General features: G+C 68.7%; 49 protein-coding genes (1 of these 49 cut by a window edge). 25 read left to right on the top strand and 24 right to left on the bottom strand.

Annotated elements, in window-relative coordinates; genetic code table 11:
• The 4 genes from HWX09_RS05085 to HWX09_RS05070 all read left to right on the top strand — a co-directional run.
• Positions 1-596 carry the 3' portion of a gluconate 2-dehydrogenase subunit 3 family protein gene (locus HWX09_RS05085; protein ID WP_027782881.1) on the top strand. Its footprint begins 142 nt before the window's first position, so the window shows 596 of its 738 coding nt (coding positions 143-738); its start codon lies off the left edge, out of view; its stop codon occupies positions 594-596.
• Entirely contained in the window at positions 596-2,374 is a 1,779-nt protein-coding gene (locus HWX09_RS05080) for a GMC family oxidoreductase (RefSeq protein ID WP_027782882.1), read from the top strand. The genes HWX09_RS05085 and HWX09_RS05080 overlap by 1 nt, the downstream gene beginning before the upstream one ends.
• On the top strand, positions 2,371-3,798 hold the full coding sequence (locus HWX09_RS05075) for a cytochrome c (RefSeq protein WP_027782883.1): 1,428 nt from the start codon (positions 2,371-2,373) through the stop codon (positions 3,796-3,798). Before HWX09_RS05080 ends, HWX09_RS05075 begins: the two co-directional genes overlap by 4 nt.
• A 199-nt stretch (positions 3,799-3,997) precedes the next feature.
• Entirely contained in the window at positions 3,998-5,713 is a 1,716-nt protein-coding gene (locus HWX09_RS05070; protein WP_027782884.1) for a cation:proton antiporter, read from the top strand.
• A gap of 105 nt (positions 5,714-5,818) precedes the next feature.
• Here the strand turns inward: HWX09_RS05070 and HWX09_RS05065 are convergent, their stop codons facing one another.
• The gene (locus tag HWX09_RS05065; RefSeq protein ID WP_027782885.1) at positions 5,819-7,714 is read right to left on the bottom strand and encodes a penicillin-binding protein 2; all 1,896 of its coding nucleotides are present in this window, start codon (positions 7,712-7,714) and stop codon (positions 5,819-5,821) included.
• A gap of 418 nt (positions 7,715-8,132) precedes the next feature.
• Positions 8,133-8,480, bottom strand: a complete 348-nt coding sequence (locus HWX09_RS05060; protein ID WP_027782886.1) for a DUF3564 family protein — start codon at positions 8,478-8,480, stop codon at positions 8,133-8,135.
• A gap of 651 nt (positions 8,481-9,131) precedes the next feature.
• On the opposite strand from HWX09_RS05060, the gene HWX09_RS05055 reads away from it, so the two are divergent.
• The gene (locus HWX09_RS05055; protein WP_027782887.1) at positions 9,132-10,346 is read left to right on the top strand and encodes an SDR family oxidoreductase; all 1,215 of its coding nucleotides are present in this window, start codon (positions 9,132-9,134) and stop codon (positions 10,344-10,346) included.
• A gap of 58 nt (positions 10,347-10,404) precedes the next feature.
• On the opposite strand, the gene hpaR is transcribed toward HWX09_RS05055, so the two are convergent.
• A complete protein-coding gene (gene hpaR, locus HWX09_RS05050; protein ID WP_027782888.1) occupies positions 10,405-10,845 on the bottom strand; it encodes a homoprotocatechuate degradation operon regulator HpaR in 441 nt (146 codons plus the stop codon).
• Positions 10,846-10,997: 152 nt separating this feature from the next.
• On the opposite strand from hpaR, the gene HWX09_RS05045 reads away from it, so the two are divergent.
• Genes HWX09_RS05045 through hpaI form a run of 7 tightly spaced genes read left to right on the top strand, consistent with a single transcriptional unit; the run spans position 10,998 to position 16,908 of the window.
• Complete coding sequence (locus HWX09_RS05045; protein ID WP_027782889.1) at positions 10,998-11,687, top strand: fumarylacetoacetate hydrolase family protein; 690 nt, start codon at positions 10,998-11,000, stop codon at positions 11,685-11,687.
• A complete protein-coding gene (locus HWX09_RS05040; RefSeq protein ID WP_027782890.1) occupies positions 11,684-12,448 on the top strand; it encodes a fumarylacetoacetate hydrolase family protein in 765 nt (254 codons plus the stop codon). The genes HWX09_RS05045 and HWX09_RS05040 overlap by 4 nt, the downstream gene beginning before the upstream one ends.
• A gap of 22 nt (positions 12,449-12,470) precedes the next feature.
• Complete coding sequence (hpaE, locus tag HWX09_RS05035; RefSeq protein ID WP_027782891.1) at positions 12,471-13,934, top strand: 5-carboxymethyl-2-hydroxymuconate semialdehyde dehydrogenase; 1,464 nt, start codon at positions 12,471-12,473, stop codon at positions 13,932-13,934.
• 49 nt (positions 13,935-13,983) lie between these two features.
• A complete protein-coding gene (gene hpaD / locus HWX09_RS05030; RefSeq protein ID WP_027782892.1) occupies positions 13,984-14,832 on the top strand; it encodes a 3,4-dihydroxyphenylacetate 2,3-dioxygenase in 849 nt (282 codons plus the stop codon).
• Between the two features lie 44 nt (positions 14,833-14,876).
• Positions 14,877-15,269: a 5-carboxymethyl-2-hydroxymuconate Delta-isomerase gene (locus HWX09_RS05025; protein ID WP_027782893.1), complete on the top strand. Its 393-nt coding sequence runs from the start codon at positions 14,877-14,879 to the stop codon at positions 15,267-15,269.
• Between the two features lie 20 nt (positions 15,270-15,289).
• The gene (gene hpaH / locus HWX09_RS05020; RefSeq protein ID WP_027782894.1) at positions 15,290-16,093 is read left to right on the top strand and encodes a 2-oxo-hept-4-ene-1,7-dioate hydratase; all 804 of its coding nucleotides are present in this window, start codon (positions 15,290-15,292) and stop codon (positions 16,091-16,093) included.
• Positions 16,094-16,104: 11 nt separating this feature from the next.
• On the top strand, positions 16,105-16,908 hold the full coding sequence (gene hpaI, locus HWX09_RS05015) for a 4-hydroxy-2-oxoheptanedioate aldolase (protein ID WP_027782895.1): 804 nt from the start codon (positions 16,105-16,107) through the stop codon (positions 16,906-16,908).
• Positions 16,909-16,984: 76 nt separating this feature from the next.
• Here hpaI and HWX09_RS05010 read toward each other — a convergent pair whose 3' ends face one another.
• The gene (locus tag HWX09_RS05010) at positions 16,985-17,776 is read right to left on the bottom strand and encodes a helix-turn-helix transcriptional regulator (RefSeq protein WP_027782896.1); all 792 of its coding nucleotides are present in this window, start codon (positions 17,774-17,776) and stop codon (positions 16,985-16,987) included.
• Positions 17,777-17,871: 95 nt separating this feature from the next.
• Here HWX09_RS05010 and HWX09_RS05005 point away from each other — a divergent pair, with 95 nt between their 5' ends.
• Both HWX09_RS05005 and HWX09_RS05000 read left to right on the top strand, forming a co-directional pair.
• Positions 17,872-18,123 carry a hypothetical protein gene (locus HWX09_RS05005; RefSeq protein ID WP_027782897.1) on the top strand — a complete coding sequence of 84 codons (252 nt, stop codon included), beginning with the start codon at positions 17,872-17,874 and terminating at the stop codon, positions 18,121-18,123.
• A 31-nt stretch (positions 18,124-18,154) separates the two neighbouring features.
• On the top strand, positions 18,155-19,117 hold the full coding sequence (locus HWX09_RS05000; protein ID WP_027782898.1) for a zinc-binding alcohol dehydrogenase family protein: 963 nt from the start codon (positions 18,155-18,157) through the stop codon (positions 19,115-19,117).
• A gap of 143 nt (positions 19,118-19,260) precedes the next feature.
• Here the strand turns inward: HWX09_RS05000 and HWX09_RS04995 are convergent, their stop codons facing one another.
• The 5 genes from HWX09_RS04995 to HWX09_RS04975 all read right to left on the bottom strand — a co-directional run bounded on the left by HWX09_RS04995 (position 19,261) and on the right by HWX09_RS04975 (position 26,214).
• The gene (locus tag HWX09_RS04995; RefSeq protein WP_034185285.1) at positions 19,261-20,352 is read right to left on the bottom strand and encodes a porin; all 1,092 of its coding nucleotides are present in this window, start codon (positions 20,350-20,352) and stop codon (positions 19,261-19,263) included.
• A gap of 158 nt (positions 20,353-20,510) precedes the next feature.
• Positions 20,511-21,578: an ABC transporter ATP-binding protein gene (locus HWX09_RS04990; protein ID WP_027782900.1), complete on the bottom strand. Its 1,068-nt coding sequence runs from the start codon at positions 21,576-21,578 to the stop codon at positions 20,511-20,513.
• Complete coding sequence (locus HWX09_RS04985) at positions 21,571-23,343, bottom strand: iron ABC transporter permease (RefSeq protein ID WP_027782901.1); 1,773 nt, start codon at positions 23,341-23,343, stop codon at positions 21,571-21,573. The genes HWX09_RS04990 and HWX09_RS04985 overlap by 8 nt, the downstream gene beginning before the upstream one ends.
• 108 nt (positions 23,344-23,451) lie before the next feature.
• Positions 23,452-24,552, bottom strand: coding sequence for an ABC transporter substrate-binding protein (locus tag HWX09_RS04980; protein ID WP_027782902.1), 1,101 nt, complete (start codon positions 24,550-24,552; stop codon positions 23,452-23,454).
• Between the two features lie 183 nt (positions 24,553-24,735).
• Entirely contained in the window at positions 24,736-26,214 is a 1,479-nt protein-coding gene (locus tag HWX09_RS04975; protein ID WP_027782903.1) for a PLP-dependent aminotransferase family protein, read from the bottom strand.
• Between the two features lie 97 nt (positions 26,215-26,311).
• On the opposite strand from HWX09_RS04975, the gene HWX09_RS04970 reads away from it, so the two are divergent.
• The 3 genes from HWX09_RS04970 to HWX09_RS04960 all read left to right on the top strand — a co-directional run bounded on the left by HWX09_RS04970 (position 26,312) and on the right by HWX09_RS04960 (position 29,890).
• Positions 26,312-27,547 (top strand): multidrug effflux MFS transporter, encoded by a 1,236-nt coding sequence (locus HWX09_RS04970; RefSeq protein WP_027782904.1) that lies wholly within the window; start codon positions 26,312-26,314, stop codon positions 27,545-27,547.
• Positions 27,548-27,684: 137 nt separating this feature from the next.
• A complete protein-coding gene (locus HWX09_RS04965) occupies positions 27,685-28,365 on the top strand; it encodes a response regulator (RefSeq protein ID WP_027782905.1) in 681 nt (226 codons plus the stop codon).
• Positions 28,366-28,462: 97 nt separating this feature from the next.
• Complete coding sequence (locus HWX09_RS04960; protein WP_027782906.1) at positions 28,463-29,890, top strand: sensor histidine kinase; 1,428 nt, start codon at positions 28,463-28,465, stop codon at positions 29,888-29,890.
• Between the two features lie 73 nt (positions 29,891-29,963).
• Here the strand turns inward: HWX09_RS04960 and HWX09_RS04955 are convergent, their stop codons facing one another.
• The 8 genes from HWX09_RS04955 to HWX09_RS04920 form a co-directional block, all read right to left on the bottom strand.
• Positions 29,964-30,830 carry an MOSC N-terminal beta barrel domain-containing protein gene (locus tag HWX09_RS04955; RefSeq protein ID WP_027782907.1) on the bottom strand — a complete coding sequence of 289 codons (867 nt, stop codon included), beginning with the start codon at positions 30,828-30,830 and terminating at the stop codon, positions 29,964-29,966.
• Between the two features lie 87 nt (positions 30,831-30,917).
• On the bottom strand, positions 30,918-31,871 hold the full coding sequence (locus HWX09_RS04950; protein WP_027782908.1) for an ABC transporter substrate-binding protein: 954 nt from the start codon (positions 31,869-31,871) through the stop codon (positions 30,918-30,920).
• A gap of 33 nt (positions 31,872-31,904) precedes the next feature.
• Complete coding sequence (locus HWX09_RS04945) at positions 31,905-33,086, bottom strand: c-type cytochrome (protein WP_027782909.1); 1,182 nt, start codon at positions 33,084-33,086, stop codon at positions 31,905-31,907.
• Between the two features lie 50 nt (positions 33,087-33,136).
• Entirely contained in the window at positions 33,137-33,961 is an 825-nt protein-coding gene (locus HWX09_RS04940; RefSeq protein WP_027782910.1) for an ABC transporter ATP-binding protein, read from the bottom strand.
• The gene (locus tag HWX09_RS04935) at positions 33,955-35,052 is read right to left on the bottom strand and encodes an ABC transporter permease (RefSeq protein ID WP_027782911.1); all 1,098 of its coding nucleotides are present in this window, start codon (positions 35,050-35,052) and stop codon (positions 33,955-33,957) included. The genes HWX09_RS04940 and HWX09_RS04935 overlap by 7 nt, the downstream gene beginning before the upstream one ends.
• A 4-nt stretch (positions 35,053-35,056) precedes the next feature.
• The gene (locus tag HWX09_RS04930; RefSeq protein ID WP_027782912.1) at positions 35,057-36,091 is read right to left on the bottom strand and encodes an ABC transporter substrate-binding protein; all 1,035 of its coding nucleotides are present in this window, start codon (positions 36,089-36,091) and stop codon (positions 35,057-35,059) included.
• Positions 36,092-36,122: 31 nt separating this feature from the next.
• The gene (locus HWX09_RS04925; protein WP_027782913.1) at positions 36,123-36,962 is read right to left on the bottom strand and encodes a class II aldolase/adducin family protein; all 840 of its coding nucleotides are present in this window, start codon (positions 36,960-36,962) and stop codon (positions 36,123-36,125) included.
• A gap of 20 nt (positions 36,963-36,982) precedes the next feature.
• Complete coding sequence (locus tag HWX09_RS04920; protein ID WP_027782914.1) at positions 36,983-38,068, bottom strand: LLM class flavin-dependent oxidoreductase; 1,086 nt, start codon at positions 38,066-38,068, stop codon at positions 36,983-36,985.
• 227 nt (positions 38,069-38,295) lie between these two features.
• Between HWX09_RS04920 and HWX09_RS04915 the strand changes: the two genes are divergently transcribed.
• The gene (locus tag HWX09_RS04915) at positions 38,296-39,711 is read left to right on the top strand and encodes an acyl-CoA dehydrogenase family protein (protein WP_027782915.1); all 1,416 of its coding nucleotides are present in this window, start codon (positions 38,296-38,298) and stop codon (positions 39,709-39,711) included.
• A gap of 67 nt (positions 39,712-39,778) precedes the next feature.
• Here the strand turns inward: HWX09_RS04915 and HWX09_RS04910 are convergent, their stop codons facing one another.
• Positions 39,779-40,753, bottom strand: a complete 975-nt coding sequence (locus HWX09_RS04910) for a LysR family transcriptional regulator (RefSeq protein WP_027782916.1) — start codon at positions 40,751-40,753, stop codon at positions 39,779-39,781.
• A 17-nt stretch (positions 40,754-40,770) separates the two neighbouring features.
• Here HWX09_RS04910 and HWX09_RS04905 point away from each other — a divergent pair, with 17 nt between their 5' ends.
• Together HWX09_RS04905 and HWX09_RS04900 are read left to right on the top strand one after the other, a co-directional pair.
• A complete protein-coding gene (locus tag HWX09_RS04905) occupies positions 40,771-41,337 on the top strand; it encodes a cysteine dioxygenase (protein WP_027782917.1) in 567 nt (188 codons plus the stop codon).
• Positions 41,338-41,442: 105 nt separating this feature from the next.
• On the top strand, positions 41,443-43,068 hold the full coding sequence (locus HWX09_RS04900) for a rhodanese-related sulfurtransferase (RefSeq protein ID WP_027782918.1): 1,626 nt from the start codon (positions 41,443-41,445) through the stop codon (positions 43,066-43,068).
• Between the two features lie 75 nt (positions 43,069-43,143).
• On the opposite strand, the gene HWX09_RS04895 is transcribed toward HWX09_RS04900, so the two are convergent.
• Positions 43,144-44,289, bottom strand: coding sequence for a glycerophosphodiester phosphodiesterase (locus HWX09_RS04895; protein ID WP_027782919.1), 1,146 nt, complete (start codon positions 44,287-44,289; stop codon positions 43,144-43,146).
• A gap of 369 nt (positions 44,290-44,658) precedes the next feature.
• Here HWX09_RS04895 and HWX09_RS04890 point away from each other — a divergent pair, with 369 nt between their 5' ends.
• Positions 44,659-45,717 carry a squalene/phytoene synthase family protein gene (locus HWX09_RS04890; RefSeq protein ID WP_027782920.1) on the top strand — a complete coding sequence of 353 codons (1,059 nt, stop codon included), beginning with the start codon at positions 44,659-44,661 and terminating at the stop codon, positions 45,715-45,717.
• A 477-nt stretch (positions 45,718-46,194) separates the two neighbouring features.
• Positions 46,195-47,415 carry a porin gene (locus HWX09_RS04885; RefSeq protein WP_027782921.1) on the top strand — a complete coding sequence of 407 codons (1,221 nt, stop codon included), beginning with the start codon at positions 46,195-46,197 and terminating at the stop codon, positions 47,413-47,415.
• 104 nt (positions 47,416-47,519) lie between these two features.
• On the opposite strand, the gene HWX09_RS04880 is transcribed toward HWX09_RS04885, so the two are convergent.
• The 3 genes from HWX09_RS04880 to HWX09_RS04870 all read right to left on the bottom strand — a co-directional run bounded on the left by HWX09_RS04880 (position 47,520) and on the right by HWX09_RS04870 (position 49,968).
• Positions 47,520-47,939, bottom strand: a complete 420-nt coding sequence (locus tag HWX09_RS04880) for a cupin domain-containing protein (RefSeq protein WP_027782922.1) — start codon at positions 47,937-47,939, stop codon at positions 47,520-47,522.
• Between the two features lie 10 nt (positions 47,940-47,949).
• The gene (locus HWX09_RS04875; RefSeq protein ID WP_006479143.1) at positions 47,950-48,387 is read right to left on the bottom strand and encodes a carboxymuconolactone decarboxylase family protein; all 438 of its coding nucleotides are present in this window, start codon (positions 48,385-48,387) and stop codon (positions 47,950-47,952) included.
• Between the two features lie 96 nt (positions 48,388-48,483).
• The gene (locus HWX09_RS04870) at positions 48,484-49,968 is read right to left on the bottom strand and encodes a PLP-dependent aminotransferase family protein (protein WP_027782923.1); all 1,485 of its coding nucleotides are present in this window, start codon (positions 49,966-49,968) and stop codon (positions 48,484-48,486) included.
• Positions 49,969-50,132: 164 nt separating this feature from the next.
• On the opposite strand from HWX09_RS04870, the gene HWX09_RS04865 reads away from it, so the two are divergent.
• Together HWX09_RS04865 and HWX09_RS04860 are read left to right on the top strand one after the other, a co-directional pair.
• A complete protein-coding gene (locus tag HWX09_RS04865) occupies positions 50,133-51,050 on the top strand; it encodes a LysR family transcriptional regulator (protein WP_027782924.1) in 918 nt (305 codons plus the stop codon).
• A 122-nt stretch (positions 51,051-51,172) separates the two neighbouring features.
• Positions 51,173-51,922, top strand: a complete 750-nt coding sequence (locus HWX09_RS04860; RefSeq protein ID WP_027782925.1) for an SDR family oxidoreductase — start codon at positions 51,173-51,175, stop codon at positions 51,920-51,922.
• Between the two features lie 69 nt (positions 51,923-51,991).
• Here the strand turns inward: HWX09_RS04860 and HWX09_RS04855 are convergent, their stop codons facing one another.
• Both HWX09_RS04855 and HWX09_RS04850 read right to left on the bottom strand, forming a co-directional pair.
• Positions 51,992-53,629, bottom strand: a complete 1,638-nt coding sequence (locus tag HWX09_RS04855) for a glycoside hydrolase family 32 protein (RefSeq protein WP_027782926.1) — start codon at positions 53,627-53,629, stop codon at positions 51,992-51,994.
• A gap of 193 nt (positions 53,630-53,822) precedes the next feature.
• Complete coding sequence (locus tag HWX09_RS04850; protein WP_027782927.1) at positions 53,823-55,406, bottom strand: glycoside hydrolase family 68 protein; 1,584 nt, start codon at positions 55,404-55,406, stop codon at positions 53,823-53,825.
• 186 nt (positions 55,407-55,592) lie between these two features.
• Here HWX09_RS04850 and HWX09_RS04845 point away from each other — a divergent pair, with 186 nt between their 5' ends.
• Entirely contained in the window at positions 55,593-56,621 is a 1,029-nt protein-coding gene (locus tag HWX09_RS04845; RefSeq protein ID WP_027782928.1) for a substrate-binding domain-containing protein, read from the top strand.
• Positions 56,622-56,731 lie beyond the last annotated feature (110 nt).

Raw genomic sequence — 56,731 nt, 5'->3', positions numbered from 1 at the left:
CGGCCAGCGCCGAACGCGCGCCGTACAAGCCGACCTTTTTCGATGCGAAGGAATGGGCGTTCGTCCAGGCCGCCGTCGACCGGCTGATTCCGGCCGACGCCGAAGGCCCCGGCGCACTCGAAGCGGGCGTGCCCGAATTCATCGATCGCCAGATGGAGACGCCGTATGCGCACGGTGCGACGTGGTATATGCAGGGGCCGTTCCAGCAGGGCGTGCCCGAGCTCGGCTACCAGTTGAAGCTCGTGCCGCGCGACATCTACCGGCTCGGCATCGCGGCCGTCAACCGCTATTGCGAAAAGGCACACGGCAAGGCGTTCGCGGATCTCGACGCGCCGACGCGCGACACGGTGCTCGGCGCGCTGGAGAAGGGCGGCGCGCAGATCGACGACGTCCCGCCCGGCGTGTTCCTCGGCCAGTTGCTGCAGAACACGCGCGAAGGCTACTTCTGCGATCCGGTGCATGGCGGCAATCGCGACATGGCCGCGTGGAAGATGATCGGTTTCCCGGGCGCGCGCGCGGACTTCATGGATTTCGTCAACCAGAGCGGCAAGCCCTATCCGTACGGCCCCGTCTCGATCAACGGGGAGCGCAGCTGATGGCCACGGATAAGAAGCCGCATGTCGATGCGGTGATCGTCGGCTTCGGCTGGACCGGCGCGATTCTCGCGAAGGAACTGACCGAAGCGGGCCTGAACGTCGTCGCGCTCGAGCGCGGCGAATATCGCGACACCTATCCGGACGGCGCGTACCCGAACACGATCGACGAGCTGACCTACAACATCCGCAAGAAGCTGTTCCTCGACCTGTCGAAGACGACCGTGTCGATCCGCCACGGCCTGCAGGACACCGCGCTGCCGTACCGGCAGCTCGCCGCGTTCCTGCCGGGCGAAGGCGTCGGCGGCGCGGGGCTGCACTGGTCGGGCGTGCACTTCCGGATCACGCCGGAAGAACTGCGCTTGCGCAGCCACTATGAAGAGCGTTACGGCAAGAAGTTCATCCCCGAAGGGATGACGATCCAGGATACGGGCGTCACGTACGACGAACTCGAGCCGCATTTCGATTTCGCCGAGAAGGTGTTCGGCACGTCGGGGCAGGCGTACAAGGTCGGCGGCAAGGTGGTCGGCGACGGCAACGTGTTCGAGGCGAACCGCAGCGACAACTTCCCGCTGCCCGCGCAGCTCAATACGTATTCGGCGCAGCGCTTCTTCGATGCGGCGCACTCGCTCGGCCTGCATCCGTACCGGCTGCCGTCGGCGAACACGTCGGGGCCGTACACGAACCCGTACGGCGTGCAGATGGGCCCGTGCAACTTCTGCGGCTACTGCAGCGGCTACGCGTGCTACATGTACTCGAAGGCGTCGCCGAACCTGAACATCCTGCCGGCACTGAAGCAGGCGCCGAACTTCGAGTTGCGCTCGAAGTGCCACGTGCTGCGCGTCGACCTCGACGACACGAAGAAGCGCGCGACCGGCGTGACCTACGTCGATCCGGCCGGGCGTGAAGTGCACCAGCCGGCCGATCTCGTGATCGTGGCCGCGTTCCAGTATCACAACGTGCATCTGCTGCTGCTGTCGGGCATCGGCAAGCCGTACGACCCGGTGTCGGGCGAAGGCGTCGTGGGCCGCAATTTCGCGTATCAGAACCTGTCGACGATCAAGGCGTTCTTCGACAAGGACACCTATACGAATCCGTTCATCGGCGCGGGCGGCAACGGCGTCGCGGTGGACGACTTCAACGCGGACAACTTCGATCACGGCCCGCTCGGTTTCGTCGGCGGCTCGCCGCTGTGGGTGAACCAGGCCGGCGTGAAGCCGATCAGCGGCATCGCGACGCCGCCCGGCACGCCGCAGTGGGGCTCGGCGTGGAAGAAGGCGGTCAAGGACAACTACGCGCACACAATCTCGATGGATGCGCACGGCACCAACATGTCGTACCGCGACGTGTATCTCGATCTCGATCCGACCTATCGCGATTCGTACGGCCAGCCGCTGTTGCGGATGACGTTCGACTGGAAGGACAACGACATCAAGATGGCGCGGTACGTGACCGGGCAGATGAAGAAGATCGCGGAGGCGATGGGGCCGAAGGCGATCGGCGTGTCGACGCGCGAGTTCGGCAAGCACTTCGACTCGCGCCAGTACCAGACGACCCACCTCGTCGGCGGCGCGATCATGGGCACCGACCCGAAGACGAGCGTGCTGAACCGCTATCTGCAGTGCTGGGACGTGCACAACGTGTTCGTGATGGGCGCGTCCGCGCTGCCGCAGGGCATCGGCTACAACCCCACCGGGATCATCGCGGCGCTGGCCTACTGGTCGGCACGCGCGATCCGCGAGCAGTACCTGAAGAATCCCGCCCCGCTGGTGACCGCATGAAGAGGACGATGAACCACCACAACGCCGCGCGCCGCGTGTCCCCGCTGCGGCGCGCGCTGGCGATCTGCACGGCATGGGCGGCATTCGGTCTCGCGGGCGGCGCCGCGTTCGCGCAGCCGGCGTCCGCGCCGGCCGCGGCTTCGGGCCCGGCGGCCGCACCGGCAGCCCAGTCCGCCGACGCGGCCCTCGTCAAGCGCGGCGAATACCTTGCCCGCGCAGGCGACTGCATCGCCTGCCACACCGCGAGCGGCGGCAAGCCGTTCGCGGGCGGGCTGAAGTTCGACACGCCGATCGGCGGCATCTACTCGACGAACATCACGCCGGACCCGAAGACGGGCCTCGGCGGCTGGACCTACGAGGACTTCACCCGCGCGGTACGCGAAGGCGTGCGCAAGAACGGCGACACGATGTATCCGGCGATGCCGTTCCCGTCGTATGCGCGGCTGACCGACGACGACATGAAGGCGCTGTACGCGTACTTCATGCACGGCGTCGCGCCGGTCGAGCACGAGAACCGCGCGGTCGACATCGTGTGGCCGCTGTCGATGCGCTGGCCGCTCGGCATCTGGCGCAAGATGTTCGCGCCGTCGCCGAAGCCGTTCGACGCGGCACCGTACACGGACCCGGTGGTCGCGCGCGGCGCGTACCTGGTGCAGGGGCTCGGCCACTGCGGCGCGTGTCATACGCCGCGCGCGCCGACGATGCAGGAGCGCGGGCTGACCGACGCGGACGGCCTCGACTTCCTGGCCGGCGGCGCGGCGATCGACGGCTGGGTGCCGACGAGCCTGCGCGGCGAGCCGCGCACGGGCCTCGGCATGTGGAACGAAACCGAGATCGTGCAGTTCCTGAAGACCGGCCGCACGCTGCGCACGGCCGCGTTCGGGGGAATGACGGACGTGGTCGGCCACAGCATGCAGCACATGACCGACGACGACCTGAACGCGATCGCGCGCTATCTGAAGACGTTGCCGCCGCGCGTGCAGGGCGAGCAGCCGCACGTGTACGACGCGGCCGCCGCGAAGGCGCTGCAGAGCGGCGACGCGGGCAAGCCGGGCGCGGCCGTCTATCGCGACAACTGCATGGCCTGCCATCGCAGCGACGGTCACGGCTACACGCGCGTGTTCCCGGCGCTCGCCGGCAACCCGGTCGTGCAGGGCGACGATCCGACCTCGCTGATCCACGTCGTGCTGGAAGGCAGCGCGCTGCAAGGGACGCATACCGCGCCGTCGACCTTCACGATGCCGCCGTTCGGCTGGCGCCTGTCGGACCAGGAAGTCGCGGACGTGTCGAATTTCGTGCGCACGAGCTGGGGCAACACGGGCGCGCCGGTGACCGCCGCGCAGGTCGCGAAGGTGCGCAAGAGTGTGCCGTCGACGCGGCCCGAGCCGCCGCCGGGCGCGCGGTTCCCGCAAGCGTCGCGCTGACGGGGCATCAACCCGCCTGCCGCCCCGGTCAGCGCCGACGGGCGGCGGGGCGGCGATGTCTTTCCCGTCGCCGGGGTTGCACCCCGCCAATACGCGCCGCCGCGTGAAATTTTCTCGGCGGCGCGACATTTTTCCGCCTCATCCCGTATCCTTTCACTCTTGAACCTTACTAAATAGTTACAAGAACTTGGGAGGGGGGATGCCTCATGACGTCAGCCTGATTGCGTTGCTCGCGGCCGGTTTCGGTCTTGCGATGATCTTCGGTTACCTCGCGTCGCTGCTGAAAATGCCGCCGCTCGTCGGCTATCTGCTCGCCGGGATCGTGATCGGCCCCGGTACGCCCGGCTTCGTCGGCGACCTGTCGCTCGCGCAGCAGCTCGCCGAAGTCGGCGTGATGCTGCTGATGTTCGGCGTCGGTCTGCACTTTTCGCTCGGCGATCTCCTCGCGGTGCGCAAGATCGCGCTGCCGGGCGCCATCGTGCAGATCACCGTCGCGACGCTGCTCGGCGGCGGGCTCGCGCTCACGTGGGGCTGGAGCCTCGGTGCGGCGCTCGTGTTCGGGCTCGCGCTGTCGGTCGCGAGCACCGTCGTGTTGCTGCGGGCACTCGAAGGACGCGGGCTCGTCGAAACGGTCAACGGGCGCATCGCGGTGGGCTGGCTGGTCGTCGAGGATCTCGTGATGGTGCTCGTGCTGGTCCTGCTGCCGCCGGTGGCGGGGCTGCTCGGCGGCACGCCGCCCGGCGACGCGCATGCGGCCGGCGGCAGCGTGTGGGGCACGCTCGGCGTCACGATGCTGAAGGTCGCGGCGTTCATCGCGCTGATGCTGGTGGTCGGCAAGCGCGTGTTCCCGCGCATTCTGTGGCTCGTCGCGCGCACCGGTTCGCGCGAATTGTTCACCCTCTGCATGATTGCCGCGGCGGTCGGCATCGCATTCGGCGCGGCGAAGCTGTTCGACGTGTCGTTCGCGCTCGGCGCGTTCTTCGCCGGGATGATGATGCGCGAGTCGGAATTCAGCCGGCGCGCGGCCGACGAGACGCTGCCGCTGCGCGACGCGTTCTCGGTGCTGTTCTTCATTTCGGTCGGCATGCTGTTCGATCCGAAGATATTGCTCGACCAGCCGCTGCACGTGATCGAGGTCGCGGCCATCGTGCTGATCGGCAAGACGGTCGCGGCCGTGGCGCTCGTGATTGCATTCCGCTATCCGCTGAACACGGCGCTGACCGTGGGCGCCGGCCTGGCGCAGATCGGCGAATTCTCGTTCATCCTCGCGGGGCTCGGCCGGGCGCTCGGGCTGCTGTCGGCCGAGGGGCAGAGCCTGATTCTCGCAGTCGCGCTGATCTCGATCGCGATGAACACGCTGCTGTTCGCGACGATCGATCCGGCGCTCGCATGGATCCGCAAGCATTCGGCGTTCGCGCGCAAGCTCGAGGCGCGCGACGATCCGCTCGCCGCGCTGCCGATGTCGACGCCGCAGACGCATCTGACCGGGCAGGTCGTGATCGTCGGCTATGGCAAGGTCGGCACGCGGATCGCGCATGCACTGGACGAGCGCGGGATCGCGTATGTCGTCGTCGAGCAGAATCGCGAGCTCGTCGAGAAACTGCGCGCGGACGGCATCGCGGCCGTGTCGGGCGACGCGATCGAGCCGATCGTGCTCGTGCAGGCGCATATCGCCCGCGCCGGGATGCTGGTCGTGACGCTGCCCGACGTGTTCGACGTGCGGCAGATCGTCGAGATCTCGCGCACGCTCAACCCGACGCTCGAGGTCGTGCTGTGCACGAACAGCGGCGACGAGGCCGCGCTGCTGTCGAGCGAGGGCATCGGCACCGTGTTCATGGGCGAGACCGAACTCGCGCGCGGGATGACCGAGCACGTACTCGGCCGGATGGCGAAGCCGGTCGCGGCGGCGCATTGACGGCGTACGGCGGCGGCCGGCCCTGCGCGCTTCAGTCTCTGTGGTGTGTTGCTGCAGAGCGGGATAGGGCGGGGCGATGCGGATACGGCATCGCCGCCGGCGTCGTTAGCCTGCGGTAGCCTGCTTCGCGGGCGCGGGCGTGCCGGATTGCGCGGCCGTCTTGAGCGATGCCGACGGTTTCTGCGTGACGGTCGTGGTTGCCGCCGCCGCTTTCGGTGCGGCGACCGTCTTCTGCGGCGCGGCGGCCTTCGCCGGCGCGTTCTTCTCCGGTTCGACCGGTGCATCGGGCGGCACGCCGAGCAACTGCAGCGAGCCGCTCGTGACCGCCGCGAACACCGGGCCGGCCACGGTGCCGCCGTAGTAGCCCTTGCCGCGCGGCTCGTCGATCATCACCGCGACGATCAGGCGCGGGTCGCTCATCGGCGCCATCCCGGCGAACAGGGCGCGGTACTTGCCCTTTGCATAGGTCGCGCCGACCTGCTTGCGCGCGGTACCCGTCTTGCCGCCGATCCGGTAGCCGTCCACGCGCGCGCGGCGCCCGGTGCCGCCTTCACCCACCGCCATCTCGAGCATCGAGCGGATCGCGGCGGCCGTTTGCGGCGACGTCACGCGGTGGCCGCGGTGCGCGTCGATCGTCTGCTGGTCGGTGCCGTTCTTCAGCAGCGACACCGGGTGCAGCGTGCCGTCGCCCGCATAGGCGGTGTAGGTCTGCGCGATCTGCAGCAGCGACATCGACAGCCCGTAGCCGTACGCCATCGTCGCCTGCTCGATCGGCCGCCAGCGCTTGTAGCCGCGCAACCGGCCCGACGCGACGCCCGGGAACGTCAGTTCCGGTGCGCGGCCGATCCCGTACTCCTGGTATTTGTTCCAGATCGTTTCGGCGGGCAGGTTCAGCGCCAGTTTCGCGAGCGCGACGTTGCTCGACTTCTGCAGCGCCTGCGATACCGTCAGCGACCCATGATTCGACGTGTCGTGGATCACCGCCGGGCCGATCTTGTAGGTGCCCGGCGACGTGTTGATGATCGTGTTCGGCGTGACCTTGCGCTCGTCGATCGACAGCGCGACGACGAGCGGCTTGATCGTCGAGCCCGGTTCGAACGTGTCGATCACCGCGCGGTTGCGCAATTGCTGGCCGGTGAGGCGGGCGCGGTCGTTCGGGTCGAAGGTCGGATAGTTCGCGAGCGCGAGGATCTCGCCGTTCTGCGCGTCGAGCACGACGACGCTGCCGGCCTGCGCGTTGTTTTCGATCACGGCGGCCTTGAGCTGGCTGAACGCGAGCTGCTGGATGCGGCGGTCGATCGTCAGTTCGATCGTCGCGCCGTGCTGCGCGGGCACGAGCGGGCGCGTGTCCGACACGATGCGGCCGAGCCGGTCGCGGATCACCTCCCGCTGGCCCGACGTGCCCTGCAGGCGCGCGTTCGCCGCGAGCTCGACCCCTTCCTGGCCCCTGTCCTCGACGTTCGTGAAGCCGACCACGTGCGCGGCCGATTCGCCTTCCGGGTAGAAGCGCTTCGAATCGGCGATCTGCGTGATGCCGTCGATCGCGAGCTTGTCGAGCCGGCCGGCGGTGTCCGCGTCGACCTGTCGCTTGAGCAGCACGAACGTCTTGTCGTTGCCGAGACGTCGCTTCACCTCGACGAGCGGCATGTCGAGCAGCTTCGCGATCTGCGGGTAATCGGTGTCGGCGACCTGTTTCGGGTTCGCCCAGATTTCATAGGTCGACAGGCTGACCGCGAGCATCGCGCCGTTGCGGTCGACGATGCGCCCGCGCATCGCGTCGAGCTCGATCGTGCGCTGATAGCGCTTCTGGCCCTGGCCGACGTAGAAATCCTGGTTCGCGACCTGCACCCAGAAAGCGCGCGCGATCAGCGCCGCGAACGCGAGGAACACGACGACCACGATCAGCCGCGAGCGCCACATCGGCAGGCGCGCCGCGAGCATCGGATTCTTGGTCGCCGCCGCGTACGGAGCGGCGGGGCGGGTCTTCTTTTTCAAGCTCATGCAAGGGCCGGGTGGGGCCGCCGGATGGCGGCTGGTCAGTCTGAATAATGCGATTGTAATAAATGAGTAAACATCGTGTGGGGAAAGTGTGTTCCGGCCCCGCAAAAAGGCGAATGGCAGGCCGTCTGAAAAGGGAGAGGAAGGAGCAGGAAAGGCGGGGCCGGCGCGAGATTCCGCGCCGCGTGCGGATGATGAAACACGGACGATCCATCGCATGCCGATCCGGGCGGATGGTCTGCGGCATGGTTCGATCGCGATCGTCCCGGCGCGCGATCAATTGCCCGCACTTCGGTTATTTCTTTAATCTCGAAAATGAAAAGCGCCTCCCACCGAGGCGCCATTCATACTGAATATCGAAATGAATATCACTGATACCGGAATAAACCCGAAAACCGCAGACGATAGATGTCAATAATACCTATCGGGCAACGGAAATAAATTCCTGGTATTCCGGCTGGGTCGTGCAGGTATCGACCGCCTGCAGGCGCCACGCGCCGTCGGGATGCTCGCCGGCGAGCACCGCGCGGCCCTGTTCGCGCCGCGTCGCATCGAACGACAGGCCCTTCAACTGACAGACGGCATTGCCGCTGTCGGCCGCGCAGAGCGCCATCGCGCCCTCCACGTCGCGGACCTTGCCCCAGGTCGGGAGGTCGATGCCCTGATGTGCCTCGCGCGACCACAGCCCCTCGTCGGTATCGACCCACAATACCGCGAACGAATGCCGGGTTGCCGATTCGCTGCCATTAATCCGAATGGTGAGGCGCATTGCATCGTCTCCTGAAAAAAAATGACGCATCCGACCGTTTTGACTTGAACAGTCTAGATAGACTGGTGTGAAACGCAAGTGATAATCCGCAATAAATCCATATTGAGTCCATTTCGATTTCAGATGAAACGACGTCTGACGATTCATGGTCGTTCCGGAGGCGTCAGCACACGCGGGCGATACCGGCGACAGCGGCGTCCGGGCCGGCACGCGCGACGGTCAGGACATGGGACGACAGGGCCGCTCGCCGCGTCGATCTGTCGCGCGCCGGCCGCCGTCGAAACCGGGCGAGCGACGCGCATCCGGCGCCGGTCGAATGCAGTCGGGCGAGGCATTTCTGCGTTTTGACGCAGCGGCCGACACGACACACTCCGACAATCGCGTACAAATCGGCACACTTTCACGAAACTTTCGGGACAGACTTGCATGCGGTCCGGCCCCACACTGGGACCTTCCCGATCCTGTGCCGCGGATGCCCGTCCGCGCCGGCTGCCGCTGGCTCGTGCCAGAGCGTGATCGACGCGATCGCAGGGCGCACGCCCGATCGGGAGCCGCCGGGGCGCGCGTCAGCCCCGGCCCGGCCAGTGAGCCGTGCGCCGCCCGCAACCGCGGGTGCCGCGCCGCCTGGCCGACTCTTCGAAGGAGACTATCGTGCTGATCTGGAAAACCGCGTTGTCGCTGAACTGGCGGACGAGCCTCGTGTCGCCGGCCAGCGCACCGGTCGCGGCGGCGAACGTCGGACGGCTGGTGCTGACCGGCGCGACCGGCTTCATCGGCAGTACCGTGCTGACCGCGCTCGTCAATGCAGGGTTGCTCGAACGCATCGTCTGCGTCGTGCGCGCGCAGGATCGCGGCCACGCGGTCGCGCGGCTGCGTGAAGCCGCGCTGCGCGCGGGGCTCGCGCCGTACTGGGCGTCGCGCCTGACCGACGCGAACGTGATCGTCGGCGCGCTCGGCGACGTGTGGCACGGCGCCGATGCGCCGCGCCTGGCCGGCGCGACCCACGTGATTCACTGCGCGGGCCATGCGTCGCCGGCCGACGGCGCGCACCTGCAGGCCGACATCGCCGATGCGGTGCGCTTCGCCGAACGCTTCGCGCGTGCGCCGCGCCTGCAGCGCTTCGTCTACGTCGGCACGGCCTACGCGCATGCCGGCCGTGGCGGGATCGTGCAGGAAGAGGCGGGACGCGACGCGGGGAACGATGTCGCGCCGGGCGACGAAGGTCTACCGGGCGCGGTGCTCGCGGCCGATTACCTGCACGCGAAGGCGGAGACGGAACAGCGCCTGCGCGCGCTCGGGCTGCCGCTCGTCGTCGTGCGGCCGTCGCACGTGGTCGGCCACACGGTGCTCGGTACGCGGCCCGCGCCGAATTCGTTCTGGATGTTCCGGCTTGCGCATGCGGCGCGCCGCTTCACCGCGCGGCCGATGACGCGCATCGACATCGTGTCGGTGGACGACGTGGCGCGCGCGACGATGCTGCTGGCCGTCAAGCCGACGCTCGCGCACGACGTCTATCACGTGTCGGCCGGCGACGAGGCGCCGCAAGTCGCGCAGATCGTGCGCGCGATGGACGAGGCGGCGGGGATGACCGGGGCGCCGCGCTACGCGGCATGCGCGCCGGCCGAACTGCCGCTCGTCGTGCGCGACGTGCTCGGGCGCCCCGACCCGGCACTCGAGCGCGTGATCGGGCGGGCGTTGCAGCGCTGCGGGGAATTCGCGACGGTCGATCGCGTGTTCGACAACCGCCGCGTGCGCGACGAAATCGATTTCGAGCCGTTGCCGTTCATCGATTACGTCGAGGAGTGCATGCGCACGTCGCGCGGGGTGGCCGTGACCGAACTGATGCGCGGCGCGATCCACCACTGACCGCCACTGACGCCCGCGTCGCACCGACGCCCGTTCCCGCACGTGGCGGGCGCCGTCCTTACGCGTGGCTGCCGAGCTCGATGAGCCGGTCGAGCGCGCGGTAGATGTCCTCGAGGCCGTCCTGGCCGAATCGCGATTCGAGCTGACGATATTGCTCGTCGATGCGCGGACCGATTTCCGTCACCAGTTTCCTGCTTTGCGGCGTCAGGCTGACCAGCAGCCGGCGCTGATCCTCCTGCGCGCGCATGCGCGTGATCAGGCCGTCGCGCTCCATCCGTTCCAGCACGCCGGTCAGGCTCGGGCTCAGGATGCAGCAGCGTTTCGCGATCTGCCCGGCTTCGAGCGCCTGCGCCGGTTCGCCGTCGAGCACGCGGATGATCCGCCATTGCTGTTCGGTCAGCGAGAATTCCTTGAGAATGGGGCGAAACAGGCCCATCAGCGTTTCGCGGGCCTCGAGCAGCAGCATGGCCAGGTTGCGATGGTCGAGCGTACGGTTCATCAGGGTGAGCAGAGGACGGGGACGCATCAATCTTAACAGCCGAAGCTGATGAATTTCGTGTATCAGGGTAATCGAGGTTGCCAGCGCCCGATTGTTTACTTAAGATGTTAAGTATTGACGATGAGCCGCGACGCGCGGCAGGGGAATGACGCATGGAGCTGTCTTGCACGACCGCCGCGGCGCCGCCGTTGCCGGTCGCCATCGGTACCGTCTACGGCGCGCTGCTCAACGAGCGCGCGGCCCTCGCCGCGCTCGGCGATGCCGTGAACGCGCCGCCTTACGGCCGCCCGCCGCAGGCGCCGATCCTCTACATCAAATCCGCCAACACGCATGCGGCCGACGGCGCCGCCGTCGCCGTGCCGGCCGGCGTCGACGCGCTGGAGATCGGCGCGTCGGTGGCCGTCGTGTTCGCCCGGCGCGCGACGCGCGTGGCGGCCGCGCAGGCGCTCGACTACGTGCACGGCTTCACGCTCGCGAGCGACGTGTCGGTGCCGCATCCCGATTACTACCGTCCGGCCGTGCGTTTCAAGTGCCGTGACGGCTTTTGCCCGCTCGGCCCGGCGATCGTGCCGGCCGCCGCGCTCACCGATGTCGACGCGATCGGCCTGACGGTGCGGATCGACGGCGAGGTGGCCGCGTCCGCATCGACCGCGACGCTGATTCGCCCGGTGCGCGAGCTGATCGCCGACGTGACGGCCTTCATGTCGTTCGACGCGGGCGACGTGCTGCTGCTCGGCGTCGCGGGCGGCGCACCGCGTGCCCGCGCGGGCAGCACGATCGAGATCGCCGCGGCCGGCATCGGCACGTTGCGGCATACGCTGATCGCGGAGGAAGCACGATGAAGACGGCGCGCGTGATCTACAACGGGGCATTGCATGCAGCCGAACCGGCCGGCGACGGCGCGATCCGCCTCGATACGGGGCGCGTGGTGGCCGAGGACGCGGTGGCGTGGCTGCCGCCCGTCGCGCCGCGCACGACGTTCGCGCTCGGCCTGAACTACGCCGACCATGCGAAGGAACTCGCGTTCAACGCGCCGAGCGAACCGCTGATCTTCCTGAAGGGGCCGAACACGTTCGTCGGCCACCGGTCGCGCACGGTGCGCCCGGCGGACGCCACGCACATGCACTACGAGTGCGAGCTGGCCGTCGTGATCGGCCGGCCCGCGCGCCATGTGAGCCGCGCGCAGGCCGTCGACCACGTGGCCGGCTATACGGTCGCGAACGACTACGCGATCCGCGACTATCTCGAGAACTACTACCGCCCGAACCTGCGCGTGAAGAACCGCGACACCTGCACGCCGCTCGGGCCGTGGTTCGTCAGCCGCGACGAGATCGGCGACGCGGGCGACCTGACGCTGCGCACGACGGTGAACGGCCGGGAGACGCAGCGCGGCAGCACGCGCGACATGGTCTTCGACGTGCCCGCGCTGATCGAGCACATCAGCAGCTTCATGACGCTCTCGCCGGGCGACCTGATCCTGACCGGCACGCCCGAGGGGCTGGCGGACACGAAGCCGGGCGACGAGGTCGTGACCGAAATCGAAGGGATCGGCCGGCTCGTGAACACGATCGTCGGCGAAGCAGACTACTATCGCGCCGGCTGAGGCCGTCGCCCAAGGAGAGCACATGACCATCAAGCACTGGATCGACGGCCGCGAAGTGGAGAGCCGCGAAACCTTCACGACGCTGAACCCGGCGACGGGCGACGTCATCACCGAGGTCGCGTCGGGCGGCGAGGCCGAGGTCGACGCGGCCGTGCGCGCGGCGAAGGAAGCATTTCCGAAATGGGCGAACACGCCGGCGAAGGAGCGCGCGAAGCTGATGCGCAAGCTCGGCGAGCTGATCGAGCGGAACGTGCCGATGCTCGCGGCGCTGGAAACGCAGGATACCGGCCTGCCGATCGCGCAGACGAGCAAGCAGCTGATTCCGCGCGCGTCCGAGAACTTCAACTTCTTCGCGGAAGTATGCGTGCAGATGAACGGCCGCACTTATCCGGTCGACGACCAGATGCTGAACTACACGCTGTACCAGCCGGTCGGCGTGTGTGCACTGGTGTCGCCGTGGAACGTGCCGTTCATGACGGCCACGTGGAAGACGGCGCCGTGTCTCGCGCTCGGCAACACGGCCGTGCTGAAGATGTCGGAGCTGTCGCCGCTCACGGCCGACCAGCTCGGCCGGCTCGCGCTCGAAGCCGGCATTCCGCCCGGCGTGCTGAACGTCGTGCAGGGTTACGGCGCGACGGCCGGCGATGCGCTCGTGCGGCATCCGGACGTGCGCGCGGTGTCGTTCACGGGCGGCACGGTCACGGGCAAGCGGATCATGGAACGCGCGGGCCTGAAGAAGTACTCGATGGAGCTCGGCGGCAAGTCGCCGGTGCTGATCTTCGACGACGCGGATTTCGACCGTGCGCTCGACGCATCGTTGTTCACGATCTTCTCGATCAACGGCGAACGCTGCACCGCGGGCTCGCGGATCTTCGTGCAGCGCACGATCTACGACCGCTTCGTGCAGGAATTCGCGCGCCGCGCGAACAACCTGGTGGTCGGCGATCCGGCCGATCCGGGCACGAATCTCGGCGCGATGATCACGCGCCAGCACTGGGAGAAGGTGACGGGCTATATCCGCCTCGGCGAGCAGGAAGGCGCGCGCGTGGTCGCGGGCGGTGCGGACAAGCCGGCAGGGTTGCCCGACCATCTGCGCCGCGGCAACTTCGTGCGGCCGACCGTATTCGCCGACGTCGACAACCGGATGCGCATCGCGCAGGAAGAGATCTTCGGGCCGGTCGCGTGCATCATCCCGTTCGAGGACGAGGAAGAAGGGCTGCGGCTCGCGAACGACACGGCGTACGGCCTCGCGTCGTACATCTGGACGCAGGACGTCGGCAAGGTGCATCGGCTCGCGCGCGGCATCGAGGCCGGGATGGTGTTCGTGAACAGCCAGAACGTGCGCGACCTGCGCCAGCCGTTCGGCGGCGTGAAGGAATCGGGCACCGGGCGCGAGGGCGGCGAGTACAGTTTCGAGGTGTTCGCGGAGATCAAGAACGTGTGCATCTCGATGGGTTCGCATCACATTCCTCGCTGGGGCGTGTAACGGGAGCGGGTCGTGTCGCCGCAAGAACGAACGATTGGGAGACTTAACGATGGGCAAACTGTCCCTCGCCGCGAAGATCACGCACGTGCCGTCGATGTACCTGTCGGAACTGCCCGGCCGGCATCACGGCTGCCGTGAGGCGGCGATCCGCGGCCACCGGCTGATCGGCGAGCGCTGCCGCGCGCTCGGCGTCGACACGATCGTCGTGTCGGACGTGCACTGGCTCGTCAACGCGGGCTATCACGTGAACTGCAATGCGCGGTTCGCCGGCACCTATACGAGCAACGAGCTGCCGCATTTCATCCGCGACATGCAGTACGCGTATCCGGGCAACCCGGCGCTCGGCCGGCTGATCGCGGAAACGGCTACCGAGCGCGGCATCGCGACGCGTGCGCACGAGATCGACAGCCTCGAACTCGAATACGGCACGCTCGTGCCGATGCGCTACATGAACGGCGACCAGCACTTCAAGGTCGTGTCGATCGCCGGCTGGTGCATGTGGCATACGCTCGACGAAAGCCGGCGCTTCGGCGAGGCGCTGCTCGAAGCGATCGAGAAGAGCGATTCGAACGTCGCGTTCCTCGCGAGCGGCTCGCTGTCGCACCGCTTCAACGACAACGGCAGCCCCGAGGAATCGATCCACGAGATCAGCCGCGAATTCTTCCGGCAGGTCGACCTGCGCGTGGTCGAACTGTGGAAACAGGGCGATTTCAAGACCTTCTGCGCGATGCTGCCGGAGTACAACGTGCATTGCCACGGCGAAGGCGGCATGCACGACACGGCGATGCTGCTCGGGCTGCTCGGCTGGGATCGTTACGACCGGCCCGTCGAGATCGTCACCGACTATTTCGCGAGTTCGGGCACCGGGCAGATCAACGCGATCTTCCCGCTGCCCTGAACGAGGCCGCCCGCCACGCATTCGAATCCGACCGGAGACTTGCCATGCCCCACATCGTCGTCGAATACACCGCGAACATCCGCGACGACGCCCGCATTCCCGTGCTGCTGCGCACGATCAACGCGACGCTGATCGCACAGGGCGGCGTGTTCCCGACCGGCGGCATCCGTTCGCGCGCGCTCGAGCTGCACGACTACTGCGTCGCCGACGGTACGGAGGACGACGCGTTCGTCCACGTGACGCTGAAGATCGGCTCGGGCCGCACCGACGCGCAGAAAAAAGCCGCGTGCGACGCGCTGTTCGATGCGATCAAGGTGCATTTCGCCGAGTTGTACGCGAAACGCTACCTAGCGTTGTCGATGGAACTGACCGAGTTCAGCGAAAGCGGCTCGTACAAGCACAACAACATTCACGCCCGCTACAAGCGGGCCGGCTGAACTCCATTCCCGATCCGACCATGCTCGAACCCGCCATCATCGACCAGCTCGCGCACCGTCTGCACGACGCCGAACGCGCGCGCACGCAGATCCGCCAGATCTCGCTCGACCATCCCGACATCACGATCGACGACGCGTATGCGATCCAGCGCGCGTGGGTGACCCTCAAGCTCGCGGAAGGCCGCACGCTGAAGGGGCACAAGATCGGCCTCACGTCGAAGGCGATGCAGAACACGTCGCAGATCGACGAACCCGACTACGGCGCGCTGCTCGACGACATGTTCTTCGAAGACGGCGGCACGATCCCGACCGGCCGCTTCATCGTGCCGCGCGTCGAGGTCGAGCTCGCGTTCGTGCTCGGCAAGCGGCTCACCGGCCCGAACTGCACGATCTTCGACGTGTACGACGCGGTCGATTACGTCGTGCCGGCGCTCGAGATCATCGACGCGCGCAGCCAGTCGATCGACCCCGAGACGAAACGGCCGCGCAAGGTGTTCGACACGATCGCCGACAACGCGGCGAACGCGGGCGTCGTGATCGGCGGCCGGCCGGTGCGCCCGCGGGACGTCGATTTGCGCTGGGTAGCGGCGATCATGTCGCGCAACGGCGTGGTCGAGGAAACCGGTGTCGCGGCCGGCGTGCTGAACCATCCGGCGAACGGCGTCGCATGGCTCGCGAACCGGCTGTCGCGCTTCGACGTCGCGCTCGAACCGGGGCAGGTCGTGCTCGGCGGGTCGTTTACGCGGCCCTGCGCGGCGCGTTCGGGCGATACGTTCAGCGTCGACTACGGCCCGCTCGGGACGATCCAGTGCTACTTCGAGTGAGGTGAGGAACGATGCGGATTTCGTCGAATGTCTTCAAGGCCGCGCTCGCACGCGGCGACGCGCAGGTCGGCCTGTGGCTCGGCCTCGCGAATCCGTACAGCGCCGAAGTGGTCGCGGGCGCCGGTTTCGACTGGCTGCTGATCGACGGCGAGCATGCGCCGAACACGGTGCCGACGATCCTCACGCAACTGCAGGCGATCGCGCCGTATCCGTCGCATCCGGTCGTGCGCGTGCCGTGGAACGATCCGGTGATCGTCAAGCAGGTGCTCGATCTCGGCGCGCAGACGCTGCTGGTGCCGATGGTGCAGAGCGCGGACGAAGCGCGTGCGGCGGTGGCCGCGACGCGTTACCCGCCGCATGGAATGCGCGGCGTCGGCAGCGCGCTGGCGCGCGCGTCGCGGTGGAATCGCGTCGGCGAGTACCTGCATCGCGCGAACGACGAGATGGCCGTGCTCGTGCAGGTCGAGACGCGCGCGGGGCTCGACGCGATCGATGCGATCGCGCGGGTCGACGGCGTGGACGGCGTATTCATCGGGCCGGCCGATCTGGCCGCCGATCTCGGTCATCTCGGCCATCCCGGGCATCCGGACGTGCAGGGCGCGATCGACGGTGCGATCCGCGCGATCAAGGCGGCCGGCAAGGCGCCGGGCATCCTGAGCGCGGATGAAGCGGCCGCGCGGCGCTATCTGGAAGCGGGGGCGTTGTTCGTCGCGGTCGGCGTCGATACGACGCTGCTGGCACGGAGCGCGGAGCGGCTCGCCGCGCAGTTCAAGGGGAACGGCGGCGACGCGAAGAAGGGCGACGGCACGTATTGACGCAGCGGCTGCGCGGTTTTCGTGTGCCGAACGCTGGCCGTTCGCCGTTCGGCTTCATGCACGCGCATGGCCGCACCTATCCGTCCGCGCGCCGTCCTGATTCCATATACCGTCCCGGCGTCGTCCCCAGCGCGCGCCGGAACATGTCGATGAACGCGCTCACGTTGTCGTACCCGAGATCGAGCGCGATCGTCGTCACCGGCACGCCGTCGGCGATGCGCTCCAGCGCCCGCAGCAGCCTGGCCTGCTGACGCCACTGCGCGAACGTCAGCCCCGTCTCGGCGACGAAGCGGCGGCTCATCGTCCGTGCGCCGATGCCGGCCCATTCGGCCCATTCCTCCAGCCGCCGGTCGTTCGCGAGATCCGCGGCCAGCGCATCGGTGATCCTCACGAGCCGCGGGTCCCGCGGCCGGACCAGCCCCAGCGCCTCGGCTTCCGATGCCGCGATTTCATCGAGGATCACGTTGGCGATCCTCGTCTGCGCGGCATTCAGTTCGGAATCGCCCCAGCTCGCCGCACGCTGCACGGCTTCGCGCAGCAGCGGCGTCGTGCGGATCGCGCGCGGCGTCGCCGGCAGCGCCGCGCAGCGGGCTTCGGCGATGAACGCCGACCAGCCGGAAATCGGCCCGAACGAGCGCAGCGAATGCCGGCAATGCGGCGGAATCCAGATCGCATGAATCGCCGGCACGACCCACTCCTGATCGTCGAGGCCGATCGTCACGAGCCCGCTCAGCGCGCCCACGAGCTGGCCGCGCGCATGCGAATGCGGCGCGGTGATGCGCGGGTCGCGTTGCGACAGGACGGCGGCGGCCACGAACGGGCCGTCGTCGGACGTGACGAAGCGGGCGGGCAGAAGCGGATCGGACATGGCCGGATATCGGTATCGAATGGCCGTTATACCGGAGATCGGCCGAATTGGCACGCCTACACTGCGTTCATCGATGACAACCGGAGCAAGACGCGATGCGAGCCGAACAGATGCTTCCCGACCATGCCGACCACGTCGATGCCGGCGGAACGACGATTCGCAAGGGGACCGTTGGCGCGTTTCTGGTCAACGCACGGGTGTTGACCGATCCGGACGCCGCACCGGCCGAGAGGGCGCGTGCGGAGGCCGACGCGCTCGACGCGCTGCCTGCACTGCGTGCGCTCGGCCTGTTCGACGTGCTGGAAGTACGCGATCCCGCTCTGCGCGCGTGGCTCGATGCCCGGTAAAGACCCATTTTCCAGGATTGAAGGAACCACCATGAAAGCAGCAGTCGTGACGGGCGTCGGCGAGCGTCCCGTTCATATGGAATTCGACGCGCCGCACGCGATGCCGGGCCACCGCCTGATCGACGTGACGGCGTCGGCGCTGAGCCGCCTCGCGCAGGGGCGCGCGGCCGGCACGCATTATTCGTCGGACCGACGCTATCCGTTCGTCGTCGGTGTCGACGGCGTGGGGCGTCTCGACGACGGTCGGCGCGTCTACTTCCTCGGTGCGCCGGTGCCGTTCGGCGCGATGGCCGAACGCACGATCGTGCCCGATACGCAGTGCGTGCCGCTGCCGGACGCGCTCGACGATGTCACGGCCGCGGCGATCGCGATTCCGGGGATGTCGTCGTGGGCGGCGCTGACCGAACGCGCGCGGTTCGTCGCGGGCGAGACGGTGCTCGTCAATGGCGCAACGGGCACGTCGGGGCGGCTCGCGGTGCGGATCGCGAAGCATCTCGGCGCGGCGAAGGTCGTCGCGACCGGCCGCAACGCGGCCGCGTTGCAGGCGTTGCTGAATGCCGGCGCGGACGCCGTGGTGTCGCTGCAGCAGGACGACGCGCATCTGGCGCGGGCGCTCGAACCGCATTTCCGCGCGGGCGTGGATGTCGTGCTCGATTATCTGTGGGGCGCCACCGCGCAGGCGCTGCTGGGCGCGGCCGCGAAGGCGACACCCGATGGCCGTCGGCTGCGTTTCGTGCAGATCGGCTCGATCGGCGGCGCGGACGTGCTGCTGCCGGGCGCCGTGCTGCGGGCAACCGCGATCGAACTGATGGGCAGCGGGATCGGCAGCGTGTCGCTGCCGCGCTTGCTGGCGTCGGTGCGCGGCGTATTCGAAGCGGCTGGGCCGGCGGGCCTCGCGATCGACACGCGCACGGTGCCGCTGGCGGACGTCGGCGAACACTGGGGCGATACGAGCAGCCTCGTGCGTCCGGTGTTCACGATGCGGGGCGAGTAAGCGGCGCATCGCCACGCGGCGGCCCGGATGCGGTGTGGGCGTCTGGTTGCGCGGCAGCAGCGGACCGTTCGCCGTGATGCCGCCGCGCGCGGTGTGAAAGCAGGCAGGCGGCCGACCGCCCGCCGACGTCGGCCGCGTCGGCTTCAGAACCGCTGCTGAATCCCCGCCGTGACCCCGACCTGAGTGGTGCCGTACCCGTTGAAATCGCGCGACACGCCCACTTTCTGATCGTGCTTCGCGATCGCGAACGCCCCGGCCGCATACAGCACCGTGCGCTTCGACAGCGCGTACTGCGCGCGCACCGACACCAGCGTCGGATCGGCATCCGTGCCGCCCTTGATGTTCTGGTGATAGACGGCCGCGATCAGCGAGAACGTCGGCGTGAACTGGTACGACCCACCGAGCCAATACATGTCGCTCAACTGGTTCGCGGCCGTGGTGTGATACGTGCGTCGATAATTGCGATAGCCGGCCATCGTTTTCAGGTTGCCGAAGTCGTAGCTCAGGCCCGCATGGATACCCTGAACGTAGTTGACGGTATCGGCTGGCGTGACGCTGTCGGCCGCGCCGTTCTGCCGGTCGAACGTGACGACCGCCGCGAACGGGCCGGTCTCGTAACCGACCGCGAAATCGTATTTGGAGCTGGTCTTCATGCTGCCCGGCACGTTGCCGAAGCCGTACAGCGCGCCGAACTTGAAGCCGCTGAATTCGCCGTCGTAGCGCACCGCGTTCGACGAGCGCGTGAACAGGCCGTCCTTGCGGCCGCCGGTCGCCATCGACGAGGTCGCCCACGAGTAGTTCTGCGCGTAACCCATCGGGTCGAACGGCAGCATGTAGTCGTACGTGACGGTGAAGTTGCGGCCGAGCGACAGTTCGCCCCATTTGCCTTTCAGGCCGACCGTCGCGCGGCGCGCGAAGATCGAGTCGGGGCCGTCGTCGGACGCGCCGTTCGCAAGATCGATGCCGCTTTCGAGGCGGAACACCGCCTTCAACCCGCCGCCAAGATCCTCGACGCCGCGCAAGCCCCAGCGCGACGTGTTCTTGTTGCCCGACTTCAGCTTGAACGAATTGCCGCCATCCGGCGCCGCATGGTTCGCGTATTCGATGCCGGCGTCCATGATCCCGTATATCGTGACCGAGGACTGCGCGTGCGCGGCCGGCGCGACGATGCAGGCTGCCGCGGCCGAACCGGTGAGGACTACTGTTCGAATCGAACGTTCTGCGCGTGACTTCATTTGACGGTGTCTCCTTGGTTTGTTGTGGGGTGGGTGAAACGGAAAACGGGTACTCGGCGCGCCATCGGCGCACGCCGTGAAGCGTGCGCCGATGCGCGGCGCGAAACGGATGCGCGCTTGACTGCATGCGCGGCGGCACGCGGGCCGCCGCGATCGGGTCAGCCCGCTTTCGCGAACGCCCAGCAGTCGTTGGTCGGGAATTCGATCCAGTGCTTGCCGGCTGCTCGCGGTACATGGCCGAACGCACGCAGGCGCATGTCGCCGCAATGAAACAGGTATTCCCAGCGGTCGCCGAGATACATCGACGTGACGAGGTCGGCCTGCAGCCGGTTCGCCCCCGGGCCGTCGGCGACCTGGACGCGTTCGAGGCGAATCACGGCCTGTGCGTCCTGACCCGGCGCGAGCGTGTCGCGGGCGACGGCGCGCAGCTCCCAGCCGTCGCCGGCGAGCGTCACGCATTCGCCGTCGATCGCGGCGACGCGCGCGTCGATCCGGTTGTTGCTGCCCATGAATTCGGCGGTGTACAGCGAGCGCGGTGCGCCGTACAGCTCGGCCGGCGTACCTTCCTGCTCGATGCGGCCGTTGCGCAGCAGCAGGATGCGGTCGGACATCGCCATCGCTTCGGTCTGGTCGTGCGTCACGCACAGGGCCGACAGCCCGAGCGACACGATCAGCTCGCGCAGCCACGCACGCGCTTCCTCGCGCAGCTTCGCGTCGAGGTTCGACAGCGGCTCGTCGAGCAGGATCACCGGCGGGTTGTAGACGAGCGCGCGGGCGATCGCGACACGCTGCTGCTGGCCGCCCGACAGTTGATGCGGAAAGCGTTCCGCGAGATGGCCGAGGCCGAGCTGGTCGAGCGCGCTCTGTACGCGGCGCTTCTGTTCGGCAGGCGCCACACGGCGCAGCTTGAGGCCGTACCCGACGTTGTCGGCGACGGTGCGGTGCGGCCACAGCGCGTACGACTGGAACACGAGGCCGAGCGAGCGTTGTTCGACCGGCAGGTCGACGCGTTGCGCGCCGTCGAAGAACACGCGGTCGTCGAGCTGGATGCGGCCGTCGGACGGCTGTTCGAGGCCGGCCACCGCGCGCAGCAGCGTGGTCTTGCCGCTGCCCGACGCACCGAGCAGGCACACGACTTCGCCGGCCTTCAGTTCGAACGACACGCCCTTGAGAATCGGGTTGGCGCCGTAGCTGAGGTGCAGATCGTCGACGATGAGCTTATCCATGAAGTTTCACTCCGAAGCGCAGGGCCACGCCGAGACCGGCGCCGACCATCGCGATGTTGATGACAGAGAGCGCGGCGACCTGGTCGACGGCGCCGGTCGCCCACAGCGACACGAGCAGCGCGCCGATCACTTCGGTGCCGGGCGACAGCAGGTAGACGGCGGTCGAGTATTCGCGCTCGAAGATCATGAAGATCAGCAGCCAGGCGGCGAGCAGCCCGAAGCGCACGAGCGGTAGCGTCACGTCGAGCGACACGCGGCTGCGCGTCGCGCCGACGCTGCGGCCGGCTTCCTCGAGCTCGGGGCCCACCTGCAGCAGCGCGCTCTGGATGAGCCGCATCCCGTACGCGAGCCACACGACCGTGTACGCGATCCAGATGCTCCACATCGAGTTCTTCAGCTCGCGCAGGCCGGGCACGAACAGGAAGATCCACAGGAACGCGAGGCCGGCGAGCAGGCCGGGCACCGCGCGCGGCAGCAGCACGAGATAGTCGAGCAGCCTGGTCGCCCAGTCGGGGCGGCGGTGGCCGGCGAACGCGACGAGCGAGTAGAAGCCGATCGCGAGCGCGCCGCCGATCACGCCGATGCCGAGCGTGTTGACGATGGCGCGCACCAGGTTGTCCTGCTCGAACAGCTCGATGAAATTCGACAGCGTCAGCACTTCGGCGAGCGACACGCCTTCGCCCCAGTTGGTCACGAACGCCCGCAGCACGATGCCCGAGATCGGCACGATCACGGTCAGCATCAGCCACAGCGCGACGATCGCGAGCGCGATCCAGCGCCACACGCCGAGCGGCAGCACCGTCGCGCGGCCGGCCTTGCCCTTCACGGTGACGAAGCGGCTCGCCGTCTTCAGCAGGCGCCGCTGCAGCAGCACGAGCGGGAACGTGATCGCGACGATGCACACGGCGACCGCGGCCATCAGGTGATACGACGGCACGCCGAGCTTGTTGGTCAGCTTGTACAGGTAGGTCGCGAGCACGAGGTGGCCTTCCGGATCGCCGAGCACGAGCGGCAGCCCGAACACCTCGAAGCCGAGGAAGAACACCAGCACGCCGGCGAACAGCAGCGCGGGCATCGTCATCGGCAGGCTCACGTCGAGCGCGACGCGGAACGGCCGGGCGCCCGTCACGCGCGCGGCTTCCTCGACGTCCGAGCCGAGGTTGCGCAGCGCGGCCGACGAATACAGGTACACGTGCGGCACGTGCGTGAGGCCGACGATCACCGTGATCGCGAAGATCGAATACACGTTCCAGGGCACGTTCTGCACACCGAACAGTTCCTTGAACCACACCGAGTAGAAGCCGACCGGGCCGGCCGCGACCACGTAGCCGAACGCGAGCACCATCGGCGACACGAACACCGGCGTGAGCAGCAGCGGTTCGAGCCAGCGGCGGCCGGGCAGGTCGGTGCGCACCATCAGGAACGCGAGGATGCCGCCGAGCGGGATCGAGATGAACAGCATCCCGCCGGCGATGATGAACGAGTTCTTCACGGCCGACCAGAAGTCGGGATCGCTGAAGACGAAACGGAAGCCTTCGATGCCGAGCGTTTTGTTCGCATCGAAGAACGGCGCGGACAGTAGGCTCTGGAACAGGATGAAGCCGAGCGGCAGCGCGACCGCGATGGTCAGTACCGCGACGACGATCCAGCGCAGCATGCCGGCGAGCGGCTGCAGGCCGCTGACCGGCAGCGCGGGAATCGCGTCGCGCGGGCCGCTAGGGGGCGCAACGGCCGGTGCCGTGTCCCGTGTGCTGGTTGAAAGCATGAGTTCACCCCTGCGGCCATCCGGATGGCCGCCTCAAGGAAGTCGGTAAGGGGAAGGGGCCGCCCGCGCGACGTGCGGCGGGCGGCCCGAGGTCAGCAGCTCAGCGGCTCAGCGCTTGATCGCCTGCTGCCATTGCTTCAGGAACGCGAGGCGCTTCGACTGGTCGAGATAGACGAGCAGGCCGGTGCCGATCTGGATCGGCTTCAGCGAATCGCCGAGTTCCTTCGTGAGGCTCGCGGCCGACGTTTCGCCGGTCACGTCCGCGCGGATCGCGTACAGGTTCGCCTGGTTCGCGATCAGCGTCTGGCCGCGCTTGGACAGCAGGTAGTCGACCCACAGCTTCGCGGCGTTCGGGTTCTTCGCCTTCTTCGACACGGTGGCGAGGCGGCTCACGACCTGCGTGTAGTCCTTAGGAAACACATAGCCGATCGACTTGTCCTTCTTCGCCTTGGCATACGCGTACGAACCGATGATGTTGTAGCCGATCAGGTTCTCGCCCGACGAGATGCGCTCCATCATCGCGCCCGTGCTCGACTGCAGCTTCGGGCCGGTCGCGCCGATCGCCTTCACGAGTTCCCACGTGACCTTCTCGTTCACGTGTGCGTCCTGGGTCAGGTAGTTGAAGCCGACGCCCGATTTCTCGATGTCGTAGGTCGTGACCTTGCCCTTGAACTTGTCGGCTTGCGTGGTGAGGAGCTTGATCAGGTCGGCGCGCGTCGTCGGCACTTCGTTCTCGGGGATCAGGCGCTTGTTGTAGACGATCGCGAGCGGCTCGAACGTCGTGCCGTACGCCTGCTTCTGGTATTGCGCCCATTGCGGCACGTTCGGGCTTTCCGGCGAATCGTAGGACGCCATCAGGCCGTCGTTGACGAGCTTGACCTGCAGGTCCATCGCCGAGCTCCACAGCACGTCGGCGCTGGTGCTGCTCGCCGCGTTCTCGCTGATGTAGCGGTTGTACAGCTCGGTGCTGTTCATGTCGTTGTACTCGACCTTCACGCCGTACAGGCTTTCGAAGTCCTTGATCAGCGGACGCACGAGGCCCGTGTCGGTCGTCGAGTAGACGATCAGCTTGCCTTCCTTCTTCGCGGCGTCGATCACGCCCTGGTAGTTCCCCGGGTAGCCGGCCGGAACCTGCGCGACGGCGCTGCCGGCGGCAGTGCCCAGAACGATCGCCAGCGCGGCGGCGAGGTGCTTCGGTGCAAACGGCATGTCTTCCTCCAGTGATGCGTCGATGTTGTTCGAGTGACGCGGATGTTAATTGCGGGGCACTTTCAGCCCGCTTTCATTTCCGTTCGCAATCACGCCGTTCATGTCATGGATTTCCCGAGGTCGAAGCGGCGGCGGCCGCGGGTTCGCGGCGCGCGGCAACGCTTGAAAGGAGGAGCGTGCAGGCTACGCGGGCGTGGCCAGCAGTTGTCCGAGGAGGCGGCCGCCGTGCCGCGCATGCGCGGCCGTCAGTGCGGCATACCCGACGACGACGCCCGCCTCGCACCGGGCGCTTCGACAGAAGCCGCGGATCGGCTGCAACTCGACGCCGGCCGCGCGGGCTTGCGCGACACAGGCTGCCTCTTCCATGCCGGGCGGCAGCCACAGCACGAAATGAAAGCCTGCGTGCTCGCCGGACACCGTGTAGCGGCCGCCGGCATGCTTCGCCAACTGGTCGAGCACGATGTCGCGCCGCTGGCGGTACGCGTGGCGGGCGGCGCGCAGGTGCTTCGCGAAATCGCCGTGACCGATGAAACGGGCCAGCGCGAGTTGCGGCGCGACGCCGACCGCGCGCGCGGTCGCATGCCACACGGCGGACAGCGCCGGTCGCAGTTCCGCCGGCACGACCATGAAGCCGATGCGCAACCCGGAAAACAGCGTCTTGTTGAACGACCCGCAGTAGATCACGCGGTCGCACGCGTCGAGCGCTTTCAGCGCGGGGAGCGGGGCGGTCTGGTAGCTGAATTCGCCGTCGTAGTCGTCCTCGATGATCCACGTGCGGTTGCGTTGCGCCCAGTCGAGCAGTTCGAGCCGGCGCGATACCGACATCGTGACGCCGAGCGGCGCCTGATGGGCGGGCGTCACGTACGCGGCGCGCGCATCGGGATAGCGATCCAGCGATGCGGTGTCGATGCCTTCCCGATCGACCGGCACGTCGATCACGGTCGCGCCCGCGATCGTGAAGATCCGCCACGCCGACGCATAGCCGGGATCCTCCATCAGCACCGTCGCGCCGGGCGCGAGCAATGTGCGTGCGACGAGGTCGATCGCGTTGCGGATGCCGGTCGTGATGACGATGTCGCCCGCCTCGCACGGGATGCCGCGGTATTCCCGCAGGTACGCGGCGATTTCGACGCGCAGGCTTTCGACGCCCTGTGCCGGCGTCGCGCCGAGATCGTCCGCGGTCGCGGCAAGCAGGCTGGCGCCGAGCGCCTTCTTCCATTGCTGCATCGGCAGCAGGCCGGGATCGGCGAGCCGCGCGACGAACGGGACGCCCGGACGCACGCCGTACTCGGGCTCGGCTGGGGCGGTCGGCGCGGCGAGCGAGACGGCACGACGCGGGCTGCCGTCGCGCGACTGCGCGGCCGCGCGCAGATAGCTGTCCGGCACGACCGCGCACACGCGCGTCCCGGAGCCTTGCGTGCGGGCGATGTAGCCCTCGGCGCACAGGATGTCGTACGCCGCTTCGACGGTGCCGCGCGCGACATCCCAGCGCGCGGCCAGCGTCCGGCTCGATGGCAGCGGGCTGTCGCCGGGCAGCAGGCGCTGGAGGATCGCGTCGCGAATCGTGTCGGCGATGCATTCCTGCTTCGACTGCGGGCTGCCGCCCGACAACCCCGCAGGGCATGGCAGATCCAGCGGAATCGCGGCTTTGCCTCGCGGCATAGTGGTCCAGTCAATGGTCGATTTAATGGCCCTTCAGCTTATATCACTTTCGCCTTAGATTGCTGTCGACCCCACCCATCCGAAACGGACTTACCGCATGAAGACGCGTTCATTGCCCCGATGGGGCTGGCTGTTCCTGTTGATGCTCGTCGTGTGCCTGCCGCGCGTCACGATCGATGCGTACCTGCCGTCGCTGCCCGCGATGGCGGACGCACTGCACGGCACCGACGCGCAGTTGCAGCTCACGCTGACGCTCTACATGGTCGGCTACGCGTTGTCGATGCTGGTGTCGGGGCCGCTGTCCGACCGCTGCGGCCGGCGTCCGGTGCTGCTCGGCGGCCTGTGCCTGTACGTCGTCGCGAGCGTCGCCTGCGCATGGTCGACCAGCATCCCGGCGCTGATTGCCGCACGCGTATTCCAGGCGCTGGGCGGCTGCAGCGGCACCGTGATCGGCCGCGTGATCGTGCGCGAGCGCTTTCCGGCCGCGACGCAGGCCACGATGCTCGGCCATATTTCGGCCGGCATGGCGCTGTCGCCGGTGGTCGCGCCGCTGGCCGGCAGCGCGATTGCCGAGTGGCTCGGCTGGCGCGGCGTGTTCGGCTGGCTGGCGGCAGGCGGGCTGGTCGCGACCGCGATGGTGCTGCGCTATCTGCCCGAGACCCGCCTGCGCGAGGCGCGGCCGCCAGCCGCTGCGGGGCTGCTGCGGACCTACGCCGGCCTGCTGCGCGAGCGGCGGTTCCTGCGCTATTCGCTCGCCATCAGCTTTGCTTACTGCACGTACTACCCGTTCATCGCGGAATCGTCGACGCTGTTCCAGCGGCAAATCGGCGTGTCCGGGCCGGTCTACGCGGCGATCTTCGGCGTGACCGTGCTCGGCTACCTGATCGGGTCGAGTGCGTTCGCGCGGACCAGCGCCCGCTGGACGGCCGATTCGGTCATCGCGGCGGCGGCGGCCGTCAATCTGGTCGGCGCCGCCGGGCTGTGGATCGGCGGCGCGATCGCCCCGACTTCGGTGACGGCGCTCGTCGCGCCGATGTTCGTCGTGATGATCGCCGTCGGGATCGCGATTCCGGCCTGCCAGTTCGCGGTGATGCAGCCGTACGCGAAGATCGCCGGCACGGCGTCGGGGCTGTTCTTCTTTATCCAGATGGCGATCACGGCCGTGTGCGGCGGCGTGCTGGCGTGGCTGTCGGACGGCACCGCGCACCCGATGATCGTCGTCACGGTCGGCGCGAGCGTCGCGTTCGTCGCGGTGGTGGCCGGTTTTCGCGAGCGAGGCGTGAGCGGTCATGCGCGCATCGTGGCGCGCAACCGGCCCGCCGCCGAGCGCTGAGTGCTGAGTGCTGACCGGGGGCACCGGCGCCGCGCGGCGGCTTCGCGGCGCCCGCGCAACCCCGTGTTTGCGCGAGGCGTGGAGGCGGAAAGGATCATGTAATGTAGCGGGCTGTCGCTGACCTTACCGGAATCCCCATGCGTGTGCTGCTCGTCGAAGACAACCCGAACCTGGCCCAGTCGCTGAACGACGCGCTGAGCGCCGCGCGCTTCGCGGTCGATCACATGGCCGACGGCGAGGCGGCGGACCACGTGCTGCGCACGCAGGATTACGCGCTGGTGATCCTCGATCTCGGGCTGCCGAAGCTCGACGGGCTGGAGGTGCTCCGGCGGCTGCGTGCGCGCCGCAATCCGGTGCCGGTGCTGATCCTCACCGCGCACGGGTCGGTCGAGGATCGCGTGAAGGGGCTCGATCTCGGCGCCGACGACTATCTCGCGAAGCCGTTCGAGTTGACCGAACTGGAGGCGCGCGCCCGTGCGCTGATCCGGCGCAGCCTCGGTCACGAGCATTCGCGCGTCGAATGCGGGCCGCTTTCGTACGACAGTATCGACCGCGGCTTTCATCTCGCGGGCGAGCCGCTGTCGCTCACGCCGCGCGAGCGCTCGGTGCTCGAGGTGCTGATCCTGCGCAACGGCCGCGCGATCAACAAGGACACGCTGTCGGAGAAGATCTTCGGGCTCGACGAATCGGTCAACGCGGACGCGATCGAGATCTACGTGTACCGGCTGCGCAAGAAGCTGGAGAACACGGGCGTCGCGATCGTCACGCTGCGCGGGCTCGGCTATCTGCTCGAAGCGAAGGCGGAGAGAACCGAATGAAGTGCCCCCATGCTCACGTGCTCTGCATGGGATCGCGCGCAGCGATGATCCGCGAATGCCCCGTCACGCCCCTCGGGGCGGCCCGGCGGGAGGCACGATGACCCGCCCGAACCTGCGCGCGCAGGTCGCGCTGTGGCTGCTGCTGCCGCTGCTCGGCCTGCTCGCGCTCGATTCGTGGCTCACGTACCAGCGCGCGATGAGCGCCGCGCACGTCGCGTTCGACCGCACGCTGTCGTCGTCGCTGAAGTCGATCCGCGAAGGCGTGCGGCTCAACGACGGCGAGATCGAGGTCGACCTGCCGTATCTCGCGCTCGAGATGCTCGAATCGAGCGACGGCGGCAAGATCTACTACCTGATCCGGGAGGACAACGGCCGCACGGTCACCGGCTACCCGGACCTGCCGCTGCCGCAGGGGCGCGACGCGGGCGACGGCGCGCTGTTCGTCACGCGCTACTACGACGTCGTGTATCGCGGTGAGCAGCTGCGGATGGCCGCGCTGCGCATCCCGGTGCACGACGTGCCGACCGCGCAGTCGCGCATCGTGTGGGTGATGGTCGGCGAGACGATCGAGGCGCGTCAGGCGCTCGCGCGCGAGATCCTGGTTGGGTCGCTGCTGCAGGAGGGGCTGCTCGTCGTGCTCGCGCTCGGCATCGTGTGGCTCGGCGTCGGGCGCGGGCTGCGGCCGCTGAACCGGCTGTCGGCGACGGTTGCCGCGCGCAGCGAGGACGACACGACGCCGCTCGACACGGGCGCGATGCCGAGCGAACTCGCGCCGCTCGTCGATTCGATCAACCAGTACATCGGCCGCACGCAGCGGATGCAGGTGGCGCGGCGCCGCTTCTTCGCCGATGCGGCCCATCAACTGAAGACGCCGCTCGCGGCCGTGCAGGCCGGCGTCGAGCTCGCGTTGCGGCCCGACGAACAGCCGCGCGCGAACGGGCACCTGCGCCGCGCGAACGGCGCGGTGCGGCAGGCCGCGAAAATCGTCCAGCAGCTGCTGTCGCTGTCGCGGCTCGATTCGGACAGCGGTCATGCGGTCGCGCACAAGCCGGTCCCGCTGCACCGGCTCGCACGCAGCGTGACGCTCGACTGGTCGCCGGTCGCACGCGCGCGCGACATCGATCTCGGCTTCGAACACGAGGCCGACGTCGACGTGCTCGGGCAACCCGACTTGCTCGGCGAGATGATCGGCAACCTGATCGACAACGCGATTCGTTATGCGGGCGACCGTGCAGTGATCACGGTGCGCGTCTCGCGCGACGGCGACAGCGACGAGGCGCGGCTCGACGTGATCGACAACGGGCCGGGCATTCCGGCCGACGAACGCGACGCGGTGTTCGAGCGCTTCCATCGCGGCAGCAAGACGCAGACGGTCGAAGGGACGGGGCTCGGGCTGTCGATCGTGCGGGAAATCGCGCGCGTGCATCAGGGCAGCGTGATGCTTGCCGATGCGGGCGGCGGCGGGCTGATCGTGACGATCCGGCTGCCGGCGGCGATGCGCGATGTGATGCCGCGCGCCGCGTGACGATACGATGCGCGAAGGGAACGGGCCAGCGCAAGCCCGTTATCAGCGTGAACGGGCCCCTGGACTATCCGGCTCAGTCGCCGAAGCCGATCTCCGCTTCGACCGGCTGGCCGACTTCGAGCCACGCGCCCGCGCCTTCGACGACGATCGCATTGATGCCGAACGTCAGCGCACCGTCGTAGTTCGGGTTCGCGCGATAGGTCTGCATCGTGTCGGTCGGCTCGTGCGGCCAGGCCGGATCGGGCGCGCCGGTGGCCTGGTCGATCGTCGGCATCGGGCAGCGCGTGCACAGCTTCACGAGCCGCAGCCGCACCGGCGTGTCGCCGTCGGTGTCGAGGTGCTCGACGAAATCTTCTTCGTACGCATCGAGATCCGACACGACGAGGTTCGGCCGGAAGCGGTTCATCGGGATCGCCGGCGCGCCTTTGGCGGCAAGCCGCGCGTTCAGGTCGTCGAGCGACGACTGGCCGATCACGAGCAGCGGATAGGCGTCCGAGAATTGCGTATGCCTATCGATTTCGCCGGTCCACTTGCGGTCGCAGTCGCGTCGGGCGTCGGCGGCGAAGCGCGCGAGCTTGGTCGGCACGCCGAGGAATTCGGTGAGCCATGCGGCCGTTTCGGCGCCCGTGTCGATCGCATCGACGGTGTCGCGCCACACGGTCGCGGCCATCTTCGGCGTGGCGGGCGTCGCGTCGCCATCGAGCGGCGTACGGAGTGCCGGCATGCCCGGCGCATTCAGCACGAGCGCATCGTCGTGGAGCGTCGGGCGGATCAGCGCGAGGCGCGGGTGCGTGCGCTGCGTGAGCATCTGCCCGTGCGGATCGGTGATCAGCCAGTGACGGTCGTAAGCGAGGCCCGTTTCGAGCAGTTGCGCGCGCGTCAGCGCGATGCCGGCGCAGGATTTGATCGGATAGACGAAGAGTTCGGTGATGGCTGGCATGACGCTGGCTGAAGGCGGGATGGTCGAATCGCGATTGTGCCAGATCGTGCCGAAGCCGTTTGACGGCCGCGCGCCGCCATGCGCCCGTCAGGCGAGCGGGAAGCCCGCGTCGAAGGTCGTGCGCACGTCGAGCGGCCGGCGCAGCAGCCCGGCCTTCAGATAGAAGTCGGCCGTACGCTGCTGCTCGGCAATCACCGCCGCGTCGATCGGCAGCCAGCGCGTGCCGCGGCGCTCGAACTGCAGCTTCGCGGCGGCCGGCGGAATGCCGATGATGCGCGCGAGCGCCGCCGAATACGCGTCGACGTGCCGGTACGACCAGGCCTGCGCGCGCACGACGCGCCGCAGGAAATCGTGCAGCACGTCGCGCTTCGATGCGATCGCCGCGTCGGTCGCCGCGAGATAGCTGAGGCCCGACCACAGCCCGCGGCCGTTGACCAGCACGCGCGCGCGGCCGCTCGTTTCGGCGAGCGCGGTATAGGGCTCCCAGGTCGCCCACGCGTCGATCGAACCGGTTGCGAGCGCAAGCATCGTGTCGGCCGGCGGCAGGAAGCGGAACGACACGGCATCGGGCGGCAGGCCGGCCGCGTCGAGCGCCTTCAGCGTGACGAAATGGCCGATCGAGCCGCGCGTGGTGCCGATGCGCTTGCCCTTCAGGTCGGCCGCGCCTTTCAGCGCGGCGTCGGGTTGCACGAGCACGGCCGTGCCGTACGGATCGGAACGGTTCGCGCCGATCACCTTGATGCGGGCACCGGATGCCAGCGCGAAGATCGCCGGCGCGTCGCCGATCGGCCCGCAGTCGACGGCGGCCGCATTCAGCGCTTCGGCGAGCGGCGCGGCCGCCGGGAATTCGGTCCACGCGATGTCGTACGCGAGGCCGTTCAATTCGCCGGCCGCTTCGAGCAGCGCGCGCAGGCCGCCTTTCTGGTCGCCGGCGCGCAGCAGCGGGCGGCCGCCCGATTGCGCGCGCAGGGCGGCCGGCGCGGCGGCGATCGTGGCAAGGGCGCTCGCCTGGGCGAGGAAGTGGCGTCGGGTCGGATTCATCGTGAAGTTCCGTCGAAGGAAGGATTCGTGGGTTCAATGCGGGAGCCCGGCCTGTACGTCGCGCACGGGTTCGTTGTCGACGCGCAGCAGCAGCGCGGTCAGTGCGTCGCCGCTCGTGGCGCGCGCGGCTGGTCGGGGCGGCGCATCCGAGCGGCACAGCAGGTCGGCATCCGACCAGCCGGCGCTGCCGGGCAACGCACGCGCCCGCAGCCAGCCGCGTCGATCGGCAAGCAGTTGCGTGCCGCCGAGCGCATCGGGCGCGATGCCGGCAATCGTCGCGAACGCGAGCCATGCATCGGCGGTCGTCGCGACGCAGTTCGCACGCGAGTCCTCCGACGACGGCACGGGCGCGCCGCGTTCGGTGACGAGCAAGGTCTGCCAGCGCGCGTCCTCCGGCGGTGGCGTCGCGCCCGGCGCGAGTGCGACGACGCGCACGCGCTGGCCTTCGCGCCAGCGCTCGAGTGCCTGAGGCGCGGCGTCGCCGCACCGCACGTCGAGGGCCGGCAGCGGGACGGGCACCGGCCACGCGCCTTCGGCCTGCGCGCCGCTACCGGCTGCCAGCGCTTTCAGGTAGTCGAGCACGGCCCACGTGTCCCGCGGGCCGAGCGTGGCCGCGAAGCCCGGCATCGTCGCCGCGCCGTGCGCGTCCTGCGTGCCGTGGCGCACGCGCCAGAACAGTTCGCCGTCGAGCCTGCGCGCGAGCAGCGTGCCGGCGAAGGTCGGCGGCCAGTGCGCGAGCGTGGCCGCGAGCGGCCCTTCGCCACGGCCGTCCGCGCCGTGGCAGGCCGCGCAATGTCGCGTATACAGGTGTGCGCCGCGCGTCACGTTCGCGACGGAAAACGGCGCGGGATCGCGCTGGAAACTCGTCGGCACGGCAGGCGCGAGCCACAGCGAAGCGGGCGGCCATGGCGCGAACCACGCGACGGCCAGCGCGGCGACGGCCGATGCGACACGCCACTTGCGCGCGGCCAGCGCGATGCAGGCGAGCATGACGGCCAGCGCCGTCACGCCGCAGGCGCACGCGAGCTGCCGCGTGAGCCCCGCGTCGATGCGCAGCGTTTCGAGCGCGATGCGGTGTGCCCAGGGCCACGCCGCCTGGCCATCGGCGTTGCCGGTCAGGCCGATCGCGTGCAGCACGCGCGCCAGCGCGATTTGCGCGCGATACAGCAGTTGCAGGAAGGCGATGGCCCAGTCGGCGAACGGCGGCGCGTTCATCGCGCGCGTTTGCGGCGTACCGCACCCAAACGTCGAACGGCGCCCGGCATCTACCAGCTCGCATCGAGCCCGAGATGCCGCAGCGCGTCGTGGCGCAATTCGGCGAGGCGCGGGTCGCCGCGATGGCGCGGATAGGGCAGGTCGACGCGCAGTTCGGCGACGATCCGTGCCGGGCGCGGCCCGAACACGATCACGCGCTGCGCGAGGAACAGCGCTTCTTCCACGTCGTGCGTGACGAGCAGCGCGGAGAAGCCGTCGCGTTGCCACAGGGCGGTCAGCTCGGCCTGCATCGTGAGCCGGGTCAGCGAATCGAGCTTGCCGAGCGGTTCGTCGAGGATCAACAGGCGCGGATCGTTGACGAGCGCGCGGGCGAGCGCGACGCGCTGCGCCATTCCGCCGGACAACTGATGCGGAAACACGTTCGCGAAGTCCTGCAGCCCGACGCGCGCGAGCGCATCGTCGACGCGATGCTGCGCGGTGCGCGCCACGCCGCGCGCTTCGAGGCCGAGCGCGACGTTCGCGCGCACGCGCCGCCACGGGTACAGCGTCGGGTCCTGGAACACGACGATGCGCGAGGGATCGGGATGCTCGATCGGCACGCCATCCTGCGCGATCGTGCCTTGCCGGGCGGCGTCGAGTCCGGCGACGAGGCGCAGCAGCGTCGATTTCCCGCAGCCGCTCGGCCCGAGCAGCGCGACGAATTCTCCGGCCGCGACCGACAGCGAGACGTCGTCGAGCACCGGCAGCGCGCCGCCGGGGCCGTCGAACGCATGGCTCACGCGGCGGATGTCGATGCGCGCGCCGCGCGGCGGCGTGACGGCGGGCGCGGCGGCCGCGACGCCCGCGGACGATTCGAGTACGGCGGCGCTTACCATTTGACGGTTCCTTTCTGCCATGCGAGCACACGGTCGCGCGCGGCGAACAGCAGCGCGATCAACCCGGAAAACAGCAGCGCCATCACGATCAGCGCCGCATACATGTTCACGTACGACGCCCAGCCCTGGGCCCAGCTCAGGTACCAGCCGAGCCCCGACTTGACGCCCATCATCTCGGCGACGACCAGCACCGTGAACGACGCGCTCAGCCCCATGAAAATGCCGACGAACACGTGCGGCAGCGCGGCCGGAATCGCGACGTGGAGCACGAGGAAGCGCGCGTTCGCGCCGAGCGTGCGCGCGACGTCGTAGTACTGCCGGTTGACGCTCGCGACGCCCGACCACGTCAGCACGGCGACCGGGAAGCCGGTCGACAGCGCGATCAGGAACGCGGCGGCCGAATAGCTCGACGGGAAGAAGTAGAACGTGAGCGGCAGCAGTGCGGTGGCCGGCACCGGGCCGAGCACGCGCAGCACCGGATGCACCCAGTAGCCGATCCGGCGCGACCAGCCGATCGACACGCCCACCGCGAGGCCCACCGTGACGCCGTACGCGAACCCGAGCGCGAGCAATTTCAGCGTGTTGCCGGCGCTGCCGGCGAGGCGCGGCCAGTCGTCGACGTAGACCTCGATCAGCGCCTGCGGCGGCGCGAAGAACGGCGTCGGCAGCCAGCCGGTTTTCGCGGTGACGATTTCCCACGCGGCGAGCACGAGCGGCAGCGCGACGAGCCACGGGCCGGCTGGCCGCACTCGTGCGAGCCGCGTGCGGGTCGCGGCAACGAGATGGCCGAGCGTCGCGGCGACGAGCAGCAGCGCGGCGATCGTCCACGCGCCGGTGCCGAACGTGTCGGTGTACGCCCAGTCGCTGAAGCCGACGATCCGGTTCGGCCACAGTTGCGTGAGCGCGCCGAGCGCGGCCCACGCGAGCGCGGCGGCGATCCCGGTCGGCCAGGTGCGCGCGCGCCGGGCGTCGGCGGCCAGCGTGGCGTCGCAGGTCGTGCAGGCCGCGCGCGGGGTCGCGTCGGCGTTGGCCGCGCCGCCGGCCGGGGCAGATGCTGCGCGTGCGGCGGAAGCGTGTTCGATCGTCGACATCGCGTTACCCCAGTACGTTGGCATAGACCTGCTGCGCGAAACGCTGCGGGTCCGTGCTCTTCTTCAACACGCTGATGCGGCGGAAATCGTCCGCATAGAACGCGATTTCCTGCTGCAGGTCGACATTGGTCGGGTGATGCGTGTAGGTGAGCGTCGCGTACAGCTTGCGCAGATCCTCGGGGCTGATCTTCGGCGAATACTTCGCGAACACCTTCGCGGCTTCGTTCGGGTTGTCGTGCGTGTACTCGGTGGCCTGCACGATCGAGCGCGCGAGCGCGGCGGCCGACGGCCGGTCGTTGCGCACGAGGTCGCCGCGCGCGCCGATCACGCAGCACACCTTGCGCGCGTATTCGCCGGACAGGTTGGTCGCGAGTTCGGTGTACGCGCCGTTGCTGCGCTTTTCGAGCAGGTAGAGATTCGGGTCGCCGTCGGCGATCGCATGGATTTCACCCTTGTCGACCGCGACGCCGAGCAGGTCGGCCGGATACTGCCGCCACGTGATGTCGCGCTCGGGATCGATGCCGTTCTTCGCGAGCAGGATCGAGAAGAAGTGCTTGCCGGGCGCGGCCAGATCGCTGACGCCGACCGTCTTGCCCTTCAAAGCCTGCAACGTCGTGACGCCGGCCGCCTTCGCGCCGAGCAGCCGCACGCAGCCGCCGTGCGAGCTGCCGATGATCTTCACGTCGAAGCCGGCTTCGAGCGGCTTCAGCCAGCGATGGATCATCCCGACCGCCGCGTCGGCCTTGCCGGTCGCGATCGATTCGAGCAACTGGTCGGTCGAGCCGCTGTAGTTGATCAGCTCGACTTTCAGCCCGTTTTTCTCGAAGAAGCCGCGCTCCTGCGCGACGACGATCGGCGTCAGGCAGAACGCGTTCTGGTTCCACGCGAACGTGAGTTTCTTCAGCGGCGGCGCGGACCAGGCCTTGCGGCCGAGCGTGATCGCCGGCACGGCGAGCGCGGCGGCGCCGGCCGCGCGCAGCAGCCGGCGGCGCTGGTCGTCGTGCGCGTCGGCGGGCGTGGGTGCGGTGGTGTGGGTCATGGTCTGGTCTCCGGTGTGGCACAAGGGCGGCTCAGTCGAGCAGGTCGGGTTCGTCGGCGACGACGCGCGCGAACAGGCTGTCGAACGCATGCAGCGCACCGTCGGGGCCGCCGATCTGGCCGTGCGTATGGCGCGCCGTCGCGTGATCGATCGGCTGCGGCGTGCCGGCCGCCTCGGCCAGCAACTGCGTGTGCGCGGCGTTGTCGAGCGCGATGTACCACCACGCGGCGGCCTCGACCGTCGGGCCGGCCGTCAGGATGCCGTGGTTCTTCAGGATCACGCCCTTGTGCGTGGTGCCGTCCGGCTTCGCGAGCGCATCGGCGATCCGCGCGCCTTCGCTCGTGTCGACGACCATCCCCGTGAAGTCGTCGAACAGCGCGTGATCCTCGTAGAACACGCACGCGTCCTGCGTGAGCGGATCGAGCGGGCGGCCGAGGGTCGACCATGCCTTGCCGTAGGTCGAATGCGTGTGCGCGGCGGCGACGACGTGCGGATGGGCTTCGTGGATCGCCGCATGGATCGCGAACGCGGCCTTGTTCAGCGGCCGCTTGCCGATCGCGGTTTCGCCGCGCGCGTTGACGAGCAGCAGGTCGGAGACCTTGATCTGCGAGAAATGCACGCCGAGCGGGTTCACCCAGAAATGATCGGGGAGCTCCGGATCGCGCGCGGTGATGTGGCCGGCGAGGCCCGACGCGAAGCCGAAGCGCGCGAACAGGCGGAACGCGGCCGCGAGCCGCTCCTGCCGGTGGCGGCGCTCGGCGGCCACGTCGGCGCGCGGCGCGGGCGGGTCGAACCAGAAGTGCTGGCGCGGGGTGTCGGCGAGCACGAGGCCCGATGCGGTTCGGGCGGGCGGGGCGAGGACGGCGGACATGGCGTGCGGCTCCCCTGGCGTCATGCGGCACGGCGCGCCGCGTCGCGGGCGGCGACGGCGCTGCGCACGCGCGGAATCAGTTCGCGGCCGTAGTCGATCGCATCTTCGAGCGGATCGAAGCCGCGGATCAGGAAGGTCGTCACGCCGAGGTCGGAGTAGTCGAGCAGCGCGTCGGCAACCTGTTCGGGCGTGCCGACGAGCGCCGTCGAATTCGAGCGCGCGCCGGTGAGCTTCGCGATCTCGGTCCACAGCCGCTTGTCGACGCGCGAGCCGCGGTCGGCCGCGGCGAGCAGGCGGCGCGCGCCTTCGCTCTGCTGCGGGCCGCCGGCGCCGAGTCCGGCCGCTTCGCGCAGCCGGCGCGTTTCGTCGAGGATGCGGTGCGCACGCGCCCACGCTTCGTCCTCGGTCGCCGCGAGAATCGGCCGGAACGATACGGAGAATCGCACCTGGCGGCCGTGCTTGGCGGCTTCGGCGCGCACGCGCGTCGTCAGATCGCGCACCTGGTCGAGCGATTCGCCCCACAGCGCGTAGACGTCCGCGTGCTTGCCGGCCACCGCGAGCGCGGCTTCCGACGCGCCGCCGAAGTAGATCGGCACGTGCGGCTGCTGGAACGGCTTCACTTCCGAAAAACCCTGCTTGAAGCGGTAATGCGCGCCGTCGTGATCGAACGGCTGCGCGTCGGTCCAGATCCGCCGCAGGATGCCGAGGTATTCGTCGGTGCGTGCATAGCGCGCGTCGTGATCGAGGAAATCGCCGTCGCGCTGCTGCTCGCTGTCCGAGCCGCCGGAGATGAAGTGCACCGCGAGCCGGCCGCGGCTGAACTGGTCGAGCGTCGCGATCTGCCGTGCGGCGAGCGTCGGCGCGGTGAAGCCCGGGCGATGCGCGAGCATGAAATGGATGCGCTCGGTCGCGGCCGCCGCGAACGCGATCGTCAGCGTCGCCGACGGGCCGGTCGAGTGGTGCGGCACGAGGATCCGGTCGAAGCCGGCCGTTTCGTGGGCGCGGGCAAAGTCGCGCACATAGTCGGGATCGACCACGGGGCCGGACGCCGGGTGGATTTCCGATTGCTTCTGGCTCTGGATCATGCCGATGAATTCGACGCTCATCTGGGTCTCCGGTGCAGGGACGTTCCCGGCGCACGGCCGGGCAGGAATGGAGCGCAGGTTAACGCCGCGATCATGCGGAATGGAAATAATCAATCCCGATTTGAATATCAGATTTGCATGGTTTGGGGCCGCATGCGTTGCGCATACGCTGTGGGCTCGTGAATGATCGGGCGCGCATTGGCGCCGTGTTTGCCGCCGTGTTCGAACTACCCAGGGAATCCGTTTCGATGTCCGCCAGCCTTGCCGCTTCCTCGTCGTCACAGCAGCCTGCGCTGCGTCTCCTGTCTGCCGAAGCTGCCGAAGCTGCCGAAGCTGCCGAAGCTGCCGAAGCTGCCGAAGCTGCCGAAGCCGCCGAAGTCGCCGAAGTCGCCGAAGCCACCGACGAGACGAACGACGCGCGCCTCGCCGCGCTGCTCGAGCGCCTCGCCCCCGAGCTTGCCGCCGATGCGGCCCGCAACGACATCGATGGCCGCTTTCCGCACGAGAATTTCGCGCGGCTGCATCGTGCCGGACTCATCGCGCAGGTCGTGCCGCGCGAGCATGGCGGCGCCGGGGCGACGCTTGCGCGGGCGAGCCGGATCGTCGCCGCGGTCGCGCGGGCCGATCCGGCGACCGCGCTGGTGCTGACGATGACGTATCTGCAGCATCGCGCGCTCGGCCGCGCCGACAATCGCTGGCCGGCCGAAGCGCGGCGCGCGGTGTTCGACAGCGCGGTGGCGCACGGCGCGCTGATTAATGCGTTGCGCGTCGAGCCCGCGCTCGGTTCGCCGTCGCGCGGCGGGCTGCCGGCGACCATCGCGCGCCGCGATGGCGACGGCTGGCGGCTGTCGGGCCACAAGCTCTACAGCACCGGGATTCCGGCGCTGCGCTGGCTGGCTGTGTGGGCGCGCACCGACGAACCGGCGCCGCGCGTCGGCGTGTTTCTCGTGCCGCGCGACCGCGATACCGACGGCGATCGCATCCGCGTGATCGAAAGCTGGAATCACCTCGGCCTGCGCGCATCCGGAAGCCATGAAGTCGTGTTCGACGAGGTGCCGCTGCCGGCCGATCACGCGGTCGACGTGCGCGTGCCGGACGCATGGGCCGTGTCGGCCGCCACGCAGGCGGATGCCGACGCGCAGGCGGACCAGCAGGCGTGGATGGTCGCGCTGCTCGGCAGCCTGTACGACGCGGTGGCGCGCGCGTCGCGGGACTGGCTGGTCGAATTCGCGGCGACGCGCGCCCCGAGCGGGCTCGGCGCGCCGCTCGCGACGCTGTCCCGCGTGCAGGAGGCGGTCGGCGAAATCGAAGGCTGGCTGCACACGAATCGTGTGCTCCTCGACGATCACATCGCGCGCACCGACGCCGGCAACGCGCCGTCGGTGACGACCAGCGGCCTCGTCAAGCGCACCGTGACCGAGCAGGCGATCCGGACGGTCGAGCAGGCGCTGAAGCTGTCGGGCAATCACGGGCTGAGCCGCGGCAATCCGCTCGAACGCCACTATCGCGACGTGCTGTGCAGCCGCGTGCATACGCCGCAGGACGATGCGATCGCGGTGGCGGCGGGGCGGGCGGTGCTCGATGCGGCGATGCGTGGAGTAACGAGCGCGGAGGCGTACGCAACGTCACGCAACGGGGGCGAACGCGGTCGACACGATGCGTGATCCGGACCGGGTTGCCGCGCACGGCAACGGCGTGGCGCGATGCCGGCGCCGGCGCCGCGCGGCCGCGTTATGCGGCCTTGTCGTGCGATTGCTCGGGCAGCGCGAATGCCGCGCGCGCATGCGCGGCGACGGCCGCGAGCGGCGCGTCGAAGCGGGCCGCATCGTGCCGGCGCAGCAGCCACAGGTCGATCTGCGGCTTGAAATCGGCGAGCTGCACGATGTCGAGCACATCGCGCAATGGGCTGCCTTCGACGAGCGGCAGCGGCATCAATCCGAGGCCGAAGCCGTTTGCAACGCTTTGCAGTTGCAGGTCGCGGCCGTACGCATCGAGCGTGACCGGCATCGGCAGGCCCTGCGCGTCGAGCGCACGCCGCAGGCCGGCACGAAAGCCGCAGCCGTCCGGATTGAGCACCCAGCCGCGCGCGTGGCAATCGGCGAGCCGGTAGCTGCGGCGCGGCCAGTCGCCCTTGCGGCCGACCGCGACGAGCCGCGTGGCCAGCAACCGTTCGCCTTCCACCTGCGCCGGCAGTACCATTTCGTGCGCGAGGAAGACGAGCGCCGCATCGAGTTCGCGGCGGGCGATGCGTTCGACGAGCAGGCCGCCCCATGCGGTCGTGACGTGCGTCGCGAGCGCGGGCCACTGCGCGGCGAGGTCCGCGATGAGCGCCGGCAGCATCAACTCGCCGAGCCCTTGCGTGAGCCCGATCCGGAATTCGCCGGCGAGCGGCTGCTGGCCGGCCGTCAGTTCGCGCAGCGCGTCGACCTCGCGCAGGATCGCGCGACACTGCTCGAACACCTGCCGGCCAATGTCGGTCGGGCGCGGCGGCTTCGTGTTGCGGTCGAGCAGCGTCACGCCGAGCGCTTTCTCGAGATTCTGGACGCGCCGCGTGATCGCGGGTTGCGTCATCCCGAGCTCGGTCGCGGCCTGGCTCAGGGTCTGGCAGCGGACGACCGCTGCAAAAGCGTCGATATCGCTAATTTTCATGTTTGTTCTGCATGGTCTTTCGGGTGCATCATGACGATCCATCATATTCGGCATCATATTCGAGGAGACGGCCGATGAGTACGCTTTCGTTGCAACAGGCGCCGCTGCGTCAGTTCGTCGAGGGGCTGGATGCGCTGCTCGCGTCCGGCGCGAACGAGGCGCGCATTCTCGACGAGGGCGGCGCGCTGCTCGCCGCGCTCGTCGAGCGCGACGACTGGTTGCCCGCCGCGTTCGCGCAGCCCGATCCCGAGCGCTACCGGCAGTACCTGCTGCATCTCGATCCCGACGAGCGCTTCTCGGTCGTCAGCTTCGTGTGGGGGCCCGGCCAGACGACGCCGATCCACGACCACACGGTGTGGGGGCTGATCGGGATGCTGCGCGGCGGCGAGTTCTCGCAGCCGTACCGGTTCGACGCGACCGGCAAGCCGGTGCCTGCAGGCGACGCCGTGCGGCTGCGGCCGGGCGAGGTCGAGGCCGTGTCGCCGCGCATCGGCGACGTGCATCGCGTGACCAACGCGTTCGCCGACCGCGTATCGATCAGCATCCACGTGTACGGCGCGAACATCGGCAAGCTCGAGCGCGCGGTGTACCTGGACGACGGTACCGTGAAGCCGTTCGTGTCGGGCTATTCGAATGCCTGACGCAAAGCCCGCTCGCGCGGCCCGGTGCGGTTGCGCGCCAGCGGGGCCAAGCTTGATCCGTTCCGCTTTCTTCATCGACTTCAACGTATTCAACATAGAGACATCGTGACGCAATCCGCCGATTCCACCTCCCGCTTTCCCGTCGCGTCGTACCAGGACGTACGCGCGCGCCTGCTGGCCCGCGACGAGATCGCGCTGATCGACGTACGCGAGGAAGATCCGTACGCACAGGGTCACCCGCTGTGGGCCGCCAACTTTCCGTTGTCGAAGCTCGAACTCGATGCGTGGACGCGGATTCCGCGCCGCGACACGCCGATCGTCGTGTTCGGCGAAGCGGGCGGCGAGGATCTCGCGCCGCGCGCGGCCGCGACGCTCGCGCGGCTCGGCTACACCGACGTGCGGCTGCTCGACGGCGGCCTCGCGGGCTGGCTGGCCGCGGGCGGCGAACTGTTCATCGACGTGAACGTGCCGAGCAAGTCGTTCGGCGAATGGGTCGAGGCCGAGCGCCATACGCCGTCGCTGTCCGCGCAGGAGGTGCAGGCGCTGATCGATGCGAAAGCCGATGTCGTGATCGTCGACGCGCGCCGCTTCGACGAGTACCAGACGATGAACATCCCGACGTCGACGAGCGTGCCGGGCGCGGAACTCGTGCTGCGCGTGCGCGCGCTCGCGCCGGATCCGCGGACGCAGGTGATCGTCAACTGCGCGGGCCGCACGCGCAGCATCGTCGGCACGCAGTCGCTCGTCAACGCGGGGCTGCCGAATCCGGTCGCCGCGCTGCGCAACGGCACGATCGGCTGGACGCTCGCCGGCCAGACGCTCGAGCGCGGCGCGGCGCGCCGTTTTCCGGACGAGATCGACGCGACGCAGCGCGCCGAAGCGCGTCGGGCCGCCCGCGCGGTGGCCGAACGCGCCGGCGTGCCGCGCATCGCGCTGGCTGACGTCGCGGCGCTCGGCGAACCGGGCCGCACGCTGTACCGCTTCGACGTGCGTACGCCGGAGGAATACGAAGCCGGCCATCTGCCGGGCTTCCTGAGCACGCCGGGCGGCCAGCTCGTGCAGGAGACCGACCATCACGCGGCCGTGCGCGGCGCGCGGATCGTGCTGGCCGACGACGACGGCGTGCGCGCGGACATGACCGCATCGTGGCTCGCGCAGATGGGCTGGGACGTGCGCGTCGTCGAACCGGCCGGTACCGCGGCATTCGTCGAGCGCGGCCAGCCGCCGCGCGACGTGCCGGCGACGCCGCCCGCGACCGACGTGTCGCCCGCGACGCTCGCCGGCTGGCTGAAGGAGGCCGCGCCCGGCGAACTCGCGATCGTCGACGTGACGGCCAGCGCGAACTACGTGAAGCGTCATATCCCGGGCGCGTGGTTTGCCGTGCGTGCGCAGTTGCGCGACGCGCTGGCGGTGATCCCGCCCGCGAAGCGCTACGTGTTCACGTGCGGATCGAGCCTGCTGGCGCGGTTCGCGGCGGATGATGCACGCGCGTTGCTGCCGGCTTCGGCCGAGGTTGCGGTGCTGATTGGCGGCACGGCCGCATGGATCGACGCCGGGCTGCCGCTCGAAAGCGGCGAGACGCACCTCGCGTCGCCGCGTGTCGATCGCTACCGGCGCCCGTACGAAGGCACCGACAACGCGGCGGCGGCGATGCAGGCATATCTCGACTGGGAATACGGGCTGGTCGATCAGTTGAAGCGGGACGGCACGCACCACTTCAACGTGATCTGAACGATGCGGCGCAACCGGGCGCGGCACGCCGTGCGCCGTACCCGGTTGCCGCACGGTTCGGCACGTTCAGCGTAATCAGCGCTTGAACGTATCGACGGCCGTGCGGCCGACGGCCGGATCGTCGGTGAAGAAGCCGTCGATGCCCGCGCGCAGGTACGCCTGGATCTCGCGCACCGAGCCGGCCGTGTTGCGCGTGGCCGGCGTGCCGCCGTCCTTCAGCGACGCGGGCAGGAAGTTGTTCTCCGGGCGGAACGTGTACGGATGCACGACGAGGCCGGCCTCGTGCGCGTAGCGCACGTACGGCGTCGGCGGCTGCAGCGTGCCGTCCGCTGCGACCGCGATGATCGACGTCTTGTATGGGCCGACACCGTTCGCATAGGCCGCGATTTCGCGCATGCCGTCGCGCGTCGACAGGTCGCCGTAGGTGCGCTTGTCGTTCGCCTTCACGAAGTCGTACGGGCGCTGACCGGCTTCGTCCATCAACTGCACGAGCTTCCAGTTCGGCTGGCTCGACTTGATCCGGTTGCGGATCGTCTTCAGGTTCGCGACTTCGAACGACTGGATGTAGACGGTCGCCGTGCGCGACGTGTACGAATCCTTCAGCAGCGCGTCGACGAGGCGGTCCTCGAGCGGCAGGCCGATCGACTGGAAGTAGGTCGGATGCTTGGTTTCCGGATACAGGTGGATCGTGCGGCCGGTCTGCGCGGACATCTGTTTCGCGAGCGCGACGATCTCGTCGAACGTCGGAATCTCGAACTGGTCGTTGTACGCGGTGTTGGCGGGGCGCACCTGCGGAATGCGCTCGCGCGCCCGCAGCGTCTTCAGTTCGGCGAGCGTGAAATCCTCGGTGAACCAGCCGGTCAACTGCGCGCCGTCGATCGTCTTGGTCGCCTTGCGGCTTGCGAACTGCGGCAGCGTCGACACGTTCGTCGTGCCCGAGATCTCGTTCTCGTGGCGCGCGACGAGCACGCCGTCGCGGGTCGACACGAGGTCGGGCTCGATCACGTCCGCGCCGTCCTCGATCGCCTTGCGGTACGACGCGAGCGTATGTTCGGGGCGCAGCGCGCTCGCGCCGCGATGGCCGACCACCTGGACCTTCGCGGAAATCGGCTGCGTGGGATCGCGCGTCAGATCGTCGTCGCCGCCGCACGCGGCGAGCAGGAACGCGGCGGCACAGGCGAACGGGACGTAGCGCAGGGAGGTCGGGCGCTTGAGGAGCATGTCGATGGACCTTCGAAACGGAGTCGGAAAAGGGCGCTCGCGCCGGTGGCCTGGCAGGCGCCGGGCTACGCGGAATCGAACGGTGCGCGATCGTCGCATCGAATAATTACATATGTATTACTTCGACCTTTCTGTTCGTTTTTTGGGAGCAAGGCACGCGGCGGGGCGATTGAGCCCAGCCTTGCCCGCGCCGCATTCCGGCCATCGCCGGCTGCCCCTGCGCCGGATGCACTAAACTTGCGGGAATTTTGCATCGCCGCACCGGGGCCGACGCCCGCCCGGCGCGACGATGCGGCGACTCGCGGGCCGGCGCGGGTGCCCGGCGCCCGCGTGCGTCCGGGGCCCGCGCCGGCCGATTTTTCCCGACCCATGACGACCCATACCGATCCCGCCTATCTGCTCGGCGAGCTACTGAAGAACGTTTCCCGCTCCTTCTACCTGACGCTGCGCGTGCTGCCCGACGGCATGCGCGACCCGGTCGGCCTCGCGTATCTGCTTGCGCGCGCGGCCGACACGATCGCCGACACGGCGCTCGTCGCGCCCGACCGCCGCGCGGCGCTGCTGACCGACCTGCGCGACGACGTCGAGCGGCTCGGCGACGGCGCGGCGCTGTCGCGTTCGCTCGAGGACGTGACGCGGATGCAGACCGATTCGCACGAACACCTGCTGCTCGGCTCGATGGAGCCGATGCTCGCACTGCTGCGCGCACAGCCGGAGGCCGATCGCGCGTCGATCCGCAAGGTCGTCGCGACGCTCACCGCGGGGATGGAATTCGACCTGCGCACGTTTCCGGACGAGCAGTCGGGGCAGGTCGCCTCGCTGCCGACGCGCGACGTGCTCGACCGTTACACGTACCTCGTCGCGGGCTGCGTCGGCGAGTTCTGGACCGACATGACGGGCGCGCACACGCGCGCCGCGCGCGGCTGGGATCTGCCGGACATGCGCGAGAAGGGCATCCGTTTCGGCAAGGCGCTGCAGATGACCAACATCCTGCGCGACTGCGCGAAGGATCTGCGCATCGGCCGCTGCTACCTGCCCGACGACGTGCTGGGCGCGCACGGGCTCGTCGTGGCCGACCTGATGCAGCCGGAGGCTTCGGCACGCGCGCGCGGCGTGCTGGTCGACCTGCTGCGCGTCGCGCTCGACCAGTATCGCGACGCAGGTCTGTATACGCTTGCGATTCCGCGCCGTTTCGTTCGGCTGCGGCTCGCCTGCCTGTGGCCGATCATGATCGGCCTCGAAACGCTCGAACTGTTGGCCGGCCACGCTGCGTGGCTCGATCCGGCGAAGCCGGCCAAGGTGCCGAGAAAGCGCATCTACCGGATCATGGCGGCGTCGCTCGCGCTGGTCGGTTCGAACACGGCGATCCGCGCGCGCCTGGCCACGCTCGCCGATGCCGTGAGCGCGCGGCTTGCGACGCAGCACTGAAGATCGCCGGCGCGACACGCGTCGGCATCGCTTCCGGCCCGCGTTCGCGGGCCGTTCCTGTCCGGTCTCCGGCACGCCGACTAAAACGTTTTCATGATTTCGTGTCTCGAAATGCGGATGTCACGAACGTCGGCGATCCTGCGCGGCGGCGTGAATCGCGGCGTCAGCTTCGATCGCGCTTTTGTAAGACGTTTGGTTGCCGAAGGCGTCTGACGACATCGGACGGTCGTGTTGCACCCGTAAAAATGTAAAGCTAGGGTTTTCACCGGCAAATGCCGGAAACGCCCGCCGCACAAGCGTTTCGGGCTGTCATGTAACCGTTTGGTGAACCGCCGCGTTGCGTCGATCATACGATGACCGACCGCACATGTTGGGAAACAATTGGTAATCCGTCAGAATCGCGTCGGCATGTACTCGCACATGTGTCGGTCATAAAACCACACCAGAAAAGAAACATTCTTTGAGGACGGAGAATCAATGAAAAAGCGCGTCGCTTTCGCCATGACGGCAGTGGGTCTCGCCGCCGCTACCGCCGCCCACGCCCAGAGCAGCGTGACCCTGTACGGTATCGTCGACAACGCCATCGCTTGGCAGAACAACTCGTCGGCTACCGGTGCGACCACCGGCGGTCACTCGAAAGTACAGATGGCCACCGGCATTTGGGCGGGCAGCCGCTTCGGCCTGAAGGGCAGCGAAGATCTTGGCGGCGGCACGAAGGCGATTTTCCAGTTGGAAGCCGGCTTCAACGCGAACAACGGTTCGTCGCAGTGGACCAACGGCATCTTCACGCGTCAGGCATGGGTCGGTATGACCAACGCGACGTACGGTACGCTGACGGCCGGCCGTCAGTACACGGCGTACTACACGCTGCTGTCGCCGTATAGCCCGACGACCTGGCTGACCGGTTACTACGGCGCGCACCCGGGCGATATCGACTCGCTGGATACCAGCTACCGCGCGAACAACTCGCTCGTCTACATGTCGCCGAAGTTCTACGGCTTCACGGTCGGCGGTTCGTACTCGTTCGGCGGCGTGGCAGGCGCGACGAACCGCGGCTCGACGTGGAGCGCGGCGATCCAGTACCTGAACGGCCCGGCAGGCATCGCGGTCGGCTACCAGAAGGTCAACAACTCGACGCTGGGCGGCGGCGTGTGGGGCGCGAACTCGACGGTTCAGAACGGCCTGACGACAACGGGCGACGGCAACCAGCCGGCAGTTTCGTCGATCAACAACGGCTACGCGACCGCGCAATCGCAGCAGCGTCTCGCCGTGACGGCGGGCTATCAGTTCACGCCGGCATGGGATATTTCGGCGTCGTACTCGAACGTCCAGTACACGCCGGGCACGGGTTCGTTCTTCCGGAACAAGGCCATCTTCAACACGGCTGGCGCAGTGCTGCACTGGAAGGCAGCTGCTCAGTGGGACTTCGCGGTAGGCTACTCGTACACGGCGGCAACGCAGTCGAACGGTGTCTCGAGCGCGGCGAAGTACCACCAGGTCACGCTGTCGCAGTACTACAGCCTGTCGAAGCGCACGGGCCTGTATGCGGTTGAGGCTTATCAGCACGCAAGCGGCAACACGCTGAACGGCAAGGGCAACGGCATCATCGCGGCGACCACGTCGATCGGTGACGGCGTGGGCGCAGGTTCGAAGCAGAACCAGATCGCCGCTGGCGTCGGCCTGATCCACCGCTTCTGATGTCGCGCGGCGCGCGAGCGCCGCTCACGGCATGCGGTATGAAAAAACCGGCTTTCGAGCCGGTTTTTTCGTTTACGTCGCGAGCGTTCGCCCGATCCTCGGGATCACTGATCGATCGGCGATTTCAGCGGCTGATGCTCGCCCGTCAGTCCGAACACGACGAGTTGCGCGGGCTCGGTCGCGCTCGCGTTGCGCGACACCTGATGGCGCGAGCCCGGCGGCTCGTACCAGCCTTCGCCCGCGCGGTAGCGGCGCAGCGGGCCGCCGTTCACCTGCGACAGCACTTCGCCTTTCGACACGACGGCGAACACCGAGCCGAGATGCCGGTGCGCTTCGGACGCCTGACCGGGCGCATAGTCGACCGTCGCGACGACGACGTGCTTGCCGGGCGCTTCGGGCACGGCCTGCTGCATGATCGCGTGCACGGCGTCGCCGGCGTCGTGCGCGTGGGCGGCGGCCGGCAGTGCCGCCGCGAGCACGAGCCAGGCGTACGGCGCGACGCGATGGAGCGGAGAACGGATCATCGTCGGCTCCTTACTCGGGCATCTTGCGGAACGCGATCGCGAAGCGGTTCCACGAATTGATCGTCGCGATCAGCATCGACAGGTCGAACAGCTCCTCGTCGGTGAAGTGCGGCTTCACGGCTTCCCAGACGGCGTCGGGCACATGGTTGCTTGCCACCAGCGTCAGCGCCTCGGTCCATTCCAGCGCCGCGCGTTCGCGCTCGGTGAAGAATGGCGTTTCGCGCCACGTGACGACGGTCGCGAGACGGCGGTCGGTTTCGCCGCCCTTGCGCGCGTCGGTCGTGTGCATGTCGACGCAGAACGCGCAGCCGTTGATCTGCGACGCGCGCAGGCGGACGAGTTCGGCGAGCGGCTTCTCGATCGAGCTCTTCGCGAGGAATTCCTCGGCGTTGCGCATCACCTTGATGGCATTCGGGCTGGCGGCATAGAAGTTCAGGCGCGGTTGCATGACAGGTCCTTTTCGGTTGGGTAGCGCCACGGTGGCGCGACAGGACCTACTTTAGGACGCGTACTGGCCTGCTTGAATAACCAATTTCGTGGAAATTCAGGTAACCAGTGACGATTCGCCTGCGAGGCCGGCACCCAGCAAACCGGCCAGCTTCGCGAGCGCCGTGTCGATGCGCAGCGCGTCGATTCCGCCATAGCCGAACAGCAGCCCCGGGCGCACCGGCACGCCCGCGTGGAACGCCGAGATCCCGTACAGGCCGATGTCCTGCGCGCGTGCCGCGCGGACCAGCGCCGCTTCGTCGAGCCCCGGCTTCAGGTACGCGGCGAGATGGATGCCGGCGGTCGGCATGATCGCGTCGAACCACGGCGCGAGTTCGCCGCGCAGGTGCGCGATCAGCATCTTGCGGCGCGCGTCGTAGTGCTTCTGCACGCGTTTCAGGTGCCGCGCGAAATCGCCTTCGTGCATGAAGCGCGCGAGCGCCGCCTGCGTCAGCGTGCACGTGTGCCAGTCGACGATCTGCTTCGCCTTGGCCAGCGCGCCGCGCAACGCGCGCGGCGGAATCGCGTAGCCGATCCGCAGCTCGGGAAAGATCGTCTTCGAGAACGTGCCGACGTACGCGACGAGGCCCGTGCGGTCGAGGCTCTTCAGCGATTCGACCGGCCGCCCCTCGAAGCGGAATTCGCCGTCGTAGTCGTCCTCGATGATCACCGCGCGGCGGCGCTGCGCCCATTCGAGCAGCGCGACGCGGCGATCGAGCGTCATCGGCATGCCGAGCGGGAACTGGTGCGACGGCGTCACGTAGACGAGCCGCGCGTCGTCCGGCAGCGGTTCCGTGACGAGGCCGTGCGCGTCGACCGGCACGCCGATCACCGTCGCGCCGAGCGACGCGAACGCGGCGCGCGCGGGCGGATAGCCGGGATCCTCGACCGCGACGACGTCGCCCGGCCGCACGACCACGCGCGCGAGCAGGTCGAGCGCCTGTTGCGCGCCTTGCGTGACGAGCACGTCCTCCCAACTGCATGCGACCGCCCGGCTGAATGCGACGTAGCGCGCGATCGCGCCGCGCAACTGCGGGTCGCCGGCCGGGTCGTGGTACTGGCCGGGGCCGCGTGCCTGCTGGCGCAGCGCGTGATGCAGGCAGCGCCGCCATGCGTCGAACGGGAACAGCGTCTTGTCGGTCACGCCGCCGCGAAAGTCGAAGCCGGGCGAGTCGTGCGGCGCGGGCATCGCGAGCGCATCGGGCAGGTCGTTCCACAGCGCACGCGCATCGACCGCGTCGATGCGCGGCATCTCGTCGACGATCGACGGCGCCGACGTCGCCGCGGCGTGCGGCACGCGCGCCAGGCCGTCGGCGACGAACGTGCCGTCGCCGGCGCGTGTATTCAGGTAGCCCTCGGCGACGAGGCGCTCGAATGCGTCGAGCGTGGTTTTGCGCGACACGCCGAGCTGTTTCGCGAGGTCGCGCGTCGACGGGAGCCGCGCGCCGCCTTCGAGGCGCCCATCGACGATCGCGGTGCGCAGTTGCCGGAAGATTTGCCCCGTCAGATCGTGACGGCCTTCGATGCGGATCGCGATGTCCATCGCAGTGGTTACCTTGATCGGGGTGATTTTGCTCCAGCCAGCATACCGGAAGTGGCCGACGTCGGCGCCGGTTCGCGGCAGGCGGCTGTCGCCGCCATCGCCCGATTGGACCGCGGCCCGTTAGTGCCTTACGATCCACGACACCCTTACCGTGGAGCGACCTCATGCTGTCCGACGACGAACTGGCGCTGCTTGACGCGATCCGCGCCACCGGCAGCCTGTCGCGTGCCGCCGCGCGGCTCGGCAAGGCGCCGTCGACGGTGTCGCACGCGGCACGCCAGCTCGAAACGCGGTTCGACGCGCTGCTGTTCGACCGGCGCGGCTACCGGCTGCAACTCACGCCGGCCGGACAATTGCTGGCCGATGAGGCCGCGCGGCTGGCGCTCGACGTCGCACGGCTGACGCAGCGCGTGCGGCAGGTCGCGAGCGGCTGGGAGGACCGGCTGTGGATCGTCACCGACGAAGTGCTGGAATTCGATACGCTGCTGCCGGTCGTCCGCGCATTCGATGCGCTCGCTTCCGGCGTGTCGCTGCGCTTCACGCACGAGGTGCTCGGCGGCACCTGGGAAGCGTTGCGCGACGGCCGCGCGGATCTGGTCGTCGGCGCGACCAACGAGCCGCCGGCGATTCCGGGCCTCAAGTGGTTCGAACTCGGTGCGATGGAATGGGTGTTCGCGGTGTCGCCGCGCCATCCGCTGGCGTCCGCGAGCGGGGTGCTGACGCGCGATGCGATCGGTGCGCATCGCGCGGTCGTCGTCGCCGATTCGTCGCGACGCGCGGCCGGCCGCGCGTATGGCCTGCTCGGCGGGCAGGCGGTGCTCGCGGCGCCGTCGATGCGCGCGAAGATCCTCGCGCAGCGCGATGCGCTCGGCGTCGGCTGGGTGCCGCGCCGGCGCGTGACGTCGTTGCTCGCGCGCGGCGAGCTGGTCGAGAAGCAGACGGCGGACCCGCGCGAGCCGAATCTGCTTTACGTCGCGTGGCACGGCGACCGCGACGGTCGCGCGCTGCAATGGTGGCTGGAGCAACTGCGCGAGCCGCGACTGGTGCAGCGGCTGCTCGACGGGATCGACGTGGTCGGTTGAGCGCGCCCGCGCCAACATGTTCGACGTTTTCGAACATGTTCGTCGTGCCGGCCGCACGGCAATGCCGTGCGCCGCGCGCATCCTGTGTTCACGGTCAACTCACCGGTTCACAGGAGAACATCATGCAACGCTTCGAAGGAAAGACGGTCCTCGTCACGGGCGGCAACAGCGGCATCGGCCTGGCGGCCGCCAAGGCATTCGCAGCCGAAGGCGCGCGGGTCCTCATCACCGGGCGTGACGCCGACACGCTGGAAGCCGCCCGTCGGACGCTCGGCGAAGGGGCGCTGGCGATTCGCAACGAAGCCGGCAGCGTCGCGTCGGCCCGCGCGCTGGCCGACGCGATCGCCACCGCCGGCGTACGGCTCGACGCGGTATTCGTCAACGCGGGCGTCGCGAAGCTCGCGCCGTTCGCCGACAGCGACGAAGCAATGTGGGATCTTGTCTTCAACACCAACGTGAAGGGCGCGTATTTCCAGATCCAGTCGCTCGTGCCGCTGCTGAACCGCGGCGCATCGATCGTGATCAACGGCTCGATCAACGCGCATATCGGGATGCCCGGCTCGTCGGTGTACGCGGCGAGCAAGGCGGCCGTCAATTCGTTCGCGAGGACGCTGTCGGCGGAACTGCTGCCGCAGGGCGTGCGCGTGAACGTGGTCAGCCCGGGGCCCGTGCAGACGCCGCTGTACGGCAAGCTCGGGCTCGATGCGGCGGCGCTCGACGAGACCGCCGACAAGATCAGGGGGCTCGTACCGGTCGGCCGGTTCGGCACGCCGGATGAAATCGCGTCGACGGTGCTGCACCTGAGCGCGCCGGAATCCGCGTTCATCGTCGGCGCGGAAATCATCGCGTCGGGCGGGATGGGGCTGCTCTGAGAGGCGAGGCGGGCGGGGACCGTCACCGGCCGATACGGCGCCGGGCGAGCGGCCCCCCGTCACATGCCTCTATCGGGACGCACAGGCGCCATGCGTCGCGCCGCCGGCTTCCAGCTGCGTCACCGTCAACCCCGCGAACGTCGCGCGGCCTTGCTCGGCGAACACGGCCACGCGATCCGCATCGAGCGGCGGGAAGATCAGGTCCGTCAGCACCACGCGGCCGCCGTTCGCGAATACTTCGACCGACCCGCGATCGACGACGATTTCGAGCCGCAGTTGCCCGTGTTCGAGCGGCAGATCGACGATGTGCTCGCGGCTGAACGTGCCGGCGAAATTCGCTTCGCCGGATTGCGAGCGGTCGAGCGTCAGCGTGCGCTTCGCCGTGTCGTACACGATCCGGGTGCCGATCGAGCCGTCGCTCGAGCGCCGGACGATCAGCCCCGCGCGCGCGGCACGCTGCGTCGAGAGCGTCACCGTGATGCGCTGGACCACGCCGCGCGTGGCGGCCGACAGCACCCGGGTAGCGGAGTCGACCGTGACGTCGCCTTCGTGCACGGCGGGCCGGCCGTCGGCCCATGCGTCGAAAGCGGCGGCGGGCGCGACGACGAGGCGCGGTTCGCCGTCGATCGTCTTCAGCGACAGTTCGCGCGGCAGCGTGGTCGCGCCGCGCCATGGGGTGGTCGGCACTTTTGCCGCGTAGTCCCAGTTGCCCATCCATGCGATCGCGACCGGCCGGGCGCCCGGTGCGCCGGAGAACGTGCCGGCCGCATAAAAATCGGCGCCGTGATCGACCCAGCGGAATTGCGCGGGATCCGAGCCGGCCGGCGCGACGCGGTCGGGCACGAACGTGCGGCCGTCGAAGTTGCCGACGAAATACATCGCGCCGGAACCGCCGGCGATCGACCACGGATTCACGTTGACGATCATCACCCACTTGATGCGGCGGGGATCGCCGTCGAGCGGCAGCGGGACGAGATCGGGCATTTCCCACAGCGCGCCCGCATGCGGCACGTCCGGCAGCGTGAAGTCGCTCAGGAACGACCAGTGGATCAGGTCGTCGGAACGATAGAGCTTCACGACGTGCGCATCGGCGACGACCGTCGTCATCAACCAGTAGCCGCCCGGCGCATACCACGACACTTTCGGGTCGCGAAATTGCTTCGATTCCGGATCGAGCGTCAGCACCGGATTGTGCGCATACGGCTGCCAGGTCGTGCCCTGGTCGAGGCTGTACGCGAGCGACTGGGCCTGTATGCCGGCTGCGTGACCCGAGCCGGGCTTGTAGACGCTCGTATAGAGCGCGACGAGCGGCGTGTGGCCCGGTTTGCCGAGACCGGACGTGTTCAGGGTGTCGGCGACGATCGAGCCGGAGAAGATTTCCTCGGTGGCGTTCGCGCGCATCGCGACCGGCTGCTCGCGCCAGTGGACGAGATCGGTGCTGGTCGCGTGGCCCCACGACATGTTGCCCCAGTCGTTGCCGAGCGGGTTGTACTGATAGAACAGGTGATAGCGGCCGTTCTCGTAGACGAGCCCGTTCGGGTCGTTCATCCAGTTGCGCTGCGGCGTGTAGTGGAGGGCGGGCCGCCATTGCGGCGTGCCGTTGCCGGCCTGCGTGTCGCACGCAGCGGCGGCGGCCTGCGTGCAGGCGATGCAAACGAGCAGCAGCCGGACGAGGCGGACGGAAAAGCGGAAAGACGTCGATTTCATGCGGGGCCGGGCGCTTCGTCGGGCGAAGCGGGAAAGGAGGGCGCACGCCGGCTGCAACGGCGGCATGCGCAAGGGTTCGAAAGAAAAGTCGAAAAAAGAGGAGGCGCACACGCGACACGCGCGATACGCGCCTCCTGAACCTCGTGCCTTCAGCGACGATCGTTATCGTTGGCTATCCTGATTGCCGCCGCCGTTACGGGCGGGTGCCCGGGCCGTCGTTGTGGCCGGCCCCCGTCGCCGGCAGGTTCGTCGGGATGTCGCCGTAGCCGCCGAGGCCGCCGCGTCCATACGTGCGGTCGACCGCCGTCGACGTGCCGTTGATGTTGACCTTCACCGTCGGCGCGAGCGTGCCGCCGCGGCGCGGGCCGATCGCATCGATGAACGACTCGACGAGCCCGCCCGGCATCACGTAGTGCGAATACGACTGGAATTCGCGCGGGTTCTGGTTCGGGTCCTGCGAATACGGTGCGCCGGCCGGCGCGGAGAAGTCGGTCGGGTTGCCGAGCACGAGGCCGCTGCCGCCGTTCAGCGGCAGGAAGTCGCTGCGGATGCCGTTGCCGACGAAGCCGTACACGCCGTCCGGGCCGTCGACGCCGGCTGCCATCGTCGTGCGGTGGCTGATCGTGAACAGGTAGTACTTGCCGTCCTTCAGATAGATCTGCGGGCGCTCGGTCTGGTCGTCGACGCAGTTCGCCGACAGGATCGGCGGCAGGAACTTCCACTCGGTCAGTTGCGGGTTCGTCGCGACCGCGAGGCCGACGTTGGCCTTTTGATACACTGCGCCCGAATTCATCACCGCGTTGAGATCTTCCCGGTTCGGATCGTTCGGCGCGTAGCCGAGATCGGCCTCGGTGCAGGTGCGTGCGCCGCGCTGGCCACCGGTGTTGCCTTCGAACACCATGTAGGTCTTGCCCGGATGGGCGGGGTCGGTGAACACGAACGGATCGCGGAACGAGAAGTAGGTGTTCTGCTGGCCGCTCTGGTAGTACTTGCCGTCCGGTTCCAGCAGCGCCTTGTGATCGTCGAAGCCGCTGAACCACACGTGCTTGTCGTCGGCGTGAATGTGGCCGTCGGTGCGCGTGATGATCGCCTGCGGCGGCGTGATGTCGGCACCGCCGGGCGCCGAGCGGTTGAACGACGTCGCGGTGTAGTAGAGGCTGACGTTGTCGCCGTGCGTGAGGCGTGCGGAGCCCGACCATTCGGCGTTGTTGGTCATCGGCGCGGTGCCGAACACCCGGGCGCTCGCGCCGTCCGGGAACAGGTGGCCGCCCCAGGTCCAGCCGCCGTTCGCGGGGCGTTGCGACGCGGGGATGCCGGCGCGGCGATAGAAGAAGCCGATGCGGGCGTGGACGTGACGGTCGTCGAACGTGTAGCCGGCGTGCGGATCGGCGGTGAGCGAGAAGATCACCTCCCAGCCCTTGTAGCTGAGCTGGTTCGCGCGCAGGTCGGCCAGCGGCCACGTGTCCCACACCCACACGTTCGAGTTGATCAGCGGGAAATCCTGCGGGATGTCCGGCATCGTCAGCGCCTGCGGCAGCGAATTCTTGTCGGCGCCGGCGGTATGCGATTGCGCGACGATCTGGCGGATGTCCGCCCGCGTCCAGCGCATCGTGAAATTGCCTTCGGGATCGTAGGCTTGCTGCGTATGGGGCGTGGGCACGGGCGCGCCCGTGCCGCCGGACTGCGCGTGCGCGACGGACGCGAAGGCGGCGAGTGCGCCGCCAGCGAGCAGCAAACGTTTGGCCGCGGCCGGGCGGAAAAGGGGAAAGTATGTCATCTCGTCGTTGTTTCCTTGGAAGGTGAAAGTGAACGGCTGAGTGGGCATCGATGTCCAAACCGGTTTGGATGCTATTTCAAACCGGTTTGGAACGCAAAAGATATTTATTTGACGGTAATGATTACCCAATGGAAATAATTACCCGTCGGCGTGTCCCGGTCGTCGGGCCGCCGGGCGGATCGGCGAATGCGAGGAATGACGGTGAAGGTGAATCTGAAGGTGCTGTCGGACGCGCTCGGCTTGTCGCGGACCACGGTCAGTCGCGCGTTGAACGGTTATGACGACGTCAGCGAGGCGACGCGCGAGCGCGTGGCGAAGGCCGCGCGGGAAATGGGCTACGTGGCCGACCCGACCGCACGGCGGCTCGCGACCGGGCGGGCCGACGTGATCGGGATCGTCTACCCGTTCGGCGCCGGCGATCTCGGCGATCCGCGGTTCGGCGAAGTCGTCGCGGGCATCACCGAGCGGCTCGCCGAGCGCAATCTCGATTTCATCATCGCGTCCGCGCGACCGAACGCGGAACTGGACACCTATCGGCGGATCGTCGACGGCAAGCTCGTCGACGGGCTGATCGTCGCGCGCACGCTGGTGGACGATCCGCGTATCGCGTACCTGCGAGCGAACGCGTTTCCGTATGTCGCGTACGGCCGCACGCAGGCGGCCGGCCCGTATGCGTGGTTCGACTTCGACAACGAGGCGGGCGCGCGCGACGCGGTGCGCCGGCTGATCGGCTTCGGGCATCGGCGCATCGCGATGATCAGCGCGCCGCTGACGCTGAATTTCGCCGCGCAGCGGCGTGCCGGTTATCTGTCGGCATTGCGCGAAGCCGGTATCGAGATCGATCCGGCGCTGCTCGTCGAGTGCCCGTTTACGCACGACGGCGGGCTGCAGGCAGCGCGGGCGTTGCTCGCGCACGCCGAGCCGCCGACCGCGCTGCTGGTCGACAACAACATCGCGGGCGCCGGCGCGTTTCGCGCGCTGGCCGACAGCGGGCTGCGCCTGGGCGCGGACATGTCGCTGATCGTCTATGACGGCGTGCCGCCCGATATCGCGCATCCGTATCGCGTCACGGCGGTCGTGCAGCCGACCGGGCATGCATCGGGGCGCGCGCTGGCGGAACTGATGCTGCGGCTGCTGGACGACGGCGTGCGCGATCACCGGCTCGAAGCGCCGGCAATCGAAGCGGGCGATACGGATGGTCCGCTGCGCGGGTAGCGGCGTTGCGCGACGTGCAGCCCCCGACGCGACGGCGATGCCGAGCCGATGCCGAGCCGAGCCGAGCCGAGCCGAGCCGAGCCGAGCCGAGCCGATGCCGAGCCGAGCCG

Origin of the sequence: Burkholderia sp. BCC1208, from assembly GCF_902833095.1 — a bacterium.
Lineage (GTDB): Bacteria > Pseudomonadota > Gammaproteobacteria > Burkholderiales > Burkholderiaceae > Burkholderia.
This window is presented reverse-complemented; position numbering and strand designations above follow the sequence as displayed.

Excerpts from the sequence above, each read along its gene's own strand:
- HWX09_RS05000 (WP_027782898.1), top strand. The coding sequence starts at position 18,155 with ATGAAAGCAGCAGTCGTGACGGGCGTCGGCGAGCGTCCCGTTCATATG.
- hpaE (WP_027782891.1), top strand. The coding sequence starts at position 12,471 with ATGACCATCAAGCACTGGATCGACGGCCGCGAAGTGGAGAGCCGCGAA.
- HWX09_RS04910 (WP_027782916.1), bottom strand. The coding sequence starts at position 40,753 with ATGATGCCGAATATGATGGATCGTCATGATGCACCCGAAAGACCATGC.
- HWX09_RS04885 (WP_027782921.1), top strand. The coding sequence starts at position 46,195 with ATGAAAAAGCGCGTCGCTTTCGCCATGACGGCAGTGGGTCTCGCCGCC.
- HWX09_RS05040 (WP_027782890.1), top strand. The coding sequence starts at position 11,684 with ATGAAGACGGCGCGCGTGATCTACAACGGGGCATTGCATGCAGCCGAA.
- HWX09_RS04870 (WP_027782923.1), bottom strand. The coding sequence starts at position 49,968 with ATGGACATCGCGATCCGCATCGAAGGCCGTCACGATCTGACGGGGCAA.
- HWX09_RS04970 (WP_027782904.1), top strand. The coding sequence starts at position 26,312 with ATGAAGACGCGTTCATTGCCCCGATGGGGCTGGCTGTTCCTGTTGATG.
- HWX09_RS04920 (WP_027782914.1), bottom strand. The coding sequence starts at position 38,068 with ATGAGCGTCGAATTCATCGGCATGATCCAGAGCCAGAAGCAATCGGAA.
- HWX09_RS05010 (WP_027782896.1), bottom strand. The coding sequence starts at position 17,776 with ATGTCCGATCCGCTTCTGCCCGCCCGCTTCGTCACGTCCGACGACGGC.
- HWX09_RS04890 (WP_027782920.1), top strand. The coding sequence starts at position 44,659 with ATGACGACCCATACCGATCCCGCCTATCTGCTCGGCGAGCTACTGAAG.
- hpaI (WP_027782895.1), top strand. The coding sequence starts at position 16,105 with ATGCGGATTTCGTCGAATGTCTTCAAGGCCGCGCTCGCACGCGGCGAC.
- HWX09_RS04880 (WP_027782922.1), bottom strand. The coding sequence starts at position 47,939 with ATGATCCGTTCTCCGCTCCATCGCGTCGCGCCGTACGCCTGGCTCGTG.
- hpaR (WP_027782888.1), bottom strand. The coding sequence starts at position 10,845 with ATGAACCGTACGCTCGACCATCGCAACCTGGCCATGCTGCTGCTCGAG.
- HWX09_RS05005 (WP_027782897.1), top strand. The coding sequence starts at position 17,872 with ATGCGAGCCGAACAGATGCTTCCCGACCATGCCGACCACGTCGATGCC.
- HWX09_RS04950 (WP_027782908.1), bottom strand. The coding sequence starts at position 31,871 with ATGAATCCGACCCGACGCCACTTCCTCGCCCAGGCGAGCGCCCTTGCC.
- hpaD (WP_027782892.1), top strand. The coding sequence starts at position 13,984 with ATGGGCAAACTGTCCCTCGCCGCGAAGATCACGCACGTGCCGTCGATG.
- HWX09_RS04895 (WP_027782919.1), bottom strand. The coding sequence starts at position 44,289 with ATGCTCCTCAAGCGCCCGACCTCCCTGCGCTACGTCCCGTTCGCCTGT.
- HWX09_RS04865 (WP_027782924.1), top strand. The coding sequence starts at position 50,133 with ATGCTGTCCGACGACGAACTGGCGCTGCTTGACGCGATCCGCGCCACC.
- HWX09_RS04850 (WP_027782927.1), bottom strand. The coding sequence starts at position 55,406 with ATGACATACTTTCCCCTTTTCCGCCCGGCCGCGGCCAAACGTTTGCTG.
- HWX09_RS05045 (WP_027782889.1), top strand. The coding sequence starts at position 10,998 with ATGGAGCTGTCTTGCACGACCGCCGCGGCGCCGCCGTTGCCGGTCGCC.
- HWX09_RS04930 (WP_027782912.1), bottom strand. The coding sequence starts at position 36,091 with ATGACCCACACCACCGCACCCACGCCCGCCGACGCGCACGACGACCAG.
- HWX09_RS04990 (WP_027782900.1), bottom strand. The coding sequence starts at position 21,578 with ATGGATAAGCTCATCGTCGACGATCTGCACCTCAGCTACGGCGCCAAC.
- HWX09_RS04945 (WP_027782909.1), bottom strand. The coding sequence starts at position 33,086 with ATGAACGCGCCGCCGTTCGCCGACTGGGCCATCGCCTTCCTGCAACTG.
- HWX09_RS04875 (WP_006479143.1), bottom strand. The coding sequence starts at position 48,387 with ATGCAACCGCGCCTGAACTTCTATGCCGCCAGCCCGAATGCCATCAAG.
- HWX09_RS04975 (WP_027782903.1), bottom strand. The coding sequence starts at position 26,214 with ATGCCGCGAGGCAAAGCCGCGATTCCGCTGGATCTGCCATGCCCTGCG.
- HWX09_RS05025 (WP_027782893.1), top strand. The coding sequence starts at position 14,877 with ATGCCCCACATCGTCGTCGAATACACCGCGAACATCCGCGACGACGCC.
- HWX09_RS04985 (WP_027782901.1), bottom strand. The coding sequence starts at position 23,343 with ATGCTTTCAACCAGCACACGGGACACGGCACCGGCCGTTGCGCCCCCT.
- HWX09_RS04995 (WP_034185285.1), bottom strand. The coding sequence starts at position 20,352 with ATGAAGTCACGCGCAGAACGTTCGATTCGAACAGTAGTCCTCACCGGT.
- HWX09_RS05070 (WP_027782884.1), top strand. The coding sequence starts at position 3,998 with ATGCCTCATGACGTCAGCCTGATTGCGTTGCTCGCGGCCGGTTTCGGT.
- HWX09_RS04935 (WP_027782911.1), bottom strand. The coding sequence starts at position 35,052 with ATGTCGACGATCGAACACGCTTCCGCCGCACGCGCAGCATCTGCCCCG.
- HWX09_RS04955 (WP_027782907.1), bottom strand. The coding sequence starts at position 30,830 with ATGCCAGCCATCACCGAACTCTTCGTCTATCCGATCAAATCCTGCGCC.
- HWX09_RS04960 (WP_027782906.1), top strand. The coding sequence starts at position 28,463 with ATGACCCGCCCGAACCTGCGCGCGCAGGTCGCGCTGTGGCTGCTGCTG.
- HWX09_RS04905 (WP_027782917.1), top strand. The coding sequence starts at position 40,771 with ATGAGTACGCTTTCGTTGCAACAGGCGCCGCTGCGTCAGTTCGTCGAG.
- HWX09_RS05080 (WP_027782882.1), top strand. The coding sequence starts at position 596 with ATGGCCACGGATAAGAAGCCGCATGTCGATGCGGTGATCGTCGGCTTC.
- HWX09_RS04980 (WP_027782902.1), bottom strand. The coding sequence starts at position 24,552 with ATGCCGTTTGCACCGAAGCACCTCGCCGCCGCGCTGGCGATCGTTCTG.
- HWX09_RS04915 (WP_027782915.1), top strand. The coding sequence starts at position 38,296 with ATGTCCGCCAGCCTTGCCGCTTCCTCGTCGTCACAGCAGCCTGCGCTG.
- hpaH (WP_027782894.1), top strand. The coding sequence starts at position 15,290 with ATGCTCGAACCCGCCATCATCGACCAGCTCGCGCACCGTCTGCACGAC.
- HWX09_RS04925 (WP_027782913.1), bottom strand. The coding sequence starts at position 36,962 with ATGTCCGCCGTCCTCGCCCCGCCCGCCCGAACCGCATCGGGCCTCGTG.
- HWX09_RS04965 (WP_027782905.1), top strand. The coding sequence starts at position 27,685 with ATGCGTGTGCTGCTCGTCGAAGACAACCCGAACCTGGCCCAGTCGCTG.
- HWX09_RS04860 (WP_027782925.1), top strand. The coding sequence starts at position 51,173 with ATGCAACGCTTCGAAGGAAAGACGGTCCTCGTCACGGGCGGCAACAGC.
- HWX09_RS04845 (WP_027782928.1), top strand. The coding sequence starts at position 55,593 with ATGCGAGGAATGACGGTGAAGGTGAATCTGAAGGTGCTGTCGGACGCG.
- HWX09_RS05065 (WP_027782885.1), bottom strand. The coding sequence starts at position 7,714 with ATGAGCTTGAAAAAGAAGACCCGCCCCGCCGCTCCGTACGCGGCGGCG.
- HWX09_RS05075 (WP_027782883.1), top strand. The coding sequence starts at position 2,371 with ATGAAGAGGACGATGAACCACCACAACGCCGCGCGCCGCGTGTCCCCG.
- HWX09_RS04940 (WP_027782910.1), bottom strand. The coding sequence starts at position 33,961 with ATGGTAAGCGCCGCCGTACTCGAATCGTCCGCGGGCGTCGCGGCCGCC.
- HWX09_RS04855 (WP_027782926.1), bottom strand. The coding sequence starts at position 53,629 with ATGAAATCGACGTCTTTCCGCTTTTCCGTCCGCCTCGTCCGGCTGCTG.
- HWX09_RS05060 (WP_027782886.1), bottom strand. The coding sequence starts at position 8,480 with ATGCGCCTCACCATTCGGATTAATGGCAGCGAATCGGCAACCCGGCAT.